44 protein-coding genes and 4 pseudogenes (1 of these 48 running past the window's edge) are annotated in these 57671 nt (G+C 59.6%); 19 read left to right on the forward strand and 29 right to left on the reverse strand.

Going from position 1 to position 57671, the window contains the following annotated elements; translation table 11 throughout:
- A pseudogene (locus tag ACVWZG_RS01450) lies at window positions 1-78 on the forward strand (IS5-like element ISSoc13 family transposase); the annotation flags it as partial.
- Window positions 79-92: 14 nt separating this feature from the next.
- Here ACVWZG_RS01450 and rpsD read toward each other — a convergent pair.
- The 3 genes from rpsD to ACVWZG_RS01465 all read right to left on the reverse strand — a co-directional run bounded on the left by rpsD (window position 93) and on the right by ACVWZG_RS01465 (window position 3532).
- Window positions 93-704 carry a 30S ribosomal protein S4 gene (rpsD, locus tag ACVWZG_RS01455; RefSeq protein ID WP_011432724.1) on the reverse strand — a complete coding sequence of 204 codons (612 nt, stop codon included), beginning with the start codon at window positions 702-704 and terminating at the stop codon, window positions 93-95.
- 176 nt (window positions 705-880) lie between these two features.
- Complete coding sequence (gene gmd / locus ACVWZG_RS01460) at window positions 881-2017, reverse strand: GDP-mannose 4,6-dehydratase (RefSeq protein WP_011432725.1); 1137 nt, start codon at window positions 2015-2017, stop codon at window positions 881-883.
- Between the two features lie 132 nt (window positions 2018-2149).
- Complete coding sequence (locus ACVWZG_RS01465; RefSeq protein ID WP_457388620.1) at window positions 2150-3532, reverse strand: nicotinate phosphoribosyltransferase; 1383 nt, start codon at window positions 3530-3532, stop codon at window positions 2150-2152.
- A 315-nt stretch (window positions 3533-3847) separates the two neighbouring features.
- On the opposite strand from ACVWZG_RS01465, the gene ACVWZG_RS01470 reads away from it, so the two are divergent.
- Together ACVWZG_RS01470 and ACVWZG_RS01475 are read left to right on the forward strand one after the other, a co-directional pair.
- Window positions 3848-4918 (forward strand): isochorismatase, encoded by a 1071-nt coding sequence (locus tag ACVWZG_RS01470; RefSeq protein WP_457406901.1) that lies wholly within the window; start codon window positions 3848-3850, stop codon window positions 4916-4918.
- Between the two features lie 49 nt (window positions 4919-4967).
- Entirely contained in the window at window positions 4968-6335 is a 1368-nt protein-coding gene (locus ACVWZG_RS01475; protein ID WP_457406898.1) for an ATP phosphoribosyltransferase regulatory subunit, read from the forward strand.
- Here the strand turns inward: ACVWZG_RS01475 and ACVWZG_RS01480 are convergent.
- The 3 genes and pseudogenes from ACVWZG_RS01480 to ACVWZG_RS01490 all read right to left on the reverse strand — a co-directional run bounded on the left by ACVWZG_RS01480 (window position 6319) and on the right by ACVWZG_RS01490 (window position 11003).
- Window positions 6319-7398 carry a DNA polymerase III subunit delta' gene (locus ACVWZG_RS01480; protein WP_457406896.1) on the reverse strand — a complete coding sequence of 360 codons (1080 nt, stop codon included), beginning with the start codon at window positions 7396-7398 and terminating at the stop codon, window positions 6319-6321. The genes ACVWZG_RS01475 and ACVWZG_RS01480 overlap by 17 nt on opposite strands.
- A 3-nt stretch (window positions 7399-7401) precedes the next feature.
- Window positions 7402-9759, reverse strand: a complete 2358-nt coding sequence (locus ACVWZG_RS01485; RefSeq protein WP_457406893.1) for a hypothetical protein — start codon at window positions 9757-9759, stop codon at window positions 7402-7404.
- Between the two features lie 320 nt (window positions 9760-10079).
- Window positions 10080-11003 (reverse strand): annotated as a pseudogene (locus tag ACVWZG_RS01490) (IS630 family transposase).
- A gap of 178 nt (window positions 11004-11181) precedes the next feature.
- On the opposite strand from ACVWZG_RS01490, the gene ACVWZG_RS01495 reads away from it, so the two are divergent.
- The 3 genes from ACVWZG_RS01495 (at window position 11182) to ACVWZG_RS01505 (ending at window position 17177) form a co-directional block, all read left to right on the forward strand.
- The gene (locus ACVWZG_RS01495) at window positions 11182-11349 is read left to right on the forward strand and encodes a hypothetical protein (protein ID WP_083757636.1); all 168 of its coding nucleotides are present in this window, start codon (window positions 11182-11184) and stop codon (window positions 11347-11349) included.
- Window positions 11350-11469: 120 nt separating this feature from the next.
- The gene (gene recJ, locus ACVWZG_RS01500; protein WP_457406890.1) at window positions 11470-13743 is read left to right on the forward strand and encodes a single-stranded-DNA-specific exonuclease RecJ; all 2274 of its coding nucleotides are present in this window, start codon (window positions 11470-11472) and stop codon (window positions 13741-13743) included.
- Window positions 13744-13877: 134 nt separating this feature from the next.
- Window positions 13878-17177, forward strand: coding sequence for an AAA family ATPase (locus ACVWZG_RS01505; protein WP_457406888.1), 3300 nt, complete (start codon window positions 13878-13880; stop codon window positions 17175-17177).
- Between the two features lie 5 nt (window positions 17178-17182).
- Here the strand turns inward: ACVWZG_RS01505 and ACVWZG_RS01510 are convergent, their stop codons facing one another.
- The 6 genes and pseudogenes from ACVWZG_RS01510 to ACVWZG_RS01535 form a co-directional block, all read right to left on the reverse strand.
- A complete protein-coding gene (locus ACVWZG_RS01510) occupies window positions 17183-17644 on the reverse strand; it encodes a GerW family sporulation protein (protein ID WP_457392296.1) in 462 nt (153 codons plus the stop codon).
- 29 nt (window positions 17645-17673) lie between these two features.
- The gene (locus ACVWZG_RS01515) at window positions 17674-17937 is read right to left on the reverse strand and encodes a DUF2973 domain-containing protein (protein WP_414344596.1); all 264 of its coding nucleotides are present in this window, start codon (window positions 17935-17937) and stop codon (window positions 17674-17676) included.
- Window positions 17937-18248, reverse strand: a complete 312-nt coding sequence (locus tag ACVWZG_RS01520) for a DUF2605 domain-containing protein (protein ID WP_041436371.1) — start codon at window positions 18246-18248, stop codon at window positions 17937-17939. The genes ACVWZG_RS01515 and ACVWZG_RS01520 overlap by 1 nt, the downstream gene beginning before the upstream one ends.
- Before the next feature lie 50 nt (window positions 18249-18298).
- Window positions 18299-19783: pseudogene (locus ACVWZG_RS01525) on the reverse strand (cobaltochelatase subunit CobN); the annotation flags it as partial.
- Between the two features lie 47 nt (window positions 19784-19830).
- On the reverse strand, window positions 19831-21009 hold the full coding sequence (locus ACVWZG_RS01530; protein WP_457392293.1) for a transaldolase: 1179 nt from the start codon (window positions 21007-21009) through the stop codon (window positions 19831-19833).
- 290 nt (window positions 21010-21299) lie between these two features.
- Window positions 21300-22253: an RluA family pseudouridine synthase gene (locus ACVWZG_RS01535; RefSeq protein ID WP_457406905.1), complete on the reverse strand. Its 954-nt coding sequence runs from the start codon at window positions 22251-22253 to the stop codon at window positions 21300-21302.
- A gap of 337 nt (window positions 22254-22590) precedes the next feature.
- On the opposite strand from ACVWZG_RS01535, the gene ppsA reads away from it, so the two are divergent.
- On the forward strand, window positions 22591-25056 hold the full coding sequence (gene ppsA, locus ACVWZG_RS01540; RefSeq protein ID WP_457406886.1) for a phosphoenolpyruvate synthase: 2466 nt from the start codon (window positions 22591-22593) through the stop codon (window positions 25054-25056).
- Between the two features lie 81 nt (window positions 25057-25137).
- Window positions 25138-26412 carry a dihydrolipoamide acetyltransferase family protein gene (locus ACVWZG_RS01545; protein ID WP_457406884.1) on the forward strand — a complete coding sequence of 425 codons (1275 nt, stop codon included), beginning with the start codon at window positions 25138-25140 and terminating at the stop codon, window positions 26410-26412.
- 17 nt (window positions 26413-26429) lie between these two features.
- Here the strand turns inward: ACVWZG_RS01545 and ACVWZG_RS01550 are convergent, their stop codons facing one another.
- Both ACVWZG_RS01550 and lipA read right to left on the reverse strand, forming a co-directional pair.
- Window positions 26430-27569, reverse strand: a complete 1140-nt coding sequence (locus tag ACVWZG_RS01550; protein WP_457406882.1) for a DUF389 domain-containing protein — start codon at window positions 27567-27569, stop codon at window positions 26430-26432.
- Between the two features lie 91 nt (window positions 27570-27660).
- On the reverse strand, window positions 27661-28548 hold the full coding sequence (gene lipA, locus ACVWZG_RS01555; RefSeq protein ID WP_457392281.1) for a lipoyl synthase: 888 nt from the start codon (window positions 28546-28548) through the stop codon (window positions 27661-27663).
- Window positions 28549-28723: 175 nt separating this feature from the next.
- On the opposite strand from lipA, the gene tkt reads away from it, so the two are divergent.
- The gene (gene tkt / locus ACVWZG_RS01560) at window positions 28724-30724 is read left to right on the forward strand and encodes a transketolase (RefSeq protein ID WP_457406880.1); all 2001 of its coding nucleotides are present in this window, start codon (window positions 28724-28726) and stop codon (window positions 30722-30724) included.
- A 408-nt stretch (window positions 30725-31132) separates the two neighbouring features.
- Here the strand turns inward: tkt and ACVWZG_RS01565 are convergent, their stop codons facing one another.
- Window positions 31133-31261 carry a hypothetical protein gene (locus ACVWZG_RS01565; RefSeq protein WP_011432750.1) on the reverse strand — a complete coding sequence of 43 codons (129 nt, stop codon included), beginning with the start codon at window positions 31259-31261 and terminating at the stop codon, window positions 31133-31135.
- Window positions 31262-31461: 200 nt separating this feature from the next.
- Here ACVWZG_RS01565 and ACVWZG_RS01570 point away from each other — a divergent pair, with 200 nt between their 5' ends.
- Both ACVWZG_RS01570 and ACVWZG_RS01575 read left to right on the forward strand, forming a co-directional pair.
- A complete protein-coding gene (locus ACVWZG_RS01570; RefSeq protein ID WP_457415162.1) occupies window positions 31462-31818 on the forward strand; it encodes a hypothetical protein in 357 nt (118 codons plus the stop codon).
- Window positions 31819-32161: 343 nt separating this feature from the next.
- Window positions 32162-33211: a hypothetical protein gene (locus tag ACVWZG_RS01575; RefSeq protein WP_414344338.1), complete on the forward strand. Its 1050-nt coding sequence runs from the start codon at window positions 32162-32164 to the stop codon at window positions 33209-33211.
- A gap of 81 nt (window positions 33212-33292) precedes the next feature.
- Here the strand turns inward: ACVWZG_RS01575 and ACVWZG_RS01580 are convergent, their stop codons facing one another.
- The 10 genes from ACVWZG_RS01580 to ACVWZG_RS01625 all read right to left on the reverse strand — a co-directional run bounded on the left by ACVWZG_RS01580 (window position 33293) and on the right by ACVWZG_RS01625 (window position 44704).
- Window positions 33293-33580, reverse strand: coding sequence for a hypothetical protein (locus ACVWZG_RS01580; protein ID WP_414344340.1), 288 nt, complete (start codon window positions 33578-33580; stop codon window positions 33293-33295).
- Between the two features lie 27 nt (window positions 33581-33607).
- Complete coding sequence (locus tag ACVWZG_RS01585) at window positions 33608-34225, reverse strand: hypothetical protein (RefSeq protein ID WP_414328900.1); 618 nt, start codon at window positions 34223-34225, stop codon at window positions 33608-33610.
- A 21-nt stretch (window positions 34226-34246) separates the two neighbouring features.
- Window positions 34247-36076, reverse strand: coding sequence for a proline--tRNA ligase (locus ACVWZG_RS01590; RefSeq protein WP_414407100.1), 1830 nt, complete (start codon window positions 36074-36076; stop codon window positions 34247-34249).
- 126 nt (window positions 36077-36202) lie between these two features.
- The gene (gene infB / locus ACVWZG_RS01595) at window positions 36203-39367 is read right to left on the reverse strand and encodes a translation initiation factor IF-2 (protein WP_457406877.1); all 3165 of its coding nucleotides are present in this window, start codon (window positions 39365-39367) and stop codon (window positions 36203-36205) included.
- 395 nt (window positions 39368-39762) lie between these two features.
- Window positions 39763-40053, reverse strand: a complete 291-nt coding sequence (locus ACVWZG_RS01600; RefSeq protein ID WP_011432759.1) for a YlxR family protein — start codon at window positions 40051-40053, stop codon at window positions 39763-39765.
- 44 nt (window positions 40054-40097) lie between these two features.
- Window positions 40098-41108, reverse strand: coding sequence for an HD domain-containing phosphohydrolase (locus tag ACVWZG_RS01605; protein ID WP_457406875.1), 1011 nt, complete (start codon window positions 41106-41108; stop codon window positions 40098-40100).
- Window positions 41109-41623: 515 nt separating this feature from the next.
- Window positions 41624-42493 carry a prohibitin family protein gene (locus tag ACVWZG_RS01610; protein WP_148202707.1) on the reverse strand — a complete coding sequence of 290 codons (870 nt, stop codon included), beginning with the start codon at window positions 42491-42493 and terminating at the stop codon, window positions 41624-41626.
- 51 nt (window positions 42494-42544) lie between these two features.
- Window positions 42545-42829: a hypothetical protein gene (locus ACVWZG_RS01615; RefSeq protein ID WP_041436379.1), complete on the reverse strand. Its 285-nt coding sequence runs from the start codon at window positions 42827-42829 to the stop codon at window positions 42545-42547.
- On the reverse strand, window positions 42826-43392 hold the full coding sequence (locus tag ACVWZG_RS01620) for a thylakoid membrane photosystem I accumulation factor (protein WP_457392262.1): 567 nt from the start codon (window positions 43390-43392) through the stop codon (window positions 42826-42828). The genes ACVWZG_RS01615 and ACVWZG_RS01620 overlap by 4 nt, the downstream gene beginning before the upstream one ends.
- A gap of 133 nt (window positions 43393-43525) precedes the next feature.
- A complete protein-coding gene (locus ACVWZG_RS01625; protein ID WP_457406873.1) occupies window positions 43526-44704 on the reverse strand; it encodes a TRC40/GET3/ArsA family transport-energizing ATPase in 1179 nt (392 codons plus the stop codon).
- 185 nt (window positions 44705-44889) lie between these two features.
- Here ACVWZG_RS01625 and psbQ point away from each other — a divergent pair, with 185 nt between their 5' ends.
- Window positions 44890-45291 carry a photosystem II protein PsbQ gene (gene psbQ / locus ACVWZG_RS01630; protein WP_414332154.1) on the forward strand — a complete coding sequence of 134 codons (402 nt, stop codon included), beginning with the start codon at window positions 44890-44892 and terminating at the stop codon, window positions 45289-45291.
- A 361-nt stretch (window positions 45292-45652) separates the two neighbouring features.
- Here the strand turns inward: psbQ and ACVWZG_RS01635 are convergent, their stop codons facing one another.
- Window positions 45653-46534, reverse strand: a complete 882-nt coding sequence (locus ACVWZG_RS01635) for a Tab2/Atab2 family RNA-binding protein (protein ID WP_011432767.1) — start codon at window positions 46532-46534, stop codon at window positions 45653-45655.
- Window positions 46535-46552: 18 nt separating this feature from the next.
- Window positions 46553-47029 (reverse strand): VOC family protein, encoded by a 477-nt coding sequence (locus ACVWZG_RS01640; RefSeq protein ID WP_457406871.1) that lies wholly within the window; start codon window positions 47027-47029, stop codon window positions 46553-46555.
- Window positions 47030-47328: 299 nt separating this feature from the next.
- Between ACVWZG_RS01640 and ACVWZG_RS01645 the strand changes: the two genes are divergently transcribed.
- A complete protein-coding gene (locus ACVWZG_RS01645; protein WP_457406869.1) occupies window positions 47329-48468 on the forward strand; it encodes an energy transducer TonB in 1140 nt (379 codons plus the stop codon).
- A gap of 25 nt (window positions 48469-48493) precedes the next feature.
- Here the strand turns inward: ACVWZG_RS01645 and ACVWZG_RS01650 are convergent.
- A pseudogene (locus tag ACVWZG_RS01650) lies at window positions 48494-48718 on the reverse strand (VOC family protein); the annotation flags it as partial.
- Window positions 48719-48917: 199 nt separating this feature from the next.
- Between ACVWZG_RS01650 and gcvT the strand changes: the two are divergent.
- The gene (gcvT, locus tag ACVWZG_RS01655) at window positions 48918-50042 is read left to right on the forward strand and encodes a glycine cleavage system aminomethyltransferase GcvT (protein WP_457406864.1); all 1125 of its coding nucleotides are present in this window, start codon (window positions 48918-48920) and stop codon (window positions 50040-50042) included.
- A 22-nt stretch (window positions 50043-50064) separates the two neighbouring features.
- Here the strand turns inward: gcvT and ACVWZG_RS01660 are convergent, their stop codons facing one another.
- Complete coding sequence (locus ACVWZG_RS01660) at window positions 50065-51021, reverse strand: sigma-70 family RNA polymerase sigma factor (RefSeq protein WP_414417198.1); 957 nt, start codon at window positions 51019-51021, stop codon at window positions 50065-50067.
- A 935-nt stretch (window positions 51022-51956) separates the two neighbouring features.
- Between ACVWZG_RS01660 and ACVWZG_RS01665 the strand changes: the two genes are divergently transcribed.
- The 5 genes from ACVWZG_RS01665 to ACVWZG_RS01685 form a co-directional block, all read left to right on the forward strand.
- Complete coding sequence (locus tag ACVWZG_RS01665; protein WP_414357757.1) at window positions 51957-52331, forward strand: DUF1257 domain-containing protein; 375 nt, start codon at window positions 51957-51959, stop codon at window positions 52329-52331.
- A gap of 22 nt (window positions 52332-52353) precedes the next feature.
- Window positions 52354-53469, forward strand: coding sequence for a pentapeptide repeat-containing protein (locus ACVWZG_RS01670; RefSeq protein WP_457406861.1), 1116 nt, complete (start codon window positions 52354-52356; stop codon window positions 53467-53469).
- A gap of 111 nt (window positions 53470-53580) precedes the next feature.
- Window positions 53581-55956: a phosphoketolase family protein gene (locus ACVWZG_RS01675; RefSeq protein WP_457406858.1), complete on the forward strand. Its 2376-nt coding sequence runs from the start codon at window positions 53581-53583 to the stop codon at window positions 55954-55956.
- 148 nt (window positions 55957-56104) lie between these two features.
- Complete coding sequence (mraY, locus tag ACVWZG_RS01680; protein ID WP_457406902.1) at window positions 56105-57127, forward strand: phospho-N-acetylmuramoyl-pentapeptide-transferase; 1023 nt, start codon at window positions 56105-56107, stop codon at window positions 57125-57127.
- Between the two features lie 295 nt (window positions 57128-57422).
- Window positions 57423-57671: the start of a DUF3536 domain-containing protein gene (locus ACVWZG_RS01685; protein ID WP_457406856.1), read on the forward strand. The gene runs 2343 nt beyond the window's last position; the window shows 249 of its 2592 coding nt (coding positions 1-249); the start codon lies at window positions 57423-57425; its stop codon lies off the right edge, out of view.

A 57671-nucleotide genomic window follows, 5' to 3' on the forward strand; every position in this document is an offset into this window, starting at 1 on the left:
TTTTCTCGTTTTGACAAATTGGCCAGGAACTTCTTGAGTTTTCTCTATCTCGTCAGTGCTCTCTTTTGGCTCAAATGAAAGATCAACACAACCTAGAGCTTGCGGGAATAGAACTCAACCACCAAAAGCTCGTTGACCGGGGCGCAAATTTGCTCGCGGGGGGGCAATTCCTTGATGCGTCCGCGCAGCTTTTCTTTGTCAAACTCCAGGTAGTCCGGCAAAAACAACCCCGGATACTCCGCGTAGGCGGCCACCAGCTTGCGGGAAGATTCCTTATTTTTTACTGTAATCACATCCCCCACTTTGCAGCCATAGCTGGGAATGGTTACCTTTTGGCCGTTAACCTCTATGTGGCCGTGGCTCACGAGCTGCCGAGCTGCCGGAATGGTTGGAGCCATGCCCAGACGAAACACGATGCAATCCAACCGCATTTCCAGCATTTGCAGCAAGGCCAAACCGGTGGATCCCTTGGAGCGCCGTGCCTTGCGCATGTAGCGGATCATCTGCCGCTCGCTCAGCCCGTAGTTGAAGCGCACCTTCTGCTTTTCTTCTAAGCGAATGGCATATTCGGATTTTTTCTTGCGCTCGGCGCCATGCATACCGGGCGGGTTGGTATTTTTGGGGCGCTTGCGCGTCAAGCCGGGCAGATCAAGTCCCCCGAAGCGACGAATAATTTTTAGGCGGGGGCCTGTGTAGCGGGACATGGGGGCATTTCTCCGAAATCAGCAAACAAAGTCAGCAAGAGATGGTCAGCTGGGGAGCAAGAGGACGAGGCACCAAAAGAATCGGCGATCTACTATATTAAGCGTTTAGTTCCTGCTTTGGACAAGGGGTCAAGGCTGTCTTTTGGGATCCCTTCTCCACCGTTGTATTCACCCTGTCAGTCGTAGTGAACCCCCAGCTGGGTGCGGATGAAAGCGCGATCTTCGCTGAGCAGGCCGTTGAGGGTGCGCCGTTCCCCCAAGATGGGATCCGGATCCAGGCCGATGGCTTCCAAGTCGGCCAGCACCATCAGCTCCACCAACTGCGGGAAGCTCACCTTGGGCTCCCATCCTAGGACTCGCTTGGCTTTTGAAGCATCCCCCAACAGCAGATCCACCTCGGTTGGGCGGTAGTAGCGGGGATCGATCTCGATCAACACTTGGTCTTTGTACAACCCCTGTTCGGCTTGGCCGGAGCCTTTCCAGGTAATCGGCAGGCCCACCAGCGCGAAGGCCCGTTCCACAAACTCGCGCACAGTGTGGGTTTCCCCGGTAGCCAGCACATAGTCATCCGGCTGGGGTTGTTGGAGCATCATCCACATCCCCTCGACGTAGTCTTTGGCGTAGCCCCAGTCCCGCTTGGCATCCAGGTTGCCCAGGTAGAGCTTGTCCTGTTTGCCGGCCACAATGCGGCTGACGGCGCGGGTGATCTTGCGGGTTACAAAGGTTTCCCCTCGCCGTGGGCTTTCGTGGTTGAACAAGATACCGTTGCAGGCGAAGAGGTTGTAGGCTTCGCGGTAGTTGACCGTCTGCCAGTAGCCGTACACCTTGGCACAGGCATAGGGGCTGCGCGGGTAGAAGGGGGTGGTTTCCTTTTGCGGGATCTCTTGCACCAGGCCGAACATCTCCGAGGAGCCTGCCTGGTAAAACTTCACCCGGATCCCGGTGCGCTGCTGGTAGTCGCGGATGGCCTCTAGGAGACGCAGGGTACCCATGGCCACTGCATCGACGGTGTATTCCGGCGCATCAAAGCTCACCCGCACGTGGGATTGGGCCCCCAGGTTGTACACTTCCGTCGGCTGCACCTGTTCCAGGATCCTGCGCAGGGTGGTGCCATCCGTGAGATCCCCGTAGTGAAGGAATAGCCTAGCCTGGGGGTCATGGGCATCCACGTAGATGTGGTCGATGCGGTCGGTGTTGAAGGTGCTGGCGCGGCGGATGATGCCGTGAACTTCGTAGTTTTTCTTCAACAACAGCTCGGCCAGATAGGAGCCATCCTGTCCGGTGATGCCGGTAATTAGGGCACGTTGGGTCATAGAGCTGGGGGCAAAGACTAGGAAAACACCAAAAATCAAAATGGCCTGAGGCTCAAGTCCAATGGCAAAACTCAAACCTCAAAGCGGAGACCTTGAAGCTAGAACATTATAGTGCAGCGGGACTCCTTCTCCTCAGGCAGGGCCCGCCGAGGCACATTCCTGGCCAAGGGTGTGGTCTTTCAACCGTTGCAAAGCGGCAGTCAGGGCTGTGGGCCAGGGATCCGGCTGGCGCAGTTGTCGCACTCCCTGGGGCAGGCACAGCACAGAGGCGCGGCTGGTGCGGGCAATGGCTTCCAGATCCGGCAAGGGATCCAGCAGCAGCCCTTTTTCCATAACTTTGCGCAAGAGCGGTTCGTAGCCAGGAGGCGGGGGCTCGTCAGCATGGCCCAACAAGTCTCCTTCAGGGCCGCGAAAGATCTGCTTGCGACCGGGAAGGGTGGCTTTGGCAAAGGAAGCTTTGGCCACTGGGATCCCGTTGATTTCCACCAATTTGTACACCCCGTTTACGCCTTCTCCAGTTACCAGGCGGGTGCCCACCCCATAACCGCTGATGGGGGCTTGGGAGCGATGCAGGCGCTCGATCTCGTATTCGTCCAAATCCCCACTGACGAACACCGGGGCTCCTTGAGGCAAAATTTGTTTCACCCGGCGAGAGAGATCTTCCAAATCTCCCGAGTCGATGCGCACCCCGCCGATTTCCCCCTGGGATCCCAGTTGATCTGGGCTTCTGGCCGCAAAGAGCTGGGCTGCTGTGCGCGCCCCTTGGATGGGATCGTAGGTATCGATTAGAAGCGCAGCTTGGGGAAAGTAGCGCCGAAAGGATTGAAAGGCGCGGGTTTCGTCTCCCGAGAGAGCAGCAATGGCCATCACTAGGGAATGGGCCATGGTTCCTGCCGGCTTGCGCCCCAATTTCAGGGCTGCCAAGACGTTGGAGGTGGCATTGAACCCTGCCGCCAGAGCCGCCCGGGCTGCCCACAGCCCCGCCTGGGGACCAAAAGCTCGCCGGGTGCCGAACTCCAACAAAATGGCCTCATCCCCTGCTGCATCTCGCATACGGGCCGCCTTGGTGGCGATCAGGGTCTGGTAGTTAAAGGTGGACAGCAAGTAAGTTTCCACCAGTTGGGCTTGCCAGAGGGGGGCTTCCACCCGCAACAGGGGCTGGTTGGCGAAAATGGCGGTTCCTTCCGGCACCGCCCACACATCCCCCTCAAACCGGCAGCGGGCCAGCAGCTCCCAAAAGCGCTCCGGCGCATCGGCGAAAATGCCCGTTTCCCGCAGCGCTCGCAAAGCCTCGGGGGCGAAGCTCAGTTGCTGCAGATAGTCCACTGCCTGGGTGAGCCCCATGGCGATTAGGTAGCCATAGTCGGTGGGCAGCCGCCGCACGAACAGCTCAAAGGCAGCGGGCTGAGCCTCTAGCCCTTCCCCCACGTAGCAAGCGGCCATGGTGAACTGGTACAGATCGGTTAGCAAGCCATAGTCTTGGGGCTGCAACGACGAGAAATCAGGGCTCAACATGAAAAACCTCGGGGCAGAAGCCAATGGGGAACGGCGGGATCGAGCAGAGGGCTGTTGCGAAGGTTATAGTGAAACTTACCATAAGTAAGGCTGCTTGTAGGGATCCACCAGAAGCATCACAACCCCAAAAAACCCTAAAAATCGGCCTCGACAAGACACCAAACCCAAACTCAGCCAGAAATACAGGCGGCCATCTGGACAAAACCTCTTCCCCAACTTATAGTGAAACCAACCATAAGTACCAGCCCGACTTCCTTTAACCTTAGATCAAGCTTGTGCAAGCCTGGTCAATCCAGCCCCCACCGGGAGAACGCCATGAATGCCACTCTACAGGAGCTAACGGTTGCGGCTCCAGCGGGCCTTCCCCCCCACTTTGATCCGGAGCGGGTGGGAGAGATTTGGCGCGTGCCCTACCAACAGCGGGCAGCAGAAGCCGAGCTCTGGGCCAAGGAGCAAGGGATCCCGCCGGCAGAGGCGGATCGGGTGCGGGTGGGCTTGCTGCTCATTGATGTGCAGAACACCTTTTGCATTCCCGGCTTTGAGTTGTTTGTGGCCGGTTCCGGCGGATTGGGAGCGGTGGAAGACAATCGACGGCTTTGTCAGTTCATCTACCGCAATTTGGCCTGCCTCACCCAGATCATTGCCACTCTCGACACCCACACGGCCATGCAGATCTTCCACCCCGTCTTTTGGGTGGACGCGCAGGGAGCCCATCCTGAGCCGGCCACGGCCATTTCGGCAGCCGATATCCGCTGCGGGCGGTGGCGGGTGAACCCGGCTGTAGCCGCCAGCCTGACCCAAGGGGATCTAACCCGGTTGCAGGTCTACGCTCTGCACTACGCCGAGCAATTGGAGCAGGGGGGGAAATATCCCCTCATCGTCTGGCCCTACCACTCCATGCTGGGGGGGATCGGCCATGCCTTGGTGCCGGCGGTGGAGGAGGCGATTTTCTTTCACGGCATGGCCCGCCTTAGCCAGCCCAGCCTGCAGCTCAAGGGAGCCAATCCCTTGACGGAAAATTATTCCGTGCTTAGCCCGGAGGTTTTGACCGGGCCGGAAGGGGATCCCATCGACGAGAAAAATGAGCTCCTCATCCACCACCTGCTGCAGTTTGACGCCCTGATCGTGGCTGGCCAAGCCAAAAGCCACTGCGTGGCCTGGACGGTGAGCGACCTGCTGCAAGAGATCCAGGCCACGGATCCCAGCTTGGCCAAGAAAGTCTACCTTCTGGAGGACTGCACCTCGCCGGTGGTGATTCCCGGCGTTGTGGATTTCAGCGAACAGGCGGAGGCCGCCTTCGCCCGCTTTGCGGAAGCAGGAATGCACCGAGTGCGCTCCACGGATCCCATCTGGGAGTGGCCTGAGTTTCCCCGGGATCCCAGCTGACCTCCAACATCCGGTATGATGCAGCAGGATCCTCTGCTGGAGCAGCCCTGTGTACGGTCGCGGTAGCGGTGCGGAGCACTCTCGCGGTAGCGGTGCGGAGCACTCTCGCGGTAGCGGTGCGGAGCACTCTCGCGGTAGCGGTGCGGAGCACTTTTGGGATCCCCGCCCTGAGGCCAGTTCCACCGTCTCCAGCAGTCTGCGCCCCCCCAGCGGTGCCCGGGATCTCCTGCCGCGGGAAGTACAACGGCGGGAGAAGCTGGAGGCTCAGCTGACCCGGGTTTTCCGGCGCCATGGCTACCAGCGCATCATCACTCCCACCCTAGAGCGGCTGGAAACGCTGCTGGCGGGGGGATCCATCCGCGCTGAGTCGGTGCTGCAACTGCGGGATGGCGAAGGGACGATGCTGGGGCTGCGCCCCGAGTTCACTGCTTCCATTGTGCGGGCGGCAGCCACCCGTCTAGCCGGTGGGCCTTTGCCGTTGCGGCTCTACTACCACGGCAGCGTTTTTCGCAACAGCCGGCGGGAGGAGGGATCCTACAGTAGCCAGGAGTTTTTTCAGTCCGGAGTGGAGCTGATCGGGGCAGGGGGATGGCTGGCAGATGCCGAGATTCTGCTGCTGCTGGCCGATTGCATTCGCTCGATCGGCATCTCTTCTTGTGTAAACGGGACGGAGGCCGCCTGGACGCTGCTGCTGGGAGATGTCAGCCTCACCGAGAGTTTGCTCAGCGCCGTTGCCCCCACGGCTCAAGCGGCAGTGCGCCGTGCCATTGCCCAGCTCGACTACGTTTACCTGGAATCGGCCCCTCTGCCGGAAGCCGCCCGCCAGATTGGCTTGCAGATTCTGGGGCTGCGGGGCCAGCCCGGCTCAGTTCTTTCTGACCTGGCTCAGTTGCCTGTGCCGCCTGAGCGGCTGCGGGATCTGCGGCAGCTCTGCCAGGTGCTGGAGGAACATGGGGTGCGGGTGGTGCTGGATCTGAGCTTGTTGCAAACCCTGGCCTACTACACCGGTATCGTTTTTCAGGCGGTGGCGAGCGGGGAGGTCATTGCTCTGGGGGGGCGCTACGACCGGCTGTACGCCCTCTACAGCCCTCAGCAGGCCAGTCGCGCTGGCGGCGGCACGGAATCCTCGCAGCCGGGGATTGGCTTTACCCTTCTGCCGGATACGCTGCTGCGGCTCTTGCCCCCCGATCCCCAAACCGAGGAGATGGGCTGCAAACGGTTGGTGGTGCCCCTGGTGCCGGCAGGGATCCCGGCGGCGCTGGCCTTGGCCGCCCGCTGGCGAGAATCGGAGGCGGTGGAGCTGGAATTGCTGGATCGGGCCCCTGAAGAGATCGAAGCCTATGCCCGCCAATGTCGGATCCCGGAGATCGCCTGGGTACAAGCCGACGGCAGCTACCACATCACCCACCCGGGCTAATGCTGGCAAGGTTGACCTCCCAACAGAGACGGGGCTGCACCAGTTGCAACAGGTGTTGGCGAATGCGTTCCAACTGCCGGATGGCGCTCTGCACCCCTGGCGCAAACGGCTGACGGGATCCCTGCGCCCAAAAATGCTGCTGCAAATAATCGATCAGCCACAGTTGTGCCGGCAGCTCCAAACTGGCCACCGCTCTGCCCAATTCCAATGCCTGCTGGAGAGAAGAGTGCCAGGGCCAACGTTTGAGTTCCTCAAGGAGCGACGGCGGGATCTGCTGCAGGTGCTGGTGGGCCAGCAAGGCCAAGCCGGGGCTGCCCTGGGCCAAGGCAATCAGCTCGGATCGAGGGATCCCTGCCAGATCTGGGCAACCCAACCCACTCAGCACCCGGTCGACCTCTTCTGGGCTGAGGCGGCGAAAAGGCACCATTTGGCAGCGGGACAACAGCGTCGGCAACAGCGAGGCCGCCTGGGGGGCGATGAGTATAATATGGGCTGGGCCTGGCTCCTCCAGGGTTTTCAACAAAGCATTGGCAGCGCTTTCCGCCAAGGTTTCGGCTCCCTCCAGCACCACCACCGCTCCCGTTCGCGTAAGCGGGACGGAGTCCTTTAGCGGGGCGGAGCCCTTTCGCTGGGCTCGAATCGGCTTGCGGGCACAGAAGCGGGATACCCCCTGCACCTGCTCCAGGCGAATTTGGGGCGGCGAGCGCCGTTGCAAGGTTTGCGCCTCCGGGGAGTCTGCCGCAATTAGGCGGCCTTGGTGCAGGTAGGTGGGGCTGACCCAGTGGAGATTGGGATGGTTGCCCGCCAGCAGCCAACGGCAGTGGGAGCACTTGCCGCAAGGGATCCCGGAGCTGGATTCGCACAAGAGGGCCTGGGCAAACCAACGGGCCATCAGCTTCCGCCCCACCCCTTGGGGGCCCAAGAAGCAGTAGCTGGAAGTCACCCGCCCCTTCTCCAGGGCCGCCACAAGCAGTCGTGCCGCCATCTCCTGCCCGACAATGTGCTGTGGAGGCAAGACCTTCATCCGCTTGACGGTCTCGGCGCTCGGACGGAGTTCTGGCATATCTCAGCATCCGCTGGCAGAAGCTGGCAGGAAATGTTTGCGAAAATACTGCAGCGTCTCCGGTCGCAATAACCCCCGCTCCACCAAGGGATCCCCCCAGTGGGGCGAAGATTCATCCATCGGCGGCAAGGACTCCAGCACTTCAGCAGCCAACAAGTCGGCAGCCTTGAGGAACTCTCCCACCGTGCGGCACCCCGACAAACGGGCAGAATACCCCCCATCCGCAAAGAACTTGATCGTGGTTGCCTTCAGGCCGGTACACTCGCCGATGACCGCAGTCAGCTTGCCCCCTGATTGTTGCCAGCGGCTGAGGATGTCTTGGATCTGGGGCCGATCCAGCAAGCCCGCTGCCTGCAAGTTTTGGAACAGATGCCTGGCCCAGGGGGTGAGTTCCGCCAGCAAAGGATCCGTCGGCGTGTCCTCAGGATTGGCGGGAAGCTCCCCGGCATCGGTCGCAGGTTCCTCCAGTCTCCTCGTAAGGACTGTGTTTCGCTCACGCGAACGTGCTGGCTCATCTTTGGCGGTTGAACCAGAGAAGTTGGCTGCTCTCAACTGAGCCTGCGCTGCCTCGGCGATCAGCTTTTGCTGTTCGTAACTCACCTGCAGCAGACGGTTGCGATTCTGCTCAATCTTGAGGTTCTCCTGTAAAGTCTCCAAGCTCTGTCGGTAGGCCGCCAGCAGCTCTCGCGCATCTCGCAGTTCCACCGTCAAGTTGGCCTGCTGCTGTTGAAGGGCGCTGAGGCGGGATCCCATCGTTTTCAGTTGTTGTTGAGCTTGCTCCAAGGCTTCTTGGCGGGCTTGCAGGGATCCCTCCAGTTGGACAATGCGCTGGTCGGCTTCGGCCTGTTCTGTCCTGAGCTGAAGGATCAGGGCTTGGCTCTGCTGTAGTTGCTCCTCCAGTTGAGCAAGGTGCGCTTCGTAGTCACGGTTGGCTGCCATCAGCTGTGCTATTTCCGCTTGCAGTTGTTGTAGCTGCGCCTGTAAGCTTTCCACCTGCTCTGGGGGAACATAGCCGGAAAGCCGCGCCATTTGGGCCTCGTGCTCTTGCTGTAGCTGGGCGTAGCGCTCTTGCCACATCTGCAAAGAGGCCCTCAGCTCCGCAATCTGTTGCTCCAAGGCGGCAACCTGCTCTGGCCAGAAGGAATCCAGATGCCGGGATAGAGCAGCCTCTGACTCTGCAGCTTGCTGGGCAAGTTGGGCCTGCAGCTGATCCCGCTCCGATCGGAGCTGCTGGATTTGATGAAGCGCTGCCTCCAATTGGGCGCGTAGGTCAGCCACAACGCTGCTGGGCACCGAGTCCAACTGGCGTTTCTGCAGAATCTGGATTTGCTCTTGCAACTGCTCCAGTTCCGACTGATAGCAATCTCGCTGGGTTTGCAACTGCCGCTGCGCCTTCTGCTCGGCAGCGCGGGCAAGAGCCAGCTCCGTTTCTAGACGTTGCAGTTGTTCCCGCCAAACCCGCAAATCCTGCTGCAGCGTAGCCTGGTGCTGGAGCTCTGCTTGTTGGAGACGGATGGTGGCTTCCAGTTTTTGAATGCGCTGCTGATACTGGTTTTGAAAATCGGCAATCTGCTGGTTCATGTTGGCCAGGATCCGATCCCATTCCTGTTCCTGGAGCTCGATTTGTAGCTGCAAGGCTTCCACTTGCTTGCGGTAGTCGGCCAAGGTGGCCGGTTGAGGCTCATCGGCAAAGGGATCCGAGGCTGCCGCGGCTAATGTTCCAGGGATGGAATCTCCCCCAGCCGCAGATTCAAGACTCGGCGGCTGAACCGTACTCTCTCTCCTGGCCTCTTCGGGTGCAGGCCAATCCTGAGCTGGGTCTTCTCGGCCAGGAATTGTCGATCTTCGGGGGATAGGCTGAACCTCGGGTACGGGATCCTTAGCCAAAAAAGGCTGCAGTGCTTCCCACGCATTGGGGGAAGCCATCCGTTGCAGTTGCACCTGAACATCCAAGGCGCGATCCAAAATGGCTGGCTGTACCCAGCCTTTCCAGGTGAGAATCTCCCCCAATTTCCGCCCGTAGCGACGCTGTTGGGCCAGAGCAACCCGCAACTGCTCAAAATCCAAGTGGCCCAGTGCCACCAAAATCTCTCCCAGAGAAAGAGACTGGCTGGGCAGGAAGCGGTAGAGAGCGGCTGGGGTGAGCCAGCCGTGCTCGAGACACACTTCTCCCAGCTTGAGGTGGTTTTGCTGTTGCTCTCGCAGAGCCTGAGCCAACTGGGATTGGGAGATCAGACCCGCCCGCAGCAAACGCTGTCCCAGCGGCAAGCTCGACTCAGCCTCACCGTCAGCAGCACCCCGCCCCTCCAGAAAGGGGAATGGGGTAGAGCCACTCTGGGAGGAAGAGGAGCGCGGAGGCATCAATAAAGTTCCCAGTTTAGGACTGTGTTGTTGCTGTACTTTAGCTTATCGCCCCTCAGGATAAAGCACAAAGAGATGCCAACGCCACATTGACCAGAAAACTGGGTTACAAGCCCCGCCCTTTATGACGGCTTCTTGATACAGTAACTGCGAACTCCGCCAGCTTGTTCGCCTGCGGCGGCACTGAGTGCTTCGTGGTGCAGTACCTCTTACTAGAGGGACATTAGAGGGACAAAGTATCTGGGAGTCTCTTCCCAGTAATTAGGGCGGCGGCATCCCTCTTCGTGCATAGGGATGGAGCAGTACAGCCTGTTAAGGAATCAAGGGGCACAGTAGCAACACCTAGCAAACCAACTTCGGAAGCAGAATGGATTGATGAGTAGTCAAGAGGTCTCTGCTATCTGCTCCATCCCATACTTCCCGGCTCTGGAAAACTGCCGGATAAAAGGCTTCAATACCGACCACATCCTCTCAATCGGATTCAACTCTGGTGCATACACAGGCAGGTCTATGATCCGCGCACCTGTTCCTTGAATCAAACCCTCCACTTCCGAACTCTAATCACCACCTTCCGCGCATCCAGTTCCGGACATGAGTCACTTTGCAAAAACTCCAGAAAATTGCTCTTCCGCATTCCACCCTTGATAACACAACAGCCTACTGCCTCTCTCCAGGAAATAGCTTCAATAATCTTATGTTTTTTCCCCTTGCATCTCTGACGGTAACTGTAAGCTCTTTGACTGCGTAAACTCCGAGATACCCCTCCGTTCCATTGCCTCTCACACCCTTGTCTGGTCTAGAATAGCTATATCTTCCACTGGTATATTCTTGACTTCTTAACTCTAGGCTAATTGTTGCCTTTGCACCTCCTCTTCTCTGATTTTTACACTGCGGTAATTCTTTTTTAGCGTCATTCCTCGCTTTTTTAAAAAGTTGTCTATCGTAACAGCACTCACATCAGTATCCAGTTGCTCTCGTAGCAGTTCTTGATACTACCACGGATAATAGTTCAGGCGCCTTTCAATGACCGTCATAACTTCTTGCCGGTGTTGTTCCAGAATACCTACTCGCTTTGTGCCGACTTTCTTGGGGGATAAATCCTGAGTTTGTTGATACTGATGCACCCAGTGGTGCAGTGTTCTTTGGGTTACCATGAACTGTTCCGCTACCTGGCGAGTGGAGGTCTTGCCTGCCTGATAAGCTGCCACAACTCTTTGGGATAAATCTAACAAATAGGTTGGTATATATCTCTCTTTTCTCTTGGATACTTGTATCCTAATTCATAGGCTGTAATCGGTGAAGTGCCAAAAATGATTCTGATTCTTGTTTCAGCATCGTTGCCGAGCAACCGCTAGGGTGTAGAGACGCGGATCTTCGACAAGAGGATCCCTAGGAAAAAACGAGAAAGAAGGAGAGAAAATCATGTCTGCCAGCACCCTTGTCCGTTGCGCCTGTGAACACTGCAACTGCAGCTTCGAGAGCAGCCAAGGCTATCGCTACGAAGGTCAACTCTACTGCAGCGAAGCCTGTGCCACCCACAATCACGAGCACCCTTCCGCCTGCTGTGTGGCTTCTCACTGCTGCCAGTAGGGTTCAAGGTAGCCCATCATCCCCAGCCCTTTCCTCTGGGATCCATTTCCCCCCTGGGCCGTTTTTGATAGGCTCCTGAGAAGTTCTACTCTTGTCGGCCAAGGGGTCGGCCTAGCTTGCATGGATTACGGCTGGCGCGAAGATACTCCGCACCGCTGGGAGCTGCTGCCCACTCCCCCCCAGTTCAATCTGGAGCTGAGCCGGGAATACGGCAAGTATGCGGCCAAGGTGATGGCCCTGCGGGGTCTGCACACTTGGGAGCAAGCGCGGGCCTTCGCGGATCCCGAACACTATTCCCCCACACCACCAGCATCCCTGCCGGATCTGGAGCGGGCGGTGGCGCGGCTGCTGCAGGCACGGGAAAGGGAAGAGACCCTGTGCATTTGGGGGGACTTTGACTGCGATGGTGTCACCAGTACCAGTCTCCTGCTCTCGGCGTTACAACCCTTGGGCTTCCGAGTCCAGTTCTCCATACCGCTGCGCAGCACCGAGGGGCACGGGCTCAATCCTCAACGGCTACAGCAGGTGCTGGCCCAGGGCTGCCAAGTGATCCTGACGGTGGATTGCGGGGTGGGCAATGCTGCCGAAATTGCCATGGCCCAAGTCCAGGGGGTGGACGTGATCGTGACGGATCACCACATGCTGCCGGATCCCTTGCCCGCTGCCTATGCGGTGGTCAACCCCTTGCGATTGCCGGCTGAACATCCGCTGCGCTTCTTGCCGGGGGTGGGAGTGGCCTACAAGTTGGCGGAGGCGCTCTACCAAGCCCTAGGGATCCCTGGTGTCGAGCAGCACCTGGATTTGGTGGCGGTGGGAATTGTGGCCGATGTGGCGGTGTTGCAGCGGGAGTGCCGCTACTTGGTGCAGCGGGGCCTGCCGGTGCTGGCCAATACCCAGCGGCTGGGGCTGCGGGCCTTGTTGGATCAGGCCCAACCCAAGGGATCCGTGCTGCCAACAGCCCAAGATGTTGGCTTTCGCCTTGCTCCCAAGCTGAATGCAATTGGCCGTCTGGAAGATGCCAGCCTGGCGGTGGAGCTGCTGACCACCCCTGATCCAGAGCGTGCCCAGGCCTTAGTGCAGCACTTTGTTGCCCTCAATGAGGAGCGTAAGCACCTCACCCAGCAGGTGATCCAAGAGGCCAGCCAACAGGTGGAGAGCATGGATCTGGCCCGAGAAGGAGCCATTGTTTTGGCCGAAGCCGGCTGGAACCCAGGGGTTCTGGGGATCGCGGCGGCGCGCTTGGTGGAGCAGTACCACTGCCCAACGGTGTTGATCGCCAAAGACGAAGCAGCGGGACGGGGCTATGGGTCGGGCCGTTCCCTGCCGGGGGTGAACCTGGTGGAGGCCATCGAGGCTGTGCGCCCCCTGTTGCTGGGGGGAGGTGGACACCCTATGGCAGCCGGGATCCAAGTGGATCTCTCTTGCCTGGCCGCCGTACAACTGGCTTTGCGGCGGGAGCTGGCCGCGCGGGTCAGCCCAGATCACCAGGCTCGCACCTTAGCAGTGGAGATCGTCATCGATTGGGAGCTTCTGGCCTCTCAGGGCCGGGACGGGGTGGCAGAGCTGGATGAGGTGTATCGGCAGGTGCAGCTTCTGCAGCCCTTTGGGCACGGCAACCCCAACCCCGTCGTAGCCCTGATGAATGTTCGCTGCGGCAGCGTTAAGTTGGGGATTTCTCAGAATGGTCGCCACCTGAAGTTTGAGCTGGGATCCCGTACCCTGTGGTTTTGGCAAGCCGGAGAAGAGCTGGAGCGCTGGCAAAAATGCCAGGCTTTGGACATCGCCCTCCAGTTGGAAGCGGATGACCGGGGCAAACAGCCTTGGCAGGGCAAGGTGCTGGCAGTGCGCCCTTCGGGAGAGTGGCAGGCACCCACCCTTTCTGCTCCCCCCATAGAGATCCAAGATTTTCGGCAGAAACCCCTGCCGGATTCGCTGAAAGGGGCCATCTGTTACGACGGGCAGGAGGCCGAGAACCTTGTTCCACCACCAAAAGGGGCAAAGCTGGTGCTGGCCCGCTGGCCCTGGCTACCGGCGGACTTGGCCCAACTGCTGCAACAGGCACAGCCGCAAACGCTGATCCTGACTGCTTCTGGCCACCGCTGGGAGCAGATCCCCCAGCAGATTGCCCAACTGCAAGCGCTGTGGCAAGCAGGCCGACGGGATCCCGAGGATCTGGCTGCAGTAACTGGCTTTCCCCGGCAATGGCTGGCGGAACTGGACGGCCCGGAGCAGATCCCCACGCTGCTGATGGGCCGCCTTCAGGAATCCCAAGCCTTTCACCGCTGGCTGGATGAGGCTAGCCCCACCCAGATTGCCCAACTGTGTCAGCGGCTAATGCAATCGGATCCCCTCTCAAGAGAGACAAGAGAGAAAAGAGAAAAGAACGGAGAGTAGTGAGAAGGGAGTATCCTCACTCCTCTCTCCTCACTTCTCACTCCTCATTGTTGCTCCCCACCGCTGACGCGATACTCTGGATCAAATGGCTCAACCTCATTTTTTCCAGCAACCAGAGCCCCTCAGAGTTTTCCGTGATCCCGGTTCGCCTAACCTTGCACAATTTTCTCTGTTATGCTCATGCCGTTTTGGATCTGCGTGGGATCCATACTGCCTGCATTTGTGGCCCCAATGGGGCAGGCAAGTCCGCCCTGCTCGATGCCCTCACCTGGGGCCTTTGGGGGCAAAGCCGGGCTAGCAATGACAGCGATCTCATCCGCAAGGGGGCCAGCGAAGCCTGGGTAGAGGTGATCTACCGCTCCCGAGGACAAACCTACCGCATCCTGCGCAGCCGTCATCTATCGGGCGAGGGATCCCTGGAGTGGCAAATTCAAACCGGAGAAACCGACGGCCAACCTCGCTGGCGCAGCCTAACCCGCCGCGGCATGCGCGCCACCCAACGGGCCATTCAAAGTCAGCTCAGCCTCGACTACGAGACCTTTATTCACTCTGCCTATCTGCGACAAGGACAAGCGGATGCCTTCACCCTGAAGCGTCCTGGCGAGCGCAAGCAAATTTTGGCCGACATGCTCAAGCTGGGGCAGTACGATCTGCTGGCCGAGCGCTGTCGGGAACGGGCACGCAGCGCCAAACTCAAAGCCGATCTGCTCCAAGAGCGCCTGCAGCAGCTTGACCAACAACAGGCCCACCTTGGCCAAATTCAAGCCGAACTGGAGCAACTCCAACAACAGCAAACCCATCTGCAGCAACTCCTAGCCCAGCAACAGCAGGAATTGCAAGCCCTAGAGCGCCTCTACGAACATCGCTGCACCTTGCAGGAGCGCCATCACCACCTCACCCAACACTTACGGAAGCTCGGCGCCAACCTGCAGCACACCGAGCAACAGTGGCGTGCCCAGCGACAGCACCTGCTCCAGTTGGAAGAGCTGATTGCCCAGAGTGAGGAGATCCTGGCGGGCTACGAACGCTACCAAGCCCTGATGACCCAAGATCGCCATCTCCACCATCTCTTCGAGCAGCAGCAACACCTGCTCCAAGAACACCAAAAGCTCCAGGCCCAGCAAGCCGAGCAGCAACAGCAGCAACTGCGCAAGATGCAACGGCTGCAACAGGAGTTGGCCACCTGCCAAGCCCAGGCCCAAGCCGATGCCCAATTGCTGGCAGAACAGGAACGCATCGAAACCGGCCTGCGCCACTACCAGCAAGCTCAAGAGCGTCTCCAGGCCCTGAACCAAGCCCAAGCGCAAACCGCCGTCCTTCTCCAGCAGCAACAGCATTGGCAAGAGCAAATCCGCCGCGAGCGGGAACGTCTGCAAGCCCGCCTCCAGCTTCTCAGCCAGCAACTGCAAAGCCAGGAAACTCTAGCCCAACAGCAGCAGCAACTGGAGCAGAAAATTGCCGAAGGAGAGGCCGCCTTGGCAGAGCTGGAGCGACGGCGTCTCTACCAGCAGCGGGTGTTGGAAAAAGTCCAAGAACGACGGCTGTTCGTGCAAAAGCTCCAGGAACGCCAGCGGGTTCTCCAGCAACAGTGGCAACAGGAGGAAGAACGCTGCCGCCTGTTGGTGACCACCTGGGAGGAAGGTCAAGAGGTGTTTTCCGCTCAAAGTGCTCCGCGCAGCGAACGAGATCAGGTCACCCCCACTTTGGCAAGAGTGACAGCCCTTGTCGAGGAGACAGCCGAACAAGAGAAGGGATCCCTGGCCCTATCTTCCGCCGGTCAACCTGCCGAGTCATCCCCCGCAACGCCAACACCAGAGCCGCAGGGATCCAGCCTTATGGCTCCGCAGCGCCGTCGCCACTGGACTTGCCCCCTCTGTAGCCGTCCCCTCAGCCTGCGCCTGCGGGATGTGGTGCTGAAAAAACACCGCGAGCGTCAAGAAGAAATTGCCGGCCAACTGTTTGTTATCCGCGAACAACTGGCGGTGGCCGACCGGGAGATTGAACTCTTGCAAGCAGAATACCGCCGTCTCAGCCAAGAACTGGCCACCTGGGATGAGCGCCTGCATCTGCAAGGGCGATTGCAACAGCAGTGGGAAGCCGAGCAGGAACGCCGCCGGCAAATCCAGCTCTGGCAAGCAGAAGCGGCAGAGTTGAGGGAAATCCTCGACCGGGAAGCTTACGCTCAAGAAGCTCGGCAACAGCTCCAGCAGATCCAGCAGGCCCTGCAACAACTGGGCTATGACGAGCGCGAGCACGCCTTACAACGAGGAGAACTGGAGCGCTGGCGCTGGGCACTGGGCCGCTCTCAGGAACTCCGCAAGGCCCAGGAGCGCCGCTCTCACCTATGGGAGCAAATCGCCTCCCTACAGGCACAACTGGAAACCCTGCAACAGGTGGGATCCAAGGACTCCGTCCCGCCAGTGGGATCGGATTCTCCCCTGGCGGAGCGGTTGGCTCAGGTGGAACAGGCGTTAAACCACCTGGGCTACGATGGATCCCTGCACCAGCAGGTGAAAGCCGAACTGGCCCAAGCGCAACTCTGGCCGGTGCGCCTGCAAGCCCTACAGGTGGCCCGCCAGGAACTGCCGGAGGTGGCAGCCCGCACCCAAGCCTTATCCCAACGCCTACAGGAAAGCCGCCAGCACTTTGCCCAGGCCACCCAAGAGTTGGAACGGCTTCAGCAACAACTGGCGGAGCATCCCGAGGTTTTGCCTGCTCAGCTGGAAGGGATCCGCCAAACCCTGCGGGAGCACCGCCGGCGGCTGGATGAGGTGCTATCTCAGATAGGGGCCGCCCAACAACGGCTACAACAGGCGGTTCAACAGCAGGCGGAACAGGCCGAGCTGGAACAGCAACTGCAACAGGCCCGCCGCCAGCAGCAGGTGTACCAAGAGCTGGCCAATGCCTACGGCCGCAACGGCATCCCCGCCCTGATCGTCGAAAATGTCCTGCCCGAGCTGGAAGCCCAGGCCAACCAGATCCTGGCCCGCCTTACCCAACACCGCCTGCACCTGCAATTGGTTACCCAGCGCTCCGGGCGACGCTATTGCTCACCGGCCAAGCTGTCCTCCGTAGCGGGACGGAGTCCCTATGACACCCTCGACATTCTCATTGCCGATCCCCACGGCACCCGCCCCTACGAGACTTACTCCGGTGGAGAAGCCTTCCGCATCAACTTCGCCATTCGCCTGGCCTTGTCCCGCCTGCTCACCCAGCGCTCGGGATCCGACCTGCAAACCTTAATCATCGACGAGGGGTTTGGATCCCAGGATGCCACCGGGCGCGCCCAACTGCTGGCTGCCATCAACGCCATCGCCCCGGACTTTGCCTGCATCTTGGTGATTACCCACATCCCCAGCCTGCAGGATGCTTTCCCCCGCCGCATTGAGGTACAACCCTCTCCCCAGGGATCCCGCCTCTCCATTCGCGGCTAGTCCCTTCAGGAGTTGCCGGCACGATTTTGCAGCCACTGCTGCAACAGGGGCACCAGAGTCTCGCTGAGTTGGTTCCACTGGTCGGGCTTCTGGACGGTGGTCAGCAGCTCCACTCGCTCGCCTCGGATCACCAGAAAGCCAACTGGCTCGATGCGCACCCCACCCCCCGCTCCCCCGAACAGACTGGCCGGATCCCCGCCGTTGCCGCGACAGCCAGGAGCAGTCTTTCCAAAGTTACCCCCTCCCCCACCCAAGCCAAAATGCAAGGACATGTAAGGGACAATAATCGTCTCACCAATAGTGATCGGCTGACCAAAGGTTTGTCCCGTTTCCGCCAAAACCTTCAGCTTGCCGAGCACCGCCTCCAGCACCGATTCCACGTTGAAGTCGGATCCCATCTCCGTTGACTCGCCCACCAGACGCTCGGGCAAATGGCGCGCAGTACCTTCCCAGGCTAGTGCAGCCACGCCCAAGAGAGAAAGCCCAAGAAACTCCCCTAATCTTCGTCCGGCGAGCCGGAATAGAGATCTTCCAAACGGCTGCGAGCTTCTTCCAAGCTGGCCGAGCGAATCACCAGTAGAGGCTCCTCGGTGAGGTTGCCATCTTCATCCAGCAGCTCTGGGTGAGGGATCCGCTTGCGGGCACGACGAGGAGAGGCCTTGCGCTCTTCCACGCCCAGTGTGATGACATTGGTAACCAAGTTGCGCAGGGCCAAAAAGGCAATGGCCACAAAAGCGATGAGGTAGAGAATCTGCAGCATTACAGGTCGGGGGAGGGGTGAATCTGGCGAAATTGACGGCCCAATTCGGCACATTTCATCAGCAGGCGATGCCATTTTGCCATCAGCCCAGGGTCGATGCCAACCTCTTGATCAGAGGCCTGATAAAGCGCTTTGGCTACCTGTAGCTCCGCCTGGGCAGCCAAAACCTCTTCCAGCAAGGACTGCTGCTCTTCTGGGCTGATCAATTCCAGGGTCTCTTCCTGCAAAAAGCGGCGAGAACGCTCAAACCAGTAGCGGTAGTCCTCCAACAGTGGCCCCAGAATCTCTCGCAACAGCTCAGATTTGCTCATGGCCTGGGATCCCTCCACAACTGGTTTGGATAAAAAAATCTTAGCAGAACTTAACCTTCTCTCGCCACGGGAGAGCGGGATTCCAGGTAGGCTTCCATCTCCAGCATCAGGGCTTCGATCTGAGGCAGCAATTCCAGGGCCTGCTCTTGCCAGTAGCCCCGCTGGTGGGCTTCCAGCAGCCGCTCGCTCATGTCCCGCAGCGCCCAGGGGTTGCGGGATCGCAGGAACTGCTGGACTTGGGGATCCAATAGGTAGGCGCGGGCCAGGCCGGCGTACATGAAATCCGGCACAGCATGGGTGGTGACGTCGTAGGCAAAGAGGTAGTCCAGGGTGGCAGCCATCTCGAAGGCGCCCTTGTAGCCGTGGCGCATAACACCGGCAATCCACTTGGGGTTGATCACGCGGGCGCGATAGACGCGGTCAATTTCTTCGGCCAGGGTGCGGATCTTAGGGTTGTGGGGACGGGCGTGATCCCCGAAGTAAATCCGCGGGTTGCGGCCCTGGAGCGTTCGCACTGCCGCCACCATCCCCCCTTGAAACTGGTAGTAGTCATCGGAGTCCAGCAGGTCGTGCTCGCGGTTGTCTTGGTTGTGGAGCACAATTTGCAGGTGGGCCAATTGCCGCCGCAGGGCTTCGGGGGCCGGCTCTCCCTCGCCATCGGCCCGGTAGGCGTAGCTGCTCCAGTTGAGGTAGGCGCGGGCCAGATCCGCTTCTGTTTCCCAGTTTTGCGCCTCGATCAGCCCCTGTAGGCCGGCCCCGTAGGCCCCTGGCTTGGAACCGAAGATGCGCAGCCGCGCCCGCTCCGCCGCTGCTTGCGTTGGGATCCCTTGCTCCTGCCAGTACTGGGTATCGGCCAGCACGTGGGCCCGCAGGGGATTGTCGGCTTCTGGCTCCTCCAGGTCAGCCACGGCCTGCACGGCCCGGTCAAACAGGGCAATCAGATTGGGAAAGGCATCGCGAAAGAAGCCAGAAATGCGCAAGGTTACATCCACACGGGGGCGGCCCAAAACCGCTACAGGCAGGATCTCGATGTCCACCACCCGTCCTCCATCCCAGCGGGGTTTGACCCCCAAGAGCGCCAGGGCCTCGGCCCAATCGTCGCCGCCAGTTCTTAGAGTTGAGGTGCCCCAAACGGATAGGCCCAGGCGACGGGGATATTCCCCCTGCTCTTGCACGTAGCGCTCCACCAGCCGCTCGGCGGCCAGTGAGCCGACCTGCCAGGCGGTGGGGGTGGGGATGGCGCGAATGTCCACCGAGTAAAAGTTGCGCCCCGTGGGCAACACGTCCACTCGGCCTCGGGTGGGGGCGCCGGAAGGGCCGCTGGGCACATAGCCGCCCCCTAGCCCATGCAGCAGGTTCTCCAGCTCCTGGGGGGTTTGCTGCAGGCGCGGCAGCAGATCCGTCTCGATCCAATGCAGCACCTGCCTGGCTGCTGGCCCCGGCGGCGGATCGTAAGGGATCCCTTGCAGCCGCTGGGCAATCCAGCGGCGGGCTTGCGCTTCCAGGGCGGCCACCCCGTCTCCGATGTGGCGAAAGTTCTCGCCCATAGACCTTGAGGTTTTCCCAGGCCGGCTGCCAGCGGCTAATTCTTCAGATAGACCGCCGCCCCTAGGCCGACCAACATTTCCTCAGGGGTAATTTTGCCATCTTGGTTGGTATCCAGGGCATCGAAAACGCGATCTGCCCCCATCCACTCCTCGCGGGTGATGAAGCCATCCCCATCCAGGTCGTAGAGGCGGAAGACATCCTGGGCGGCGTGGGTAATGGTTTCCTTGGCACCCTCCAGCTTCTGCAGCCGCTCGGTGAGCAGTTTTTCCAGCACCTCCAGCGCTTTGGAGAAGCCCTGGATCCCTTCTTCCAGCTTTTCTGAGGCCATGCGGTTTTCCCGGTGCATCTGGTCGAAGGTAGCTCGATCCATCACCAGGCGCGGGATGTCCATTTTCTTGGCTTTTTCCGGATCCAGTTTGCGCTCCAGGTAACCCTCGGTGTTCTGCAGCTCCGCCAGCAAGGCGGGCGAGATGGTCAGGAGATCACAGCCGGCCAACTCGATGATCTCCCCGATGTTGCGGAAGCTGGCCCCCATCACCTCGGTCGGATAGTCGTATTTGCGCAGATAGTTGTAAATCTGGGTTACCGATTGCACCCCCGGATCTTCGGCAGGGGGATAGCTCTCCCGGCCCGTGTGTTTCTTATACCAATCCAAGATGCGGCCCACAAAGGGCGAGATCAGCTTCACCCCCGCTTCGGCGCAGGCTATGGCTTGGTGCAAGCCAAACAACAGGGTAAGGTTGCAGTGGATCCCTTCCTTTTCCAGGATCTCGGCAGCCCGGATCCCTTCCCAAGTCGAGGCAATTTTAATCAGCACCCGCTTGGGATCCGCTCCTGCCGCCTTGTAGAGCTCGATCAAATGGCGGGCTTTGGCAACTGTGGCTTCTGTGTCGTAAGAGAGGCGGGCATCCACCTCCGTCGAGACCCGGCCAGGAATGATGGACAAAATGCGCACGCCAAAGGCCACGGCCAGTTGATCGATGGCGTGGGCCACCACGGTTTTGATGTCGGCTTTGGATCCCAGTTCTTGGCGGGCCTTGAGCAAGGTTTCATCGACAATGCCCTGGTACTGGGGCATTTGGGCAGCCGCTGTGATCAAAGAGGGATTGGTGGTGGCATCCTGCGGCTTAAAGCTCTCGATGGCGTTGATATCCCCCGTATCGGCGACCACGACAGTCATCTGTCGCAATTGCTCCAGCAAGCTCTTGCTCATGTTCGGCTCCTTGAGATTGCGCTACGCGCCGCTTCTGCGACCTAGTTTCAGTGTTACCCATCCCATTCAGGGATCCCGGTAGACATGAGATTGTCTTAATTCTCTTCTCTGGCCGGGTTCACCCCCACGGGTGTGGGGACAACTGGGCATACTCGTTTCAAACAAGATGAAGACCCTTCGCCGCTGACCCTCACCCCTTGCGGGCGAGGGGAGCTGGGGATCAACCAACCAGCTGTTCCACAGCCGTTTGCAATGACCAGGCAAAGCAAGAGGGAAACCCCAGAGGCTGCCTAGCCCGTCTGGCTGCGCAACTGCCGCAAGAGCCGCTCAAACTCCTCCGGCAGGGGAGCGGTAAACTGCAGCGGCTGGCCTGTGCGCGGGTGAACAAAGGAGAGCTTCCAGGCATGGAGAGCTTGGCCGCCCAGCTTAACAGGGCTGGTTTTGCTCTGGGTGTAGAGGGGATCCCCGACAATGGGTAGGCGCATGTGGGCAGCATGCACCCGAATTTGATGGGTGCGCCCGGTCTCCAGCTCAAACTGCATCAGGGTGTAGTTGCCCAGCCGCTCCAACACTTGCCAGTGGGTTACCGCCACTCGCCCTTGGCCAGGGGTCAGGACGGCCATTTTCTGCCGATCCACCGGGTGCCTCCCAATGGGGGCAGAGACGGTGCCTTGGCTTTGGGCCGGCCGGCCAAACACCACCCCCAAGTAGATGCGCCGGGCGGTTTTGGCCTGGATCTGGGCTTGTAGGTGCTGGTGGGCCTGATCGTGTTTGGCAATCACCAGGGCACCAGTGGTGTCTTTGTCAAGGCGATGGACAATACCTGGACGCAGCTCGCCGTTGATGCCTGAAAGATGGGGGCAGTGGGCCAGCAGGGCGTGCACCAGGGTGCCACTGGCGTGGCCGGGGGCGGGGTGCACCACCAAACCGCGGGGCTTGTTGATCACAAGCAAATCGTCATCTTCGTAAAGAATGTCCAAGGGGATCGGCTCCGGCTGCAGGGCAGTCGGGGTGGCTGGCGGGATCCGCACCTCGACTTCATCCCCAGCTTGCAGGGGGCGATCCTTATCCCGGCAGGGCTGCCCATTGAGCCAAACCTGGCCCTGGCGGATAAGCTGCTGCAGGCGCGACCGCGACAGCTCCGGCAGTTGCTCTGCCAATCCTCGATCCAGCCGCAAGCCCTGCTGTTTTTCCGTCACCCTGATCTGGCGAATGTCTGCTGCAGCCTCCTTGTGGCCCTCCATGCCGTTGTTGCCCAAATTGCCTTCTTTGACCATTGTGGCAGCCCGGCTACTTTTGCACTGAGTAAAAAAGGTCGAAGATTTGCAGCAACTTCCGCAGGCAGGTGGTGGGGGGATCTGCCTTGTCTCATCGCCTTCTAAGCCTTCTTGGGGGGATCCCTGGGCAATTTTAAGGGGCAGAAAATCCTGACTAGAGTGAGGCTATGGCCCACCAAGAATGAGTTGGGCCGAGTGTTGGCATAGGAGAGCCGGGAGCGATCCCAAGCCGACAACACAGCACACCCCAGCAATTGGCGTTGGCTCAATGGATCGCTCAATGGATCTAAGAAGGAGGTAAGGCATGTCGGATGGAGAAACCAGGGGATCCCAGCTTCAGCAACCCTCTCAACCCCAGCTTGGCTCAGAGCCGCCTTTGGTCTTGCCCCTGACGGAGGTGGGGCTGCGGGACGTTGCCCAGGTGGGCGGGAAAAACGCCTCCTTGGGAGAAATGCAGCAGCAGCTCACCTCAAAGGGGATCCAGGTGCCGACAGGATTTGCCACCACCGCCCATGCGTATCGCCAGTTCATCGCCTCTGCGGGCCTAGAGGAGAAGTTGCAGGAGATTTTCAAAGACTTAGACATTGAGAATGTCCAAAATTTGCGCGAGCGGGGCAAGGCTGCCCGCACCTTGATCTTGCAAACTCCCTTCCCCCCTCAGCTAGAGCAGGCCATCGCCGAAGCCTACCAAAAGCTGTGCGAGCGCTACGGCCCCGACACCGATGTGGCGGTGCGCTCCAGTGCCACGGCAGAAGACTTGCCGGATGCCAGCTTTGCCGGCCAGCAGGAGACCTACCTGAACGTGCGTGGAGTGCGGGCAGTGCTCAATGCCTGTCACCACTGTTCTGCCAGCTTGTTTACCGACCGGGCCATCTCCTACCGCCAGATCAAGGGCTTTGACCATTTTCAAGTAGCCCTCTCGGTGGGGGTGCAGAAGATGGTGCGCTCGGATCTGGCTTGCTCGGGGGTGATGTTCTCCATCGACCCAGAAACCGGCTTTAAAGATGCGGTGCTGATCACCGCCGCCTACGGCCTGGGGGAAAACGTGGTGCAAGGGATCGTCAACCCCGATGAGTACGTGGTCTTCAAACCCACCCTCAAGCAGGGACTGCGCCCCATCCTCTCCCGCAAGCTGGGCAGCAAGGCCCTGAAGCTGGTCTACGACGAGGGGGGATCCCGTTCCACCAAAAACGTGGCTGTCCCCGAAAGCCTGCGCCGGCAATATGCCCTCAAGGACGAGGAAGTCCTGGAGCTGGCTCGCTGGGCCTGCCTGATCGAAGAGCACTACTCGGCGCTGCGAGGCCGCTTCACCCCCATGGACATCGAGTGGGCCAAAGATGGGATCACCGGCGAGCTGTTTATCGTCCAGGCCCGCCCCGAAACGGTGCAGTCGCAAAAAGGGGCCAACCAGCTGACCACCTATCGCTTCACCCAGCCTGGGGCGCAGCCCGAGCCTCTGGTGCGGGGACGGGCCGTAGGCGAGGCCATTGGCCAGGGCACAGCCCGCGTCATTTTGGATGTGCGCCGCTCGGATCAGTTTCAGGCCGGCGAGGTGCTGGTGACCGAGAAGACGGATCCCGACTGGGAGCCAATCATGAAAAAGGCCAGCGCCATCGTCACCAACCAGGGGGGCAGAACTTGCCATGCGGCCATCATCGCCCGCGAGCTGGGGATCCCGGCCATTGTTGGCTGCGGCAACGCCACGCAGGTGCTCCGTTCCGGCGAGCCCATCACCGTCTCCTGCGCTGAAGGGGAAGAAGGGCGGGTCTACCCGGGCCTGTTGCCCTATGAGGTGACGGAGATCCCGCTGGAGGAGCTGCCCCGTCCCCGCACCCAACTGATGATGAATGTGGGCAACCCCGAAAAAGTCTTCGGCCTCAGCGGGATCCCTTGCGATGGGGTCGGGCTGGCGCGGCTGGAGTTCATCATTGCCAACCACATTCAGGTCCACCCGCTGGCTTTGCTCAACTACGAGCAGGCGGTGAAAGAGGAGCCGCGCCTGGCAGAGCTCACCGCCCAGTATGCCGACAAGCCGGAGTACTTTGTGGACAAGCTGGCCCAGGGGGTGGCCACCATTGCTGCCGCCTTCTATCCCAAGCCGGTGATCGTGCGGCTGTCGGATTTCAAGAGCAACGAGTATGCCCACCTGTTGGGGGGATCCCGCTACGAGCCCCACGAGGAAAACCCGATGATCGGCTGGCGGGGGGCTTCCCGCTACACGGATCCCCGCTACCGTGAGGGCTTTGCCTTGGAGTGTCGGGCCATGAAACGGGTGCGGGATGAAATGGGCCTGACCAACGTGATCTTGATGATCCCCTTCTGCCGCACGCCGGAAGAGGGGCACAAGGTGCTGGAAGAGATGGCCCGCCACGGCCTGGTGCGGGGAGAAAACGGTCTGCAGGTGTACGTGATGTGTGAATTGCCCAGCAACGTCATCCTGGCCGACGAGTTCTGCCAGATCTTCGACGGCTTCTCCATCGGCTCCAACGACCTCACCCAGCTCACCCTGGGGTTAGACCGCGACTCAGCCCTGGTAGCCCACCTTTTTGACGAGCGCCACGAGGCCGTCAGGCGGATGATCGCCCAGGTAATCCAGACGGTGAAAAGCCACGGGCGCAAGATCGGCATCTGTGGCCAGGCTCCCAGCGACTACCCTGAATTTGCCCGCTTCCTGGTGCAAGCAGGGATCGATTCCATCAGCCTCAACCCCGATTCCCTGTTGAAAACCCTGCTGGTGGTGGCCGAAGCAGAAGCGGCTGGCGCCCGGTGAGCCCAAAGCCGGCCCAGAGACGTGCGCGGGGATCCCGTCTCCTGAGTTACAATCTCTTCTGCTGTGTTCCCATCCCCATCGATGATCCACGAACTCTCCATGCCGGCCCTCAGCTCCACCATGGAAACGGGCAAGATCGTCACCTGGCTTAAGAACCCCGGCGACCGCGTGGAGAAAGGAGAAAACATCCTGGTGGTGGAGTCGGACAAAGCGGACATGGACGTGGAGTCCTTCCACAGCGGCATCCTGGCCAGCATCCTCATTCCGGCAGGAGCATCGGCCCCGGTGGGCGCGCCCATCGCCCTGATTGCCGAAAGCGAAGCGGAAGTGGCCCAAGCTCAGGAAAAAGCCAAGGCCCTCTCTGCCGGAGCTGCCCCTGTGGCTCCACCTAGCGCAGACCGCGCCTCTGCAGCTCAGCCGACAAGTCCTGCCCCTGCGGCAACCCCCACCTCTACACTGCCAAATGGATCGGATGGCGCCGGATCCCAGCGGATCGTGGCTTCCCCGCGGGCGAAAAAATTGGCGGAAAGCCTGGGGATCGATCTGCGCACCGTGCGCGGCTCCGGCCCCAATGGTCGCATCGTCGCTGAAGACGTGGAGCGAGCTGCGGCCCTTTCCGCTCCTGCAGTGGCTGCCCCCTCTGCTCCAGCCCCCGCGCCTCCAACTCCTGTGGCTGTCCCCTTGGGAGAGACAGTTCCCCTCAGCACCCTACAAGCGGCGGTGGTGCGCAACATGAACGCCAGCCTTGGCGTGCCGGTGTTCCACGTCGGCTACACCATCACCACCGACAACTTGGATCAGCTGTACCAACAGGTAAAGCCTAAGGGGGTGACCCTGACGGCCCTTTTGGTCAAAGCGGTGGCCCTGACCCTGGAGAAGCATCCCCTTTTGAATGCCAGCTACACAGAAAACGGCATCCATTACAAATCGGATATCAACATCGCCGTGGCCGTGGCCATGGAGGATGGCGGGCTGATCACCCCTGTCCTAAAGCAAGCCAATCGGATTGATCTCTACGAGATCTCCCGCCGCTGGAAGGATCTGGTGGAGCGGGCGCGGCGCAAGCAACTGCAGCCGGAAGAGTACAATAGCGGCACCTTTACCCTCTCCAACCTGGGCATGTTCGGGGTGGATCGCTTCGATGCCATTTTGCCCCCCAACCAGGGATCCATTTTGGCCATCGGCGCTTCTCGCCCCACGGTGGTGGCGACGCCGGAAAAAGCGATTGCCATCCGCTCCCAGATGCAAGTGAACCTTACCTGTGATCACCGCGTCATCTACGGGGCTCATGCGGCGGCTTTCCTGCAGGATCTGGCCCAGTTGTTAGAACAAAATGTGGGATCCCTGACGTTGTAGCAAGCCCACCCGGCGATTCAGTAGGGGGGAATAATCCCCCTCGGTCGTGGGGAAAGAGTTGCCTCTGTAGGGTTAACCTCGGGATCCGACTCAGGCTCTTCTGGGGCAGGCATTTCTCGGCGCACCTCTTGGTCTTGTACCACCTGAAAAATCAGGGTAAAGGGGCGACCTACCTCCGCCGCCACAAATTCCTCCAGCAAAGTCACCTGCCTGGGGGTAACCGGCTCGTCTGCTCGTACCGACAGCACTACTTCTGGGGGATTGACCACCCAGTTAAACTCGCTGCGCAATAGGGTTACCCGTTGGAAGGTGATGGTTCTGTTTAGCAAGGCGGTTCGTAGCGCCCATTCCAACCGAGATTGATACAGCAGTTGAGTCATACTGGCTGCCAGCGGCACCAGCAACACCATCACCAAACCGAACATCCACACCAATCCAGAACGGGCCTTGTGCAAGGGGGCGTAGCCCATCAGCAAAAACGTAACCATGCAAGCCAGGGCAATCCCCAACAGGTTGGTGGAATAGAGCAGGGTTGCTCCTAGGCTGATCTCCCAGTCGGCATAGGCCAGTCCCAAACCAATCACACACACCGGCGGCATTAAGGCCACAGCAATCGCAACCCCTGCCAAACTGTCGGCGATCTCTTTGCGCACCCTAGCAAAAGCGCCAATTCCCCCTGCTGCTAGCGCCACTCCCAAATCCAACAGGTTGGGTTGAGTGCGGGCCAAAATTTCGCTGCCCCAATTGGGAAGACCTACCCACCACCCCAGCAGGAAAGACACCCCCACCCCAATACCAGTTCCCACGGTCAAAGACAGGATGCCTGTACGAAACAAGACCACATTCCCATCTAAAGCCCCCATGGCCATGCCGCGAATCGGCAGCATCAAAGGAGCCACGATCATCGCCCCAATGATCACGGCCGGGCTATTGGCCAGTAACCCCAACGTGGCAATCACACAGGAGCCGAGCACCAACATCAAGTAGTTCAGGCTGAGGCGAGACTCCCGCATCAATCCCACCATCAACTCGGCATATTCTTCTGGAGTGACCAGTGGTGGCCGCCAGCGGAGAGGCTGTGGCCAACCCTGGGGTGAGAGAACCAAGCCGGTTTCTGAGCTGCTGCTAGTAGAAGGAGGGATCCTGTTCATATCCATGATTGGGTTCCCGGTCTTGGGTCTCCTTGGCGGTGTCAGGAACACACCAGCCTCGGGCTTTCAGCAGTCTAACTTGGTGGAGAGCCGCTACTCAGGATCCCCCTTTGGGAGAGTGGCGCATCAAATCTTGTACGGCCTCGGCATGGTAAGAGCTGCGGGTTAGGGGCGAAGACACCACCTGCAAAAAGCCCAGCTCTTCTCCCACCCGTCGCCAATGGTCGAACTCTTCGGGGGGAACGTAGCGCTCCACCGGCAGGTGTTTGGGGCTGGGCGCCAGGTATTGGCCGAGCGTGAGGATGTCACAACCCACCCGGCGCAGATCCCGCATCACCTGCAAGATCTCCTCGGCTGTCTCTCCCAGACCCAACATCACCCCCGACTTGGTGTACAGGCCGGGATCCCATTGCCGTGCCAACTCCAACAGTTTGAGGGAGCGCTCGTAGTTCCCTTGCGGGCGTACACGGCGATAGAGGCGGGGCACCGTTTCGGTATTGTGGTTGAGCACCGTCGGTCGGGCGGCCAAGATCTGCTGCAGCGCCTGCCAGTTACCACATAGGTCTGGGATCAAGACCTCGATGGTGGTCTGGGGCATGCGGCGGCGGATTTCCGCAATGCAGGCCACAAACTGGCTGGCTCCCCCATCGGGCAGGTCGTCCCGATTCACCGACGTAATCACCGCATGGCGCAATCCCAAGCGCTCCACTGCTTCCGCCACCCGCAGGGGTTCAGTGGCATCCAGGGGCAGAGGGCGTTTGGTGAAGTCGATATCGCAGTAGGGGCAGGCGCGGGTACAGGCCGGGCCCATGATCAAAAAGGTGGCGGTGCCGTTGGCAAAACACTCCCCCAGGTTGGGACAGGAAGCCTCTTCGCAAACCGTGTTTAGGCCCAAGTCCCGCAGCAGTTGTTTGACGGATCCCACCCGTTGAGGGGCCTTGGCCCGCAGCCAGGAGGGTTTGCTACCAGAAGAAACAACAGTCAAAGAAGCGCTCCAGCACGAAACAGCAGCGACGGTATCACTCAGCTTAGCCTGCCATTTGGCCCCGTTGGAATTTGGACAAAGCCAATTTCCCGGCCCAATTGATCCCTAGCGCCTCGGAAGCAAGACCCAAAACACGGCATACTGGAAAGCAAATGTCGAGCGATAGGGATCCCACATGGTTGTTGCTGCTCCTCCCTCTCTGGAACAACTTGCCATCAACACGATTCGCTTTTTGGCGGTGGATGCTGTTCAGAAGGCCAACTCCGGCCACCCTGGCCTGCCGATGGGAGCAGCACCCATGGCCTATGTGCTGTGGCAGCAGTTCATGAAGTTCAACCCCCGCAACCCCAAGTGGGTGGATCGGGATCGCTTTGTGCTCTCGGCGGGGCATGGCTGCATGCTGCAGTACGCGCTGCTGCACCTAACCGGCTTCGATGTAAGCCTGGAGGACATTAAGCAGTTCCGCCAGTGGGGCTCCAAAACCCCCGGCCACCCGGAAAACTTTGAAACTCCGGGGGTGGAGGTGACCACCGGCCCGCTGGGGCAAGGGGTGGGCAATGCGGTAGGGTTGGCCATTGCCGAGGCCCATCTGGCCGCCCGCTTCAACAAGCCCGGCCACACCATTGTGGATCACTACACTTACGTGATCTTGGGGGATGGCTGCAACATGGAAGGGGTGGCTTCTGAAGCAGCTTCTCTGGCCGGCCACCTGCAACTGGGCAAGCTGATCATGCTTTACGACAGCAACCACATCTCCATCGACGGCAGAACGGAAATCGCCTTTACGGAAGATGTGGGCAAACGCTATGAAGCCTACGGCTGGCATGTGCAAAAAGTAGAGGATGGCAACCACGACTTGAAAGGGATCGCCGAGGCCATCCAGAGAGCCAAGGAAGTCACCAACAAGCCGTCCTTGATTATTGTCGAGACCACCATCGGCTACGGATCCCCCAACAAGGCCGGCAGCGAGAGCGTCCATGGGGCACCCCTGGGGCCGGAAGAGGTGAAGCTCACCAAACAAAACCTGGGTTGGCCTCTGGAGCCGGAGTTTTACATTCCCGACGAGGTGCTGGCCCACTTCCGCCAGGCCATCGAAAAAGGGGCCAAGGCCGAGGCCGAGTGGAACGAGCGCTTCGCCGCCTACGAGAAGGCTTACCCCGAAGAGGCCGCCGAGTTCAAGCGCATCATGGCCGGGGAGCTGCCGGTGGGCTGGAAAGAAGCGCTGGCCCCCATTGCCGAAACCGGCAGAGAATCCACCCGCAACCTCTCCAAGTTGTGTCTGAATGCCTTGGCCAAGGCCGTGCCGGAACTGCTGGGGGGATCCGCAGATCTCGCCCACTCCAACATGACTTATCTAAAGGGGATCCCAGAGTTTCAGGCCGGCTCTTACGAGGGGCGTAACTTCCGCTTTGGGGTGCGGGAACACGGCATGGGAGCCATTGCCAACGGCATGGCGCTTCATGGAGGCCTCATCCCTTACGACGCCACCTTTTTGATCTTCACAGACTACATGCGGCCTGCCATCCGCCTATCGGCCCTCTCGCGAGTGCGGGTGCTGCACGTCATGACCCACGACTCCGTCGCCTTGGGAGAAGATGGCCCCACTCACCAGCCCATTGAGACACTGGCTTCCCTACGGGCTATCCCCAACCTCTATGTGCTGCGCCCAGCGGATGCCCGCGAAACGGTGGGATCCTACCAGGTGGCCCTAGAAGCCAAGACCACCCCTTCTGTGCTGGTGTTTACCCGGCAAGCCGTCAACCCGGTGGAGGGCACCTCTGTTGAAGGCGTAGCCAAAGGGGCCTATGTGGTGGTGGATGCCCCCAATCCAGAGCTGATCTTGATCGCCACCGGCTCTGAACTGGAGCTGGCGGTGAAAGCTACAGCCCAACTGAAGCAGGAAGGCCGGGCCGTGCGGGTGGTCTCTATGCCCTGTATGGAGCTGTTTGAGGCCCAGCCCCAGAGCTACCGCGATTCCGTTCTGCCCCCCAACGTCACCAAGCGCGTCTCCGTCGAGGCAGGCTGCACCTTCGGCTGGCACAAGTACCTGGGGTTTGAGGGGGTGGCCATTGGCATCGATCGCTTTGGCGCTTCCGCCCCCGGCCCGGTGTGTATGGAGAAGTTCGGCTTCACGGTGGAGAACGTGGTCAACACTGCCCGCCGGCTGCTGGGCTGAGGGCACTTTACCCCTTCCTCGGCGCCTTTCAAGGGGCTCAGCAGGGATCCCTTCTCTGCTGGGCTTTTTTCCCTGTTGAGCCTGCTGCCCAGCGGCGTGACCCGGACAGGCGTAGCGAACCTCGCATCAACCAATCAGCAGGACTTCCAAAGCATCCGGATCTGCTTCTTTCTGTAGGGCAGCCATGGCGGAGAACGCAGTCGAGGGCGGCTTCCTGCCCCGCAGACAACACCTTTGCCTTGAGGACATCTTCAACCATGGCGGGGATGATCCTTGAAGGCAAGTTGGAAGTCGAGCAGGCTGCCACCATCGCCTTGAAATCGCCTTGAAGAAGAAACTTTGGCTTCCGCCGCCGTGCTGAGGTGCTTGTGCCGGCTGCAGACACAAACAGCTTTGCCTACTGTTTGCCTACTGTAGGAACCCCGCCAGTAAAATCACCGCGGCTCCCACGGCAGCCAAAATCGTCAGCGCCCGGCCCGCGTCGGCACTGCCCTTCCACGAGAAGTTTTTCTCCGACTTTTTCGGTTCTGCTGGCATGGCCATGCCTCCCTTTGCATTGCCAACTCTAACTTAACTTCCCCCCCACGGGATCTTAGCTGGTTGGGGCATACCCTGGAAAAAACAGCAGCCATCTGGCCCGGCCAGCCGTTTTTGGGAACAATACAAGCAGGCAAGGGATCCAACTCCCACCAGTCTGGAAGCACATCCTGAGGCGAAAGCCATGAGCTATAGTGCCGTTGCCGCGCCTGCCTGTGGGTGTCGATCAATCGGTCTTCGATCGCCCGGTAGCCCGCTTTAACCCCAACCTACCTGCCGAGCTGGTGATCCGCAATCGCACAGGTCTGCCTTTGGAATACGGCTTTACCGATCCCCGCCAGAAAGTCTCGGAACTGCCTGCAGGCGAAACGTTGCGCCTGAGCAACCTGCTGATCCCCAACTGCATGGCCATCAACACGCCGATGTTGGCTCCTGTGGGCTACCAGGTGAGCGTGGATTCTTTCAACGTGATCACTGTAGAAGTGCGCCTGGTCAACGATGTCTCCGGCGACCACTGCCTCGATCTGCAAGCGACAGGGGCTATTTTTGTGAATTGATATCAATAAACTGACATAAATCGATCGGCGATCGGCGGTCACGACACAAGTTAGTTGATCAAAGGGATCCCTTACATCCTCACCTACAGTCATCTTCTGGCCTTTGCCAGGATGGACATGGGATCCCACACGGTAGATGGCAGTTGACTTTGCCCGGTTTTGACGCTGGGATTGAGTCTATTGGAGAGCCAATCAGAGGTTTAGGCGTATCGACAGGGGCCATCCCCTGTGACAGGATTCGAACAGGATATCGAGGCCGATGTTCTGCCGGACTCTGTTCAGCCTTTCTCTGGGCTTGTTGCCTGTGTAGTCTGTCTGTACTCTCTTTTTCTTGGATGGTCTCATGAGCGATAACTTGTATTCCTGGTTTCCCCGGGCCTTGGTGATCGGTGCTGCGGTTGTGGGGTTGTCGAGCTTGCCTGCAAGGGCTCAGCAAATTACGGATCCCAGCCCAGCTCAAGCGGCCACCAATGTTGAGCCCACCTCGCCAATCTCGGCTTCTTTTCGCAGCCAAGATGGAGTCAGCGTGCGTCCGGAAACGGTGAGGGTTTTCCTGGATGGCCAAGACGTCACTTCCCAGTCGGTGATTACCCGCGATTTCTTCACCTATCGCCCTGCCCAACCCCTGCCGCCGGGGCGCCGGGAAGTTCTGCTGGAGTTCACCAATACCCAGGGGGTGACCCGCCGCGTGACTTGGAGCTTCACTGTGGGCAGCCCTGTCCGCGCTTCCATCGACTTAGTGGATCACAATGCCGGCAGTCGCCCTTTGGCAGCGGGAGAAATCCTGTTGGTCACCGTCAAAGGTACCCCTTCCAGCCGGGTAACGGTTTACCTCATCCAGGATGGACGGCAAGTGCAAACCTTGCCGGCTCAGGAAGTTTCCAGCGGCACCTATGTAGTGAACGCCCTAATCGAGGCGAAAGATACCACCCGGGAAGGGATCGTCGTCGCCCGCCTGGAAAATGGCGGCCAAGTGCGCTTCATGACCGCCGAACAACCGGCCCGCCTGATCGAAGGGGCCACCGGGGGCATCCAGCGGCTGACCACCCAAGAGGTTTCCGCTACAGTCAGCGCCCCCGGCCCACTCTTGCCTCAGATCACCAACCTGCGGGATGGGGATCGGGTTTCCGGCTCTTCGTTTACGCTGCAGGGCACTACAGCTCCCAATGCTTCGGTGCGGGTGAATGTAACGGCTTCGACCTCTCTGGGGGGCATCATCAGCGCCCAACAGACCGTGACCAACCAAACTGTGCAGGCAGATGCCCAGGGCCGTTTCACCATCACCGTTCGACCTCCCATTCCGGCCTCTGGCACGGTGTATCAGGTGAATCTCACGGCCACTTCCGGCAACCAAACCAGCCCAACGGTAACCTTGCGCCTTACCCAGCAGTAGGGGTTCAAGGGATCCCAATCCATCCCGATAGCCTTCCCCCCACCCATCAAGGGATCTGGGCAGCCTTCCATGTCCAGCAGTTCAGACTTCCCTCTCTCCCCTGGGAGAAGGGCTGGGGGTGAAGGCTCTATCATCTTCAATTCCCAGGGATCCCTTGCCGGCTGGCAGGGGAGTTTTTGAGAGAGGAGACTGTAGTTGCCAGCGCCACAGGAGCCCGGCCACGATCAGGGTGGGCAAAACGATCATCCCGATCACCACCGGTATTTGCTCCGGCAAGGCCAAGTAAGGGCCACCATACTTGATGGCTGTGCTGATCCCGGCAGCAGCCAGCATCAATTTTAGGGCAAACCAGACTGTTTTTCGATCCATGACTTACTTCTAATTCACGCTTTTAATTCACGATTGGCTAGGGCTGCTGACCATGGCAGTGAGAATGCCGGCAATGGTTTCTAGCTCCTCAGGTACCCGATACAGCGTTAAGTCTTGTTTGATCACCTGCTGATCGGCAAGAATTTGTCCGAACTGCCAGATAGACCCCATCGTCACTGCACCGTAGATCTGAGCCTGCTGCTCCACCTGCGCCAGGGCAATCATTTCTACAGCCATTTGCACAAAGGCTCGCGTTAGATCGTCCTTTTTGGCTTCAACCACCAGCAGGATGTTCTTCCCTCGCAACAGATAATCGAGGCTGCCCTTCAACCAATTGTTGACCATCAGGGGATACTCCAGCCGCAAAGGAACTCGACAATGGAGAGCCACTTCGGTCAGCACAGGAGCCACCAGCAATTCCCGCCGCGCTGTTTCGCTGGTGAGGCTAACCAAAGGTAACAATTGTCGGATCCGATCTTTCAAAACTGGGGTTTGCGGCGGCGCAGGGGCAACAGGCCATGTCCACTCCCCAATTTCCAGTCGATAGCCAAACTGAGCCAAGATTTCATCCGGCTCGTAGGGCATCTCAAAATAAGAGCGAAAAGTATAGGATTCGTCTTCTTTAAGAATGGAGATGTTCAGCATCGGGTTCAGGAGAAGCCACGCTCAGTCCGGCACAGCTAGGGCTGCTTCAATCCGCTCTTTCAGGGTAGTCACCACTTCTTCAATGGGAATTTCCGTGGCTTGGCCGCTGGCCCGCTCGCTGAGTTCCACCTTGCCTTGTTTGAGGCTGCGCCCCGTGGTGAGGCGATAGGGGATCCCGATCAGATCCGCATCTTTGAATTTCACCCCGGCCCGCTCGTCCCGGTCATCCCAGAGGGTCTCGATGCCGGCAGCAGCGAGATCTTGCACCAGTTTTTCCGCCACGCTCATCTGCTCGGCGTCGGAGATGTTGGGCACCACCACCACTACGTGATAGGGGGCAATGGCCACGGGCCAGATGATGCCATTGGCATCGTGGGACTGTTCCACCGCCGCCTGGGCCAAGCGGGATACTCCAATGCCATAACAGCCCATCCAGAGGGGCTGCTCGGATCCCTGTTCGTCGGTAAAGGTGGCCCGCATCGGCAGCGAGAACTTGAGGCCTAGCTGAAAGATATGGCCGATCTCGATGCCACGGGCCGTTTCCAGGATCTGGTCGGGGTTGAGCAAACACCGATCCCCCGCCTGTGCCTTGCGCACATCCACCACTTCCGGCAGGGGATATTGCTCGCCCCAGTTGGCCCCCACCACGTGCTGCCCCACCTGGTTGCCGCCGGTTACGAAGTTCTGCAGCAGGGCTGCCGTCTGGTCGGCCAAGCGCAGGATCTGGGGGGCAAGGTTTTTTTGCCGGCCCAGACAGCTATCCGGCAAGTCGGGGGCAATGTAGCCCACCGGGATGGGATCCCCCTGCCAACTGTTTTGGATCTCGGCATCGGCCAAGGCGAGCTTGAGCAATTTGCTGGCTTGGTAGCGCTCTGCCAGGCGGCTGAGGTGGTTGGCCAGTTTGACCTCATTGACTTCTTGATCCCCGCGGATGCTCAGTAGCACTGCCACCCGCAGGCCGTTGTCGTAGAGGGCTTGGTAGAGGACGTTTTTGACGATCAGGGTAGAGGAGATTTTTAGGAAAGCGGCCAGCTTCTCGATGGTTTCGGTTCCCGGCGTATCCAGAACCTGGAAGGCGGTGTAGGGAGACTCTGCCGCTGGCGGCGGGATGGAGACGGCCTTCTCCACATTGGCAGCATAGGAGCCATCGGGCGTGTAGAGAATCTCATCTTCTCCGGCAGAGGCCAGCACCATAAACTCCTGCGAGGCCGCCGATGGCCCCCCGATCGCCCCCGCATCGGCATCCACCACGCGAAACTCCAGCCCACAGCGCCTGAGGATGCGGCTATAGGCTCGGTACATATCCTGGTAGGTCTGGCGCAGGCTTTCCTCGTTGGCATGGAAGGAGTAGGCGTCTTTCATGATGAACTCCCGCCCTCGCATCAGGCCAAAGCGGGGTCGAATCTCATCCCGGAACTTGGTCTGGATCTGGTAGAGCGTCTGCGGCAACTGGCGATAGGAGCGGATGAGATCCCGGGCCAGCAGGGTGATCACCTCCTCATGGGTGGGGCCTAGGGCCTGCTCACGTCCCTGGCGATCCTTAAGGGCAAACATGATCCCTTCCGCCTGGGTGTACACCTCCCAGCGGCCCGACTCCCGCCAGATCTCTGCCGGCTGCAGCTGGGGCAAAAGACACTCCTGAGCGCCGATGGCGTTCATCTCCTCCCGGACAATCTCCGAGATCTTTTGCAGCACCCGCCAGAGGAGCGGCAGATAGGTGTAGATCCCTGGGGAGAGCCGCCGGATAAAGCAGCCCCGCAGCAGCAATTTGTGGCTGGGCAGCTCGGCCTCAACGGGATCCTCCCGCAGCGTTACAAACAGCATCTGGCTCAGTCTCTGGCTCTGTTGCATCCATTCCCCCCTCTGAGGACTCCGTCCCGCTTACGCGATCAGCTCAAATTTTCCCTCCCTGTCTGGGATCCTCTGCCCGAGAACACAGGCCTGACCGGCAGGCCAACCTGAAGTGCCTTGATGAAGCTAGACAGAGGCCAGCGTCCGCCGCTTGGTGACCATCTGGTACACCTCGATGATGTCGCCTTCCTGCCAGGATTGGAACTTGTCGATGCCGATCCCACACTCGAAGCCGGCAGCCACCTCCCGCACGTCGTCCTTGAAGCGCTTCAGAGAGTCGAGACGACCTTCGTAAACCACCTCCCCTTTGCGACGAACTCGCACCAGAGCATTGCGCTGCACCTTGCCCGAGAGCACATAGCTGCCGGCAACCGCACCGCGCCCGATGGGGATCACCATGCGCACCTCCGCCTGACCCAGCGGCTCCTCTACTTCTTCCGGCTCCAGCAAGCCCTCCATCGCTGCCCGCAGATCGTCCAGCAGGTTGTAGATGATGTCGTACTCCCGCACATCCACGCCCTTGTCATCGGCAGCCTGGCGGGCGCCGGGGGCCAGGGTGGTGTTGAAACCGAGGATGATGGCGTCGCTGGCCGCAGCCAAATCCACATCGGTTTCCGTGATCTCGCCAGGGGCCGCCAGCAGAACCCGCAACTGGACTTCCTCTTGGGGCAAATCCCGCAGCGCTGTCTGAATGGCCTCGGCGGATCCCTGGACATCCGTCTTGATGATCAAGTTCAACTCCTTGAGCTGACCTTCTTGGGCTTTGGCGGAAACGCTACCCAAGCTCACGCGACGAGACAGCAGCGCCTGTTGTAGACGGGTTTGCCGCAGCACCTCCGCCCGCTCTTGGGCAATGCGACGGGCCTCTTTTTCGTCGGTGTAAACCTGAAACTCATCCCCGGCTGCCGGGACTTCATCCAAGCCCAGCAGTTGTACCGCCGAAGACGGCCCAGCTTCCTGCAACCGCTGGCCGCGGTCGTCCATCATCGCTTTGACCCGGCCCAGCACTGCGCCGGCCACCAGGGTATCCCCCACCCGCAGGGTGCCGTTTTGCACCAACAAAGTGGCCACTGGCCCGCGGGCTTTGTCCAAGTGGGCCTCGATCACCGTGCCGCGAGCGGGACGATTGGGGTTGGCCTGCAGCTCCGCCACATCGGCCACCAATAGGATCATCTCCAGCAGAGCATCCAGGTTACGGCGGGTGAGAGCGCTCACCTCCACCATGGGCGTGTCGCCACCCCACTCCTCTGGCAATAGGCCGTGCTCCGCCAACTGCTGCTTGATGCGCTCTGGCTGGCTGCCGGGCTTGTCGATCTTGTTGATGGCCACGATGATCGGCACCTGAGCCGCCCGCGCATGGCTGATCGCTTCCAGAGTTTGCGGTTGTACCCCATCGTCGGCGGCCACCACCAAAACCGCAATGTCGGTGACGCGGGCTCCCCGGGCGCGCATGGCGGTAAAAGCCTGGTGGCCAGGAGTATCCAGGAAAACGATGCGCCGCTTCTGGCCTTCAAAGTTCACATCCACATGGTAGGCACCGATGCGCTGGGTGATCCCGCCAGCCTCTCCCTGCGCCACTTTGGTGTCGCGGATGGCATCGAGGAGAGTGGTTTTGCCGTGGTCCACGTGGCCCATGATGGTTACCACCGGCGGACGCGAGACCAGATGGTCGATGTCCTCCACGTCCAGCATTTCGGTTTTTTTAGCCTCGGGTTCTGCCTTGGGCCGGCGAATCTCGTAGCCCAACTCTTTGGCCACCGACTCGGCCAGCGACTCATCCAAGACCTGGTTGATGGTCACCATCACCCCCTTGAAAAAGAGGGTTTTGATGATCTCAGTTTCGGCCACGCGCAGGCGATGGGCCAATTCCTGAACGGTGAGGCTGCCATCCAAGAGCAACACCTTCTCTTCGGGCAAGGGCTCTGTCCCGCTAGCGCGATCGGCAGCACCAGCTTCAGCGGAGGTGGGTTGCTGCTGCAAACGGGCAGCAGGGCGGGGGCGGGCAGGGGGAGCAGCCGTTGCCGCGGGTGGGCGATAGGAAGGAGGCTTGGCGGTGGGGCGAGCCAAGGGCTTGAGGGCGTTCAGCTCAGCCTGCTTGACCGCTGAAATGATGGTCATGGGATCCAAATCCAAACCATCTCCATCTCCTTCCCCCCGTCTCCGACTGCGTTTGCGTTTGGCTTGGACGCGGGCAGCCCGCCGACTGAGAGCTTGTAGCTCGTCGTCCTCTTCTTCTTCCGTTTTGCGCTTGACCTTGGGTGGGGTAGGTCTTACGGGAGCCTCCGCCAACACTGGGCTGGGACGTTCCCCAGGGATTCTTTCTGGCAAGGGAGAGGCAGCATCTGGGTCAGGGGGAGCCGGCTTGGCCACAGGACGGGTAGGGGGCCCCACCAATTCCATCCGCCGCTGCGGACGAGGAGCTTCACCGACTTTGCTGCTGCTGACACTGTCTTCTTTGGTTGCCGGGGAGCGCGTGCCAGGGCGAACGGGTGCGCTCACCAGTTGTGGACGGGGGCGCTGCGCAGGTGGAGGAGAAGGAGCTTTTTCTTCCGCAGGCTGAGGAACGCGGGCGTGGCTGGGGGATGGTGCTTCTGAGGGGCTGGGGCGACTGGGCTCGGGAGCTTTTTGCGGCGGTTCAGGCCGCTCTGCCGGCGGTTTTGTCCCGGAGGTAGCTCGTTGAGGGGGCGAGAGTACGATTGGGCGCTTGGTCACAGGACTGGGCTCCGAGCCGCTGGCTTTGGCCGCGGCAGACTCAGAGGGAGTGGGAGGGGTTGCCGGTTGAGAAACAGTCTCCGGCTTTTGGGTGGCCTCAGACGAGCGGACAAGAGGGGTAACCTGCCGCCGCGGTGGGCCTATGAGCTGAGCACCACCAGCCGATCCCTTTTCGGGGGAGACTCGCTCAGGTCGAGACAGCGAGGGCTTGGCAGCCGGCAGAGTTTCAGCAGTCTTGGCTTCGCCAACTGGAGCTGGCTGCTGAGCAGGCGCGGGCCGACGAATGCCGACGATCGCGCTGGCGGTGCCGGGCGCTTTCTGCTGAGGGCGCTCACCGGCTTTAGCTTCAGCAGGAGGCTCCGGCGGCAGGCTTTCAGATGGGGGTTTGGGCCGGGGTCGAGGAGGCTTCACAATGCGGGAGGCGCCCAGCTTGCTGCGCACCAACTCAGCCTGCTCCGGAGAAATGGTGCTGCTGTGGGTTTTGAAAGGGATCCCCAGTTGCTCACAAACCTCCAGCACATCCCGACTGTCACGCCCCATCTCACGGGCAATATCATAAATTCGAACTTTATCGGTCATTCGTCTGCTAGCCTCTGCTCCTTTCTCCTCGTCAGTTTTACTATCCAAACTCAATGGGAACCAAGTTATTGGGTTGAGCCGAACCTTTCGGGCTTGCGGGGGCTTCCTCCGGCGCATCGAGAACAGCTCGGCAATCCTCCGGGGATCCGGCCTGAAGGGAACCCAGGTCTGAAGCTGCTCTGGCAACATCCACAGGGGACATCCAGTAAAGCAACCGAGGAAGAACGAGCAAATGTCAACAGCGCCTCCAGAATAACCTCTCTGCAGTTCATCCCACTTGGCCTCAGTTTTCCAGCCAACTCCCATTCTGACAGTTGAGAGGGGCTGCCGTGTGGTTCGCAACTTAGCGAACCTGAAGAGGCGCTTTGAATATCTTACCTACATTGGGAATACCTCTAAGGCTCAGGCTTTTGGAGAAGATGTCCCTGGGAATCTTGCTCAAGAGAATCCAGCAGCCGTTGGAACAACGAGTCAGGCACAGGTGCCTTGAGGGCTCGGTTTATCTGTTGCTTGCGCCGGGCTGCTTGCAGACATTCCAGCCGCCGACAGACATAGGCAGAGCGCCCCATACCCCCGCCCAAAAGCACTTGGTGGGAATCAAATTGTCTGACCAGCCGCCACAGTTGTGAGCGAGGAAACAACTGGCGACACCCTACACAACGGCGCAGCGGATCGGCACCCGGCAAGAGACTCTATCCTGCTGATACACTACAAGCAAGCCCTATCTAGCCTACTCCAAATCTGGCGCCTGCGATCGCAGAAACTCAAAGAAATACTCCACCAACTGGGGATCCCGCCAACCCCTGTCTGTTTCTTCCCGCAAGATGCTTATGGCCTCTTGAACGGTGAACGCTCGCTTGTAAGGTCGCTCTGAGGTGAGGGCGTCGTAGATGTCGATGATCTGGAAGATACGGGCCACCAGGGGGATCTCTTCCCCCTTGAGGCCGTCGGGATAACCGCTGCCATCCCAACGCTCGTGGTGGTGACGGATGAGGGGCAACACCTCTTTCATGGTGCGTAGTGGGCGGCAGATTTGCTCCCCGATCAAGACATGGGATTTCATCACCTCCCACTCTTCCGGGGTATGTTTGCCTGTTTTACCCAAGATGGCATCGGGTATGCCCACTTTGCCGATGTCGTGCAGGTAACCTCCCCACATCAGCACCTTGATCAGGGGACGGGGCAGATGCAAAAACTCGCCGAAGCTCTTGGCCATTTGTGCCAGGCGCTCACAGTGATCCCCGGTGGTGGGATCCCGGCTTTCCACACTGCGGGCAATGGCGAACAAAACCTGGGCAGCATGATCCAAGTCTTCATTGAGGTGCTTTTGGCGAACGAGGGAACGCACCCGCGCCAACAATTCCGACTCGTCAAAGGGCTTGCTCAAGAAATCATCTGCCCCAGCTTCAATACCGCGCACGCGATTTTTGCGATCGCTGGCCGCTGTAATCAGCACCACCGGGATCAAACGCGTCTCGTCATTGGCTTTGATGCGCCGACAGACCTCGAACCCATCCAACCCCGGCATCATCACATCCAGCAAGATCAGATCCGGCTGGAAGGTTTTCAACATCTGCAGGGCTTGATTGCCGCTTTCGGCCTCGCTGACCCGATAGCCAATGCTCTGCAGCAGATCCCCCAGCAGCAGGCGGCTGTTGGGCTGATCATCCACGACCAAAAGGTGACCAGCCTCAGCCTGATCCGCAAAAGGTGTGACAGGGATCCCAACTGTCACGGGCATCTTGGGCATCTCGAGTTTGGCGAGTTGGGCACAGGAAAAGCTGGTCACTGCAGGATCCCAGTAGCAACACCTCTACGGTAATCCCATCAGAGAAAAAAGAGCATCAGGCTTTACACTGAGCTGCTCCGGGAAAGGGAAGGGTTTTCTCCCATCAACCCAGGGCTTTGTGAGCAATTGTACAAAGCCTAGATATCCTGGCAGCCTCCTTCTGTTTAGTCTGATACAGATGCTCCGGAGAGTGGATGCCCCAGTCAACTCCCCAGGCTCCTACGTCAGCTTGCCAGTTGAGTGTCGGGCCCGGTATTTGGCCCCCGGAGTACCGGAGAGTGCTGGGTTCTCTATGAATGCAAAATGAATGCAAAGGCCGAGAATTACGGCCCATCAAGAAATTAAGGGGCACAGCAGCAACACTTCTCTGGGAGAGGGGCTGGGGCTGATGGTCTGTTGAGAACGGGCTTGGAGTGGATGCACCTGAACTGGATGGATCCAATCCTAACTTGGGACTCTCGAATCGATTACTTGTTGAGAAAGTCCCCCAGATTGAGGATGGTGTTTTGCTCGCTGACGATGGCTTGGATGTCGTCGGGCAAGTTGCGGACATACTCGAGCTGGATGACGTTCGGGTTGCTGCGCAGCGCTTCCCCTTTGAGGGCGATGGCTTGGGCCTCACCGCTGGCTTTGACAATCATTCGTTGTTTGATGAGTTGAGCCTGCTCTACGCGAAACACTTCTCTTTGCTTCTCTTGCTCGGCAATTTGTTTGGCTTCGATGGCCGACTGAAACTCTTTGGAAAATTCCACATTGCGCAAGAGCAAGCTCTGCAGCACCAGCCCTTCTGGCTGCATTAGGCGAGAGAGCTCAGCGGCAATTTGTTCTTGGATTTCAGCTCGTTGCTCAGAATAAACGCCAATGGCCGAATAGCGGGCGATAACATTGCGCACCACGGCTTGGGAGGCGGGGCGAATAATTTTGTTCAGGTAATCGGGGCCTACATTGCGATGGATTTCGGGAACCCGATCCGGATCCAGGCGATAGCGCACCGAAACATCCAGATCCACCCGTTGCCCATCGGCAGTGAGAGCGGTGAGGGTATCGTCGGCTTTGACGCTGCGCTCTTCACTTCGGCTGGTCATGTTGTAGGTTTGGGTGCGCACATCGTAAAGGGTGGGGAACTGCAGCACCGGAATCAGCAGATGGATCCCCTCGCGGCGGGGAGTCATTTCCACTCCCGTGAGGCGGTTGAAGATGACGGCTTCGTAGCCGGGTTGGACAACCAGCAGACAACGGGGCAGGAGGGTCAGCAGCGCCAAAAGCAGGCCCAGCAGAGGCAGAAAGCGCGAAGTCTTGCGGTCAAGACTAAATGGTCTAGGGCGTCGCATGCGCATGGGCAAGGGCTCCGGGATCCAAGAGCTTTTTTATCTTAAGGGGTGTGCTGGCTAGCTCAGCACCCAGCGCTGCAGGGCAATGCCCAGCAGCAGGCCAAGGCCGCCGAAGCGTACCACCTGCCAAAAGGTAGCGGGGACAGGATTAAACACCTCTAGCACATAAGCCTGCAGGCGTTGCTCCAGTTGACTGGCTTCAGCTTGGATTTCGGCCCATTGTTCAGGGGAAAGCTGGGCTATGCGCTCCAATTCTCTGAGGTCGGCAAGACGAGCCTGGAGACTCTGGAGTTTTTCCTGCAGAGCCTCGAGAGGATCAAAGGGATCGGGATTGGCCGTCACGGCTGGGCCTTTGTAGGGGGGTAGGCTTGGGGAGAACGGGATCCGGCAAATCCGGTTTGGATCTCGTTGAAGGGTTTGGCTTTGATCAGCCCTGGGGGAACGGGATCCAACTTGAAGAGGGCGCGAATAGCGTTTTCCACCTCGGTGATGGGGCGGTTGCCGACGGATTGATAGACGATATTTCCCTCTGGGTCGAAGAGGAGGGTTTGAGGCACTTGTCCGGTGTAGTATTGGCCGCGCTCGTCGCCGGGCAGGAGGGAATCGACGGAATAGGGGATGAAATAGACCCCCAGCCCGTAGCGAACCTGCAGGTTGGCAACGGTGGCGGCGTATTTTTTGCAATCGCTACTGTCATCGATGTAATACACGAGGAGGGCCGGGATCCCTTGCTCTTTCGCCTGCTTCAAGGAAACGCGGGGGGGGATCATGCCGCCATTGGCCCCGTAGAGGGCAAAGATGTTGCCATCGTAACGGTCGTCGTTGAGCAGGGCGCTGGCGGGAGGGGAAAACCAACCTGTCAAAGCGATGAGCAGAGCCACCAGGAAGATACGAAGCAACAGCATGATCTCATCCTCTTCTGAGAAGGGATCCTCGGCGATCCATCTTTAGAAGTAGGGAACACCCTCATTGTGCCATCTGGCGCTGACGCTGCCCCGTTGCCGTTCAACACTGACGCAACCAAGAGCAGCTACAGCCTCAAGCAGCAAAATGAATGCGCAGGTAGTCTTCTTCCATCTTGGCGCGGGCCGGGGTCATGGCCGCTAAAGTCTGGGGCAGAACCAAGTTGCGGCGGTGGTTGCCGATGCGGATGTTCAGCTCATCCCCGGTTTTGGTCAATTCCACCTGCTCTTTCGGGATCCCGGGCAAGTAAAGATCCAGCCGGTACTGGCCGTTGTCGGTTACCACATTCAGGGTTTGCTCGGCATAGAGCACTTCCGCCGGGTTGCGATCCCCCCAGAGGTCTTTTTTCAGGCGGGCTAGGGCGTCCCATCCCACCAACTCCTCGGAGTACAGCGGGATCTCGAAGACCGGCAGGGGGGCAAAGTTTTCGTGGATTTCCTGGCGATATTTCTGTTGGGCTGCCTTCCAGGCGGCAAAGTAGGGATCCACCACTCCATCGGGCAAGATGCGGTTGGCAATCACCAAATCGGTGGCCACCCCGTAAAGGCTGAGGTAGGCGTGGGCCCGCAGCGATTCTTTGATCACCATCTTTTCGGGGTTAGTGACCAGCCGCACTGAGGTGATGCGGTTGTTGGTGAGGATGCGCTCCAGCCGCTCAATCTTCTGATAGAACTCATAAGGAGCATCCAGCACCTGGTCATTCGGCAGCGGGATCCCGGTCAGCCCCTTCACAATCGGCTCGGCAATAGGACGCAGCATTTGCGCCAGCCCCTGCAGGGGTTTGTAGAACCTGCGCATGTACCAGCCCGAAACATCCGGCAGGCTCAAGAGGCGCAGGGCCGTGCCTGTAGGGGCCGAGTCGATGATCAACACATCGAACTTGCCTTCGTCGTAATGGCGATTCACCCGCACTAGGGCAAAGATCTCATCCATCCCTGGCAAAATCGCCAGCTCCTGTGCCTGCACCCCATCTAGCCCTCGCGCCTGCAACACCTGGGTAATGTAGGTTTTGACGGATCCCCAATTCAGCTCCAGTTCGTTGAGGGCGTCCAGCTCCGCCCCCCAAAGGTTAGGTTTGACCTCGACCGGCTCATGGCCCAAGGGCTGATCGAAGCTATCGGCCAAAGAGTGGGCCGGATCTGTGCTCAGCACCAAAGTTTTCAGGCCGATCTCGGCACAACGCCAGCCGGTCGCCGCCGCCATCGAGGTTTTGCCGACTCCACCCTTGCCGGTCATGAGGATGATGCGTTGCATGAGAGTGCCATTTACATTCTTTTACATCCCTAGCCTAACCGATTTGCTGTGCTCTTCGAGAGGCAGCCAAGGGGCTGAGGTGCAGCCAGCGGGTAAACTATTCATTTGATTACCAAATGATTGCCAAAAAGCTGATGGCAATCATGGCCAAGAAGTCAAGCCTGTTGCAGGCATGTGGGAGGTATATGATGATCTGTCGCTGGCGGAGTGTGTTGCTGGTTGCCATCCTGACATTGGGGCTGTGGCTGGGATCCCTTTCTGTGCAAGCGGCTGCTGGCCTGCCCCGAGAGCTGCAACAACTGGAGCAACAGGTAGAGCGGCTGCAAAGCCTGGTGGAGGCGGAGGACTGGTTGGAGATCCGCTCCTACATCCACGGGCCGATGGGACTCACTCGTAAGACCTTGACCGGCCTGGCGGCTACCCTGCCAGATAAACAAAAGCGGGAAGTGCTGCGCCTGGCTAAGGAGATGGGCCGCAGCTTAGAACAACTAGACTTTGCCGCCAAAGCCTATGACCAACCCGAGGTGGAGGCAGCCCAGGCCAAGGTGAAAAAGACCTTGCAGGCGCTGGAGGCTGTGTTTTCCTAGTGAGGATCCCTTCTCTCTTTGGCGACTTTGGCGATATGGTGGTTTCAAGTTAGGGTGAGACGCCTAGGCCACTGATCGCGCCAGCGGGACGGAGTCCTTGAAAAGCCTTCTGGCCCTGCGCATTCAAGGTTTTGGGTGCGGATGCAGGGCCCTAGTTTGAATCGAAAACGCAGTCATTTCAAGTAGTGTAGTCATTTTTTAAACAGGTAATGAAACATTTCTGTCGCATTGGTCTCTAACTCCCCTCTCCCTCTGGGAGAGGAGCTGGGGGTGGTCGCGGCAGCGGCGCGGAGCGTTTGGGGAGTGTCTCAATCTAGTTTGAAATGACTGTAATTTACAAACAGGCCGTAACGGCTGCTACTTACAGCGGATGTTGCATCAGCCAGAAGCCGGCGAAAGACTGGGCCCTAAGATCGGTTTGAATGGCAAGAAAGTGGAGCCCCTGGGCCTGCTGCTGGCGCTGGGCAAAGACTTCTGCCTCTGTTCGCAGTGTTTCATCTCTCAATTGTGCAAACAGATAACAATCGTTGAGGCCCGCCTCGAGCAGTAGCCGTCCGTCTGCCACACTCAAGTAGGCGGGTTCCATACCGCTCATCCAGGCTGCCATCGGCAAAGCCCGCTGCGAGGTAATCACCAAGCCGGGAATGAGGGTGCTCCGCACCACTGGTGCCAATGTGTCGGGCGTCAAAGTGTCCCAGGCAACCGGAAAAAGCTCGCCAAATTCTATCGGCCAGGCGTCGGCTTCCCGCAGATCCTCAGCTCGCAAGGTCACGAAGGCCCAGCGTTCTCCCTGCAACTTGTCCGGCAGACGGATGGGATCCGGCGGATCCGGATCCACAGGAGGTTCGGGGCTGTAGGTAAACTGAGTCTCTTGAGGGTAAACCTGCTCTGCCCGTTCTCGCATCCAAGCTTTGAGGGTGTAAACGCGACGACTGGGCAGCATCGGGATCCCAACCGCATCGCAGGCCCGTTGCAGGATGGAACTCATGCGGGCTCGAAACACACGAATGGCCGAGGGAGGCTGGGGAGCCGCTTCGAGGTAGCTCCGCAACTGTCGTGCCACCCAGGTGCTATTCACCTCTTGGTTACTGCAATACTGCGCTTGGCGAAACCGGCCGGTGGGATCGCATACCAACAGCTCCCAAACCCTTCGGTTCTGCTCATCCCGCAGGGGGACGGCGTTGAAATCCATCTGCCAGATAGGGCCGCGCGCAGGGCCAGAACGCAGGGGTTGAGTGGCCAAAGGTTCCTCCTGTTTGCACTACATGCCACTTGAGCGGGCCGGGGATCGTTCGCGCGAGCGGTGGGAAGCACTGTCCCCGACCAAGGCCAATTCCCGCTCCCCGAAAATGGCGGAAGCGTTGCGGTAGTACTTAAACTCCAGCAGGTTATGGAAGGGATCCTGCAAAAAGAAGGTGCCATGCTCCAAGGGGGTGCCAACAAAGCGCCAGCGCGGCTCTTGATAAAAGGGCAAGGCCCGCGCCAAGGCACGGTCGGCCAGCGCCTGCCAATCCGCTTGGGTGGGGAAGATCAGGCCAAAATGGCGGGGGTAGATGCCCCGCTGGGGCGTCAGCTCTTCGTGGGTGAGGTGGGCCACCAGTTGATGGCCGTACAGGTTAAAAATAACGGCAGCAGGGGTTTCTCGACCGATTTCACAGCCCAAGCCATCGCCGTAGTAGGCTTTGGCCAAGGCAATATCGGCAACTGGAAAGGCCAGATGAAAGCGGATGGGTTCCATAACGTCGCTCCTAAAAAGCCACCAAAAGTGCCCCACCAGCCAACATCAGAGCCAGCACCCCGAGCTGTGGGGCTTTTCCCCGGCTAATGGGATCCCCGCTCTTTTCAAGGTAGGCGATCTTAGAGCTGCTGCAAGGTGGGATCCCTTCCCGAGCCCGAGATAGACTATACGCCTTTGCGCAGGAGTGCCAACTGCTCGGATGCTATAACACTAGCTGGGGTGTTACCCCCGTGGCCCAGTCTGCAACAGACAACTCGGTGTGTTGAGAGCGTTGAAGAAAGGAAAGGGCAATCTTGGCTATGACCAGCATCTGGATTGAGCAGCGCCGCCGCGAGGATGAATCTCGCAACTTTTTTTGGATGGTGGCGCTGTCGCTGCTGCTGCACGTGCTGGTGCTGCTGGGATTGCTCCACTTGGGGCGGCTTTGGCTCACTCGCGGGCCAGAACAAGAAGCCATTGAGTTTATCCTTCTGGATCCAGAAGATCTGCAGCCCCCAGAGGAAGCAGATCTGGTTTCAGAAGTTGATTCCCGCGATGGGGGTGAGCGGGTAGAAGCCCCTCCGTCTCAAGGCAGTCCACCTCAATCTCAGGCCGCCCCTCCCCAGGAGGCCCCTCCGCCGCCGCCGCCAAGACCCCAACCACCGCCACCGCCTGCCCCTGTTCCACCACCACCTGCCCCGGCTGCAGTTGCCCTGGCAACCCCAACTCCAACCCCTCCACCCAAGCCCACGCCTACCCCAACCCCCGCTCCCCCTCAGCCCACCGCGACCCCGACTGCGGCACCGCCCCCTCCCACGCCTGTCCCCAGACCTACTCCGACCCAAACTCCACCGCCTGTGGCGGCTGCTCCCTCCCCAAGGCCCACTCCCCCGCCGACTGCGGAGCCCTTGCCCATACAGCCAAGCGAGCGGGTTTCGGATCCCAGCCAATTGGCTCCCGTTCCGCCCGCTCCGCAACCGGTGACAGAGGTTCTTCCCGCCCAGCGGCCCTCTGACTCTTCCCAGTTGGGGCCTCCGGTCAGTGCCTCTGCTCCCAGCAATGGAGCCGGGATCCAGGGCAGTGGAGCCAGTGGATTGGCCAACCCCACCCAATCCGCTCCCAATCCCCCCAGCGTGGCAGCGCGGGCCAATGTGGATTGGGGTCCTTGGCTGGCCGCTTTGCAGCGAAAAGTGGAGCAAAATTGGATACCTGGGCAGACCGGTACCTCGCGCCGCACAGTGGTGATCTTTACAGTGGGTCGAGCTGGCGATCTGCAGAGCATTCGCCTGGGGCGCACGTCCGGCAGCCAACAAACAGACGATGCAGCGCTGACGGCTATCCAGAGGGCAGCTCCCTTCCTGCCGCTGCCTGAGGCTTACGAGGGCAACTCGGTGACAATTAATTTCACCTTTGATATCAACGTGCTGGGCCAGTTGACTGTAGGGGGATCCGCCAACTGAGGAGGGGATCCCAAGTTGGCCGGGTCTAGGCAGTGGCGGCAGCCGTTTTCTCGAGAGCGGCCTCTTCTTCCTGCAGAGATCCCATCTGGATCAGCTCAATTTTGTAGCCATCGGGATCTTCCACAAAGGCGATTACCGTGCTGCCGTGCTTCATAGGGCCGGGCTCGCGCACCACCTTGCCGCCCCGCGCCTTGATGACCTCGCAGGTGCTGTAGATATCCTCAACCCCAATGGCGATACATCCCTGCCCTCAAGGGCAGGGCTTTACGGCGTTTTTTCGGTAAAACCGCAGGGAGCGCTCCAGGTTGCCGACGCGGATCATGGTGTGGAGAAGGCGCATGGCACAAGCTCCGAGAAATGGGCGATGCTGCACTTATTTTAGTCTTTGACGATGCTGCACTTATTTTAGTCTTTGACCTTTTAGTCTTTAGACCGCTGAGGATCCCTTGATGAGCCAAACGCCTCTGCAACGCACCCCCTTGTTCCCCCTTCATCAAGCTTTGGGGGCGCGATTTGTCTCTTTTGCCGGCTGGGAAATGCCGCTGCAGTATCGGGGAGTGATAGCAGAACATCGGGCAGTGCGGGAGAGGGTGGGGACATTCGACATTTCCCACATGGGCAAGTTCACCCTCTGGGGGCCGGAGCTGGGATCCCACCTCAGCCGTCTGGTTCCCAGCGATCTGAGCGCCGTTCCTGTGGGATCCGGTCGCTACACCGTCCTGCTCAATCCACTGGGGGGCATTTTGGATGATGTCATCTTCTACCGGCATCCACCGGAGGGTGAGCTGGAGCACTGGAGCGTGATCGTCAATGCAGCTACCCGGCAGAAGGATTGGGATTGGCTCAACCACCACTTCCAAGGGATCCCCGGAGTCAACCTTCAGGATCACTCCGACACTCGGGTCTTGTTGGCGGTGCAGGGGCCGGCAGCCGAACAGGTTCTCCAGCCCTTTTTGGAGGGATCCCTGAAGGCTTTGCGCCGGTTTCAGCACGGTCAGTTTGCCGGAGCGGCGGGAGCCTTGGGAGAGTCTATCTTCGTGGCCCGCACTGGCTACACCGGAGAAGATGGCTTTGAAGTCATGCTCAGCCCCGAAGACGGCATCCGCCTTTGGGAGCAACTGATTCAGGCCGGCGTACAACCCTGTGGGCTGGGCTGCCGCGATACCCTGCGCCTGGAGGCTGCCTTCCATCTTTACGGGCAGGACATGGACGAGAGCACCACTCCCTTAGAAGCCGGCTTGGGCTGGTTGGTGAACAACCCAGGGGACTACATCGGCAAGCCCGCCATCGAAAGCCAACGGCAGCAAGGGATCCCTCGCCACCTGGTGGGGTTTCGCATGCTGCATCCGGCCATCCCCCGCAGCGGCTATGCCATCTACGCTCCCAACTCCCCTGAGCCGATCGGACGGGTAACCAGCGGCACCCATTCTCCCAGTTTGGGCTACGGCATCGGCTTGGGCTATGTCGCTCCGGCTTGGGCCAAGGTGGGATCCCGGCTGGAAATTGAAATTCGGGGGCAACGCCGGCCTGCGGAAGTAGTGAAAAAACCTTTCTATCGTGCTCCGCACCGCTGACGGGAACAGGCGCAGGCTCCGGTTAACCCAGGGGGTTGAGCCGTTTGCCGGTCTTGGGAGTGGAGTATTCCTGTTGCAGCCGCCGCAATTTCCGCAAGGCCCGCCGCTCAATTTGTCGGACTCGCTCTCGCGAAAGGCCGATGTGCTCCCCAATTTCCCGCAGCGTTAGGCCCCTCGATCCATCCAGCCCATAGCGAGCCACGATCACCTGTCGTTCTCGTTCACTCAGTTGGCCCACCAGCGCGCGGACTTCCTCTCGACGGGCAAGCTGGGTTAGGTGTTCAACAGGGTCGTTGTCTTCATCTGGGATGAAGTGCTGCAGCTCGGTGCCGTCTTCATCCCCTACCCCCACATTCAAGGAACGCATCTCTGCCATGTGGCGGGTGATCAGCTCCCGGTAGTTATCGCCAATATCCAGAGAATCAAAAACTTCTTCCGCTTGGGGACGGGATCCCCTTTCGGCAGATAACTCGCGGTAGCGCCGCTTCACCTGGGAGACCTTTTCGTACATGTGGGCCGGCAGACGGATCATCCGCCCCTTGTTTTGGATGCCCCGGTTCACGCTTTGCCGGATCCACCAAGTGGCATAGGTGGAGAACTTGTAGCCACGGGTGGGATCGAACTTTTCCACGGCGCGGGTGAGGCCGATCGTGCCTTCCTGAATCAAATCCAGAAACGGCAAGCCGCGATTGCGATAGCGCTTAGCAATCGACACCACCAAGCGGAGGTTACACTCCACCATTCGTTTCTTGGCTGCTTCCCCCTGCCGCAGGATCTGCTGCAGCTCTGCTAAAGGGATCCCCAGCCGCTGGCTCCAACCTTCCACAGACTCATGGGGCTGCCGTTGCTCCAAGAGCGTCACCATCCGCTGCACCTGGTGAGCCAAACGGAGTTCTTCTTCAGCGGTGAGCAACGAGTAGCGGCCAATCGTCTTCAAGAAACGCCCCACCGCATCTTGCAAGTCAAGACTTTCTGACATATCAAACCCCACACCATAAATTCATGTCCTGTCAGAATCTCTACTTCTCCTGCTGCATCGGGCCCTCTTCCTACACACGAAGCTGACCTTTCTGCAAACAGCACCTTATTCATACCAGCACAAAAGCCTTTTCGTAAAGGCTTTGACTTCGAAAAATCTAATCCAGAACTCGGTGTTTGACTCACTAAATTTATTGAGGCTGCTTCACTAGACACTACCGGCAGTGCTTTAAGTCCTTTTTTATTGAGTAGTAACTCTACCTTAAGTAGGAGGGAAGAGATTAACTATTTTATAAACTCAATCTTAAGTTCTAGATAGATTGAAAAAATTATTCCACTTGCTTGACCAGTTTTTGGTACCAAATCAGATCTTCAAGAGATCTTCAAGAGACAAAAAAGCAATTTTTTTCATCCAATTTGTGGGACTAGAGATGAGTATTTTTGTTCGCAGAGCCATCGGAAAAGCTTACTTGGCAAGGCACAGCAAGGGTCATCGGCGGGTTTTTGGAACGGCTTGGGGCTGGTTTGGTACCTCATCGCCGGCAATTCCAGCCGGAGACAGACGAGAACAGATCCCTGTGGGACAGATTTTTGCTGCTGCCTCCAAACATAGTGGAGACTATCGTCAATTCTTGACTTTAGACGCTAGATGTAGATCCAAGATTTCTGTGTTACCGAACACGCCAGGCGCGGATGCCTCAGCCTTGGTGCTCCGTACCGCTATCGCGAATGCCGCAGCGCGCGCCTACATAAGAAGGCAGGTCAGGCCAGCCCAGCGACCCTCCAGGCCCAGGTGTGTTGCACTCGTGCGGGAGAAAGGGGGAGCTGCGTTCCGCTCGCTCGACCCACCGCAGGATGGTTTACATTTCTTCCACCACCCCAAGGGCGCTTTATAGTGAGGATCCGGTCTCCATCGGTCAAAGGATTGGAAGGGCCATGTCTCACTTCACCACCCTGCAAGTGCAAATCAAAGACGCCGATCTCCTGGAAGAGACCCTGAAGGAATTGGGCTACGCCGTGCAGCGGGATACCAGCCTGCGGGGCTATCTCTGGAACCGCACCCGTGCCGACTTGGTGATCCGTCAGAAAAATGGCTTCGACATCGGGTTTCGCCGCAACGGGGATCACTACGAGCTGGTGGCCGATCTGTGGGGGGCGGGCATCGATCCCAAGACCTTTCTGGAGCCGATCTTGCAGCGCTATGCCCACAAAAGTTTGCTGCGCTCAGCCCGTGAGCAGGGCTATGCCATCGAGGCCGAAGAAGTGCTGGAGGATGGCACCATCCGCGTGGTGGTGGGGCGTTGGGTATAGCTAGGCCCATCGGCATCCGCCCATGGTAGGTAAGCCTCAGCCGGCTGTCAGGACTGACCAGGGATCCCGGCCCCAACCTTGGGATCTGGTGTTGGGGGGGCAAATGGCAACCGGGAGCGCCCCGGCCCACGCCTTGGTGTTGGGAGGTATCGAGGGGGCGCGGCGACGACTCACCCACAGCGATGAAGCCGTGCGCTTGGCCACCCTGCCCCAGTTGCTGCAGTACGGGTCGGCGGGCCTGGCCGAACTCATTGCAGCCCTCGCCGGCAATAGCTCTTGGGCAGTCCGCTTGGCAGCTTGGCGGCTGTTGTCTCAGCTAGGCCAGCCGGAGGCAGAACAGGCCTGTTGCACCTACAGCCCCTTTCGCCCGGTGGGGGGAGCGCAAGGGGTGATCGTGGCCTATCGGCGTGGGGAGCGGAACTTTGCCTACGCCGACCTGGAGGGAGTGGATCTGCAAGAGGCGCGGCTAGGGGGCGTTAACCTCTACGAAGCCAATTTGAGAAAGGCCAACCTGCGCCTTTGCAACTTCAACGGCGCCCACCTGCGCCGGGCGGATCTGCGCCAGGCCAATTTGCAAGAGGCCAAGCTAAGCGGCGCCGTCCTCGAAGGAGCCGATCTGCGGGGATCCGACCTGAGGGGGGTAAAAGTTAGCGGCACCAGCCTGCGGGGATCCCAGCTTTCGGAAGAGACCCACCTGGAAGAACGGGTGCGCCACATTTGGCAGTTGCAAAACTGGGGGGGACAGGGGCAAGATTTCTCCGGCCAAGACCTGAGCAAAGCCGATCTGCGAGAACTGGTGCTCTGTCAGATCCGGCTGAGGGGAGCGGATCTGAACCGGGCGGATCTGCGCGGATCCAACCTGGAGGGAGCGGACTTGGGGGGAGCCAACCTACAGCGGGCGGACTTGCGGGGGGCCAAGCTGTCCAATGCCGACCTGGAAGGGGCCAATCTCAGCGGCGCCGAGCTGCGTCAGGCCCAGTTTCAGGGGGCTAACCTGCGGCGGGCCGATGTCAGCGGGGCCAACCTAACCCAAGCCAACCTGGAAGGAGCTCAGATCGAAGGGTTAAAGCACAGCGGATCCCGGATTGCCGGCCTGATCTTTCCCGACGGCACCCCGATCAAGCCCTGGTGGTGGTAACAGGTGCCTACCGCTCACCCAATGAGCCAAATCCAAAGGAATCCCAAGATCCCCCGGCAATTGGGCAAACCCGGATCACCATAGGAGTAGAGATACCTATGGAGTACAGCTATGGTTCTGGCAGAACAGCTCTCGACAAAACCGCTCACCGCCGACGAGCTTCGCAAAATGGATGCCTACTGGCGGGCCGCCAACTATCTGTCGGTCGGGCAAATCTATTTGATGGATAACCCGCTGCTGCGAGAACCCCTGAAACTGGAACACGTGAAGCCGCGCCTGCTGGGGCACTGGGGCACCACACCCGGGTTGAACTTCATCTACGTGCATCTCAACCGCATCATCAAACGGGAAAACCTCAATATCCTCTACATCACCGGCCCCGGCCACGGTGGCCCTGCTCTAGTGGCCAACACCTACTTGGAAGGCACCTACAGCGAGGTGTATCCCAACATCGGCCAAGACGCTGAAGGCATGCGCAAGCTGTTCAAGCAATTCTCCTTCCCCGGCGGCGTGCCCAGCCATGTAGCCCCGGAAACCCCCGGCTCCATCCACGAGGGGGGAGAACTGGGCTATGCCCTAGCCCACGCCTTTGGGGCGGCCTTCGACAACCCCGATCTGCTGGTGGCCTGTGTGGTGGGGGATGGAGAGGCGGAAACTGGGCCCTTGGCCGCTTCCTGGCATTCCAACAAGTTCCTCAACCCCATCCACGACGGGGCGGTGCTGCCGATTCTGCACCTGAACGGCTACAAGATCGCCAATCCCACCGTTTTGGCCCGCCTCAGCCGTGACGAGCTGCAAAATCTGTTTGTGGGCTACGGCTACAAACCCTACTTTGTGGAAGGCTCCGAGCCGGCAGAGATGCACCAGTTGATGGCCGCCACTTTGGACACAGTGATCCACGAGATCCAAGAAATCCAGCAGCATGCCCGCAGCAAAGGGGATCCCACTCGTCCCCAATGGCCGATGATCATCCTGCGCACCCCCAAAGGCTGGACCGGCCCCAAAGAGGTGGACGGCAAAAAGGTGGAAGATTTCTGGCGCTCCCACCAAGTGCCCCTGGCGGATCTGGCCAAAAAACCGGAGCACCTCAAGGCTCTGGAGGACTGGATGCGCAGCTACAAGCCGGAAGAACTCTTCGATGAAAATGGCCGTCTGCTGCCGGAGCTGCAAGAGCTGGCCCCCAAAGGGGAAAAACGCATGGGGGCTTTGCCCCACGCCAACGGCGGCCTGCTGACGCGGGAGCTGAAAATGCCGGATTTCCGTCGCTACGCCGTGCCTGTCCCCCGCCCCGGCACCACCGAAGCCGAGGCCACGCGAGTGCTGGGGCAATTTTTGCGGGATGTGATGAAGCTCAACCCCCACAACTTCCGCCTCTTTGGCCCCGATGAAACCGCTTCCAACCGCTTGGATGCTGTGTTTGAGGCCAGCGACCGCACCTGGGTAGCTCCCATCTACGATTGCGACGAGCACCTCTCCCCCGATGGACGGGTGATGGAGATCCTCAGCGAGCACGTCTGTCAGGGCTGGCTAGAAGGCTATCTGCTAACCGGGCGACACGGGTTCTTCTCCTGTTACGAAGCCTTTATCCACCTGGTGGACTCCATGTTCAACCAACACGCCAAGTGGCTGAAAACCACCCGTCACATTCCTTGGCGGCGGCCCATCCCTTCCCTCAACTACCTGCTGACTTCCCACGTGTGGCGGCAGGATCACAACGGCTTTAGCCATCAGGATCCCGGCTTTTTGGATCACGTAGTCAACAAAAAGGCCGAAATCATCCGCGTCTACCTGCCCCCGGATACCAATACTCTGCTCTCGGTGGCCGACCACTGCCTGCGCAGCCGCCACTACGTGAATGTGATCGTGGCAGGCAAACAGCCGGCCCTGCAGTACCTGGACATGGATGCGGCCATCAAACACTGCACCCAGGGCTTGGGCATCTGGGAATGGGCCAGCAATGATCAGGGTTCAGAGCCGGATGTGGTGATGGCCTGCTGTGGCGATGTGCCCACCATGGAAACCCTGGCGGCGGTGGACTTTTTGCGGCAGCACCTGCCGGACATCAAGATCCGGGTGGTGAACGTGGTGAACCTAATGAAGCTGCAGCCGCCCAGCGAACACCCCCACGGCATTAGCGACAAGGAGTTTGTCAGTATCTTCACCCCCGACAAGCCCATCGTGTTTGCCTTCCATGGCTATCCTTGGCTCATCCACCGCCTCACCTACCGCCGTCCCAACCACCACAACCTGCACGTGCGCGGCTACAAGGAGGAAGGCACCACCACCACCCCCTTCGACATGTGCGTTCTCAACCAGGTGGATCGCTTTAACTTGGCCAACGACGTCTTGGAGCGGGTGGATCGCTTCAAGTACCGGCGGGATCACGTCCAGCAGCTTATCCGGGACAAGCTGGTGGAGCACAAGCAGTACATCTGCAAACACGGGGAAGATCTGCCGGAGGTGCGCAACTGGAAGTGGCCCTATTGAAGGGATCCCCACTCAACTAACTTTCGCCTCTGAGCTCTGGCAGGATAGAGTTTTTGAGGGTTTGGAGGTTGAGGGTGTGAGGGGTTCAGAAAGGGTGGATGCGGATACCCTTCCCGATCTGGAGGTGGAAGAGACGGAGTGGGGCGGGATGGCGCTCTCGCTGGGGCTGGGTTTGGCCCTCTCGACCCTTGTGATTGGGATCCGCCCCCAGGTGGTCGTTCCTTTTGGATTGAGCGCGTTGGGTTCGGCCCTGCTGGGATCCCTGCTCATCCCCGGGTTGCGGCGCTGGAAGGCGGGGCAAGTGATCCGCCAGGAGGGGCCCCAATCCCACCAGAAAAAAGCAGGCACACCCACCATGGGCGGGATCAGCTTTTTGCCCGTGGGGCTACTGGTGGCCGGGATCTGGAGCGACTGGGATCCCCAGTGGCTGGCGGTGGCGCTGCTGGCGCTGGCCTACAGCCTTGTCGGCTGGCTGGACGATTGGCTGGTAATTCGGCAGCAATCCAACAAGGGGTTGTCTCCCCAACACAAGCTGTTGCTCCAGGTGGGGGTCGCCCTTGGGTTTTGTGTCTACCTGGCCTGGCAGGGGATCCCGACAACCCTAACGCTGCCCGGAATCGGCACCCTCTCTCTGGGCTGGCTGTTCTGGCCCTTGGCCCTGTTTGTGTTGGTGGGCACCAATAATGCCGTAAACCTCACCGATGGTATGGACGGCTTGGCGGCAGGGGTGGTGGCCATCCTGCTGATTGGGCTGGGGCTCCTTCACAGGGATCCAGAGCTATCGGTGTTGGCTTTCACCCTGAGCGGTGCCTGCTTGGGGTTCCTGGTTCACAACCACCACCGGGCGCGGCTGTTCATGGGCGATACCGGATCCCTGGGGTTGGGGGGCGCTCTGGCCGGGTTGGCGCTGCTGGGGGATCAGCTCTGGGCCTTGGCCCTGATGGGGGGAGTGCTGGTGGCCGAGGCGCTGTCGGTGATGCTGCAGGTGGGCTACTTCCAATACACCAAACGCAAAACCGGCACAGGCAGACGGCTGTTGCGCATGTCGCCCTTGCACCACCATCTGGAGCTGGGGGGCTGGTCGGAGGTGCAGGTGGTGGGATCCCTCTATGGGATAACGGCGCTGCTGGTGGGGCTGGGCTGGGCCTGGTGGCACTGGACCGGAATGTGAGTTCGAGCTGGGGATCCACCGGGATTCCAATGGGGGCCTGACCTCAAACGGGTTGTTCGGCGTGGGAAATGGCCACCGGCAGATCGGCCCCCACCCGCTAAGTCCCGGGATCCCTTCTGTTGTGAGGAAAACGCAAAGATTACTGACCGATGTTTGTTCCCTGTCAAATTTCCAACTGAATCTTTTACATTCACCGTTGCAGATCGGGGATCGCTGTAACGTATGGATATGAACTTAAGTTAACATTGCCTTCCCCTGTAACCCAGTTGGAGGCCTCTAAAAGGAGTGTAATCTCATGATGCCGAGTGGCTCCAAAAATTCCGATAGGCCAGCGGCACAGTCAGGGCACAGCGATTTGGTCTCCGACCCGCCGATGCAAGCGGCTCCTTCTCCGGCAGGTGCTGCTGAGCTTTCCTCTGCGCGGCCGTACGTGGTGTTGCACGGCCATTTCTATCAGCCGCCCCGAGAGGATCCCTGCCTCAACCGCATTCAGCGACAGCCGAGCGCCAGCCCCTTTCACGACTGGAACGAGCGCATTTGGGCG

It is taken from the genome of Thermostichus sp. OS-CIW-33 (assembly GCF_054059615.1).

What these genes read in the sequence shown, in the direction of transcription:
- ACVWZG_RS01610 (WP_148202707.1), bottom strand. Translation starts at nt 42,493, where the DNA reads ATGCGCATGCGACGCCCTAGACCATTTAGTCTTGACCGCAAGACTTCG.
- ACVWZG_RS01530 (WP_457392293.1), bottom strand. Translation starts at nt 21,009, where the DNA reads ATGAGCAAGAGCTTGCTGGAGCAATTGCGACAGATGACTGTCGTGGTC.
- ACVWZG_RS01535 (WP_457406905.1), bottom strand. Translation starts at nt 22,253, where the DNA reads ATGGAGGGCCACAAGGAGGCTGCAGCAGACATTCGCCAGATCAGGGTG.
- ACVWZG_RS01670 (WP_457406861.1), top strand. Translation starts at nt 52,354, where the DNA reads ATGGTAGGTAAGCCTCAGCCGGCTGTCAGGACTGACCAGGGATCCCGG.
- mraY (WP_457406902.1), top strand. Translation starts at nt 56,105, where the DNA reads ATGGCGCTCTCGCTGGGGCTGGGTTTGGCCCTCTCGACCCTTGTGATT.
- ACVWZG_RS01545 (WP_457406884.1), top strand. Translation starts at nt 25,138, where the DNA reads ATGATCCACGAACTCTCCATGCCGGCCCTCAGCTCCACCATGGAAACG.
- tkt (WP_457406880.1), top strand. Translation starts at nt 28,724, where the DNA reads ATGGTTGTTGCTGCTCCTCCCTCTCTGGAACAACTTGCCATCAACACG.
- gmd (WP_011432725.1), bottom strand. Translation starts at nt 2,017, where the DNA reads ATGACCCAACGTGCCCTAATTACCGGCATCACCGGACAGGATGGCTCC.
- psbQ (WP_414332154.1), top strand. Translation starts at nt 44,890, where the DNA reads ATGATGATCTGTCGCTGGCGGAGTGTGTTGCTGGTTGCCATCCTGACA.
- ACVWZG_RS01580 (WP_414344340.1), bottom strand. Translation starts at nt 33,580, where the DNA reads ATGGATCGAAAAACAGTCTGGTTTGCCCTAAAATTGATGCTGGCTGCT.
- ACVWZG_RS01620 (WP_457392262.1), bottom strand. Translation starts at nt 43,392, where the DNA reads ATGCTGTTGCTTCGTATCTTCCTGGTGGCTCTGCTCATCGCTTTGACA.
- ACVWZG_RS01675 (WP_457406858.1), top strand. Translation starts at nt 53,581, where the DNA reads ATGGTTCTGGCAGAACAGCTCTCGACAAAACCGCTCACCGCCGACGAG.
- ACVWZG_RS01470 (WP_457406901.1), top strand. Translation starts at nt 3,848, where the DNA reads ATGAATGCCACTCTACAGGAGCTAACGGTTGCGGCTCCAGCGGGCCTT.
- ACVWZG_RS01585 (WP_414328900.1), bottom strand. Translation starts at nt 34,225, where the DNA reads ATGCTGAACATCTCCATTCTTAAAGAAGACGAATCCTATACTTTTCGC.
- ACVWZG_RS01485 (WP_457406893.1), bottom strand. Translation starts at nt 9,759, where the DNA reads ATGCCTCCGCGCTCCTCTTCCTCCCAGAGTGGCTCTACCCCATTCCCC.
- ACVWZG_RS01495 (WP_083757636.1), top strand. Translation starts at nt 11,182, where the DNA reads ATGTCTGCCAGCACCCTTGTCCGTTGCGCCTGTGAACACTGCAACTGC.
- ACVWZG_RS01575 (WP_414344338.1), top strand. Translation starts at nt 32,162, where the DNA reads ATGAGCGATAACTTGTATTCCTGGTTTCCCCGGGCCTTGGTGATCGGT.
- ACVWZG_RS01465 (WP_457388620.1), bottom strand. Translation starts at nt 3,532, where the DNA reads ATGTTGAGCCCTGATTTCTCGTCGTTGCAGCCCCAAGACTATGGCTTG.
- ACVWZG_RS01645 (WP_457406869.1), top strand. Translation starts at nt 47,329, where the DNA reads ATGACCAGCATCTGGATTGAGCAGCGCCGCCGCGAGGATGAATCTCGC.
- ACVWZG_RS01480 (WP_457406896.1), bottom strand. Translation starts at nt 7,398, where the DNA reads ATGCCAGAACTCCGTCCGAGCGCCGAGACCGTCAAGCGGATGAAGGTC.
- ppsA (WP_457406886.1), top strand. Translation starts at nt 22,591, where the DNA reads ATGTCGGATGGAGAAACCAGGGGATCCCAGCTTCAGCAACCCTCTCAA.
- ACVWZG_RS01520 (WP_041436371.1), bottom strand. Translation starts at nt 18,248, where the DNA reads ATGAGCAAATCTGAGCTGTTGCGAGAGATTCTGGGGCCACTGTTGGAG.
- rpsD (WP_011432724.1), bottom strand. Translation starts at nt 704, where the DNA reads ATGTCCCGCTACACAGGCCCCCGCCTAAAAATTATTCGTCGCTTCGGG.
- gcvT (WP_457406864.1), top strand. Translation starts at nt 48,918, where the DNA reads ATGAGCCAAACGCCTCTGCAACGCACCCCCTTGTTCCCCCTTCATCAA.
- ACVWZG_RS01590 (WP_414407100.1), bottom strand. Translation starts at nt 36,076, where the DNA reads ATGCAACAGAGCCAGAGACTGAGCCAGATGCTGTTTGTAACGCTGCGG.
- ACVWZG_RS01550 (WP_457406882.1), bottom strand. Translation starts at nt 27,569, where the DNA reads ATGGATATGAACAGGATCCCTCCTTCTACTAGCAGCAGCTCAGAAACC.
- infB (WP_457406877.1), bottom strand. Translation starts at nt 39,367, where the DNA reads ATGACCGATAAAGTTCGAATTTATGATATTGCCCGTGAGATGGGGCGT.
- ACVWZG_RS01565 (WP_011432750.1), bottom strand. Translation starts at nt 31,261, where the DNA reads ATGCCAGCAGAACCGAAAAAGTCGGAGAAAAACTTCTCGTGGAAGGGC.
- ACVWZG_RS01660 (WP_414417198.1), bottom strand. Translation starts at nt 51,021, where the DNA reads ATGTCAGAAAGTCTTGACTTGCAAGATGCGGTGGGGCGTTTCTTGAAG.
- ACVWZG_RS01640 (WP_457406871.1), bottom strand. Translation starts at nt 47,029, where the DNA reads ATGGAACCCATCCGCTTTCATCTGGCCTTTCCAGTTGCCGATATTGCC.
- ACVWZG_RS01625 (WP_457406873.1), bottom strand. Translation starts at nt 44,704, where the DNA reads ATGCAACGCATCATCCTCATGACCGGCAAGGGTGGAGTCGGCAAAACC.
- ACVWZG_RS01605 (WP_457406875.1), bottom strand. Translation starts at nt 41,108, where the DNA reads ATGCCCGTGACAGTTGGGATCCCTGTCACACCTTTTGCGGATCAGGCT.
- ACVWZG_RS01665 (WP_414357757.1), top strand. Translation starts at nt 51,957, where the DNA reads ATGTCTCACTTCACCACCCTGCAAGTGCAAATCAAAGACGCCGATCTC.
- ACVWZG_RS01515 (WP_414344596.1), bottom strand. Translation starts at nt 17,937, where the DNA reads ATGCTGCAGATTCTCTACCTCATCGCTTTTGTGGCCATTGCCTTTTTG.
- recJ (WP_457406890.1), top strand. Translation starts at nt 11,470, where the DNA reads ATGGATTACGGCTGGCGCGAAGATACTCCGCACCGCTGGGAGCTGCTG.